The sequence below is a fragment of the Ruegeria sp. K11 genome (genome assembly GCF_056531905.1).
On sequence record NZ_JBQFMP010000008.1, the window covers coordinates 168,561 to 221,668 of the forward strand.

The window sequence follows — 53,108 nt, forward strand, 5'->3', positions numbered from 1 at the left end:
GGATCGCTTCGGTCTGCGCTGCCGGGGTCCCGCGCCCCACTTCGCTCAGCGCGGCCGAAGTCCAGGCAAGCAAGGTAAAGACCTCCAACAGCTCTTCGGGGTTGCGGGTCGGAATACCACCTTCGGCATCCACCTGTTTCCCGCATTCATAGGCCAGGGCGCGCAGGGCCGGGTCGGCCAACTGCTCGCGCCCTTCCAGCGCCAGACCCGCTTGCACCAGACCGGCCAAAGCCTCGAACCGGGGCAGGCCCGGCGTGGCCGAAGGCCAGCGTTTTGAAAGAAACCAGGTTTGTTGCGCCAAAGACCGGAAGAACGCCTTGCTTTGTGCCTCGTCCACGCCGCGCAACAGGAACAGGGCGTGGTTGATCCAGCGCATCACGCGGCGGCCGGTCAGATCGGGCACCCAGCCCGGACCCTGTCCGCGCCCATGGGCCTCGATCCAGCCCCAGACCCAGCGCTGCGCCTTTTCCCGCGCGCGCATATCACCCACCGCCGCCAGATCGTCGAGCCAGGCAAAACCATGGCGTTCATCATCGAAATCCGCGCTTGGGGCGGCGACGTCCCACAGCTCAGTGTCTTCTGCCTCGACCAGAAAGCCAGAGAACAACAGGTTTCCAGCGACCAGTTGCCGTCCGCGCGCAAATGAGCCCACCGTGCGAGGCTCCGGCTGCCCCACAAAGCCCGACACCGCCTTCTGGCGCTGGCTGAGCCGCGCATAAAAGCGGTTTTGAAACCGCGACCAGCGGTTGGCCATTGTGTCCGAATCTGACATGACGCTTGCGACTCTGCCCCTCACGCTCTGCTGGCGTTTGAACCAACGATAGACAGGTCCGAACGTCAAGTCATCGAAAAGCGTCGCCTCAGCCTGATTTGTTCAGGCGGGCGATATAGAATCCGTCCATGCCGCCTTGCTCAGGCCAATAATCGGGCCGCAGGCGCAACCCGCCTTCCTCGGTGATCCAGCCCGCGTCAACCCCGGCAACGCTCAGCGCCACCCGGTCGATGGTCATGTCCTTGTGCTGCTCCAGCGCGTCTTCGATCTGAACCTCGCCCTCGTCCGGCAGCAATGAGCATGTGCAATAGACCAGCCGCCCGCCCGGTTTCAGCAGACCCCATGCATGGGCCAACATGCGCGCCTGCAGATCGATCAACCCGCCGAATTCCGAACCGTCCTTGGCAAAGGGCAAATCGGGATGACGCCGGATCGTGCCTGTGGCCGAGCATGGAGCGTCCAGAAGGATGGCATCATACCGGCCCTGATGGTCCAGCGCGTCCCCCGCGATCACCTTGGCCTTCAGCCCCGTGCGCCCAAGGTTCTCGCGCACACGCTCCAGCCGTGTGTCCGAAATGTCCAGCGCTGTCACATCGGCCCCCATTGCAGCCAGCTGCAGGGTCTTTCCACCGGGTGCTGCACAGATGTCCAGAATGTGCTCGCCCTTTGTCGGCGCCAGAACCTGAACCGGCAGAGCCGCCGCCGCATCCTGAACCCACCAATCGCCGCGATCATAGCCGGGCAACGCCGAAACCTGCCCCGCATCACGCAGGCGCATGGACCCAGTCGGCAAGGCCTCACCGGGGCCGTTTGCACCGGGCTTTACCGTGATATCCAGCGGTGCCCCATCGAAATGCGCCCGTTCCATGCCCGCAACGGCCTCGGCGCCCCAGGCCATGATGAGCGGCTCTCGCAGCCAGTCCGGCAGGCGCGGCACGCGAATTTTAGGCCAGGCATCGGGGCCTTCGGCGGCAACTTTTCGCAAAACCGCGTTTACCAGCCCTTTCAAACGGCCATGCTTGCGCGAGCGGCCAACGATTTCGACCATCGAATTCACCACGCCATGCGCGGCCTCTCCGTGGCACAGCTCGACCGCGCCCAGGCGCAATGCGTTGTGGACGGCCAGGGCGGGGATACGCTTGAGATGGTTGTCCAGCAGCCGGTCGGCTCGTTCCATCCCGCGCAGGGTTTCCAGCGTCAGACGTTGGGCCCGGGCACGGTCCTCGGGGTCCAGCCGGTCCAGAGCGCCCGCAGCAAGGCATTCGGACAAAAGCCGTCCTTCGCCCAGAATCTGATCCAGAAGATAGATCGCGCTGCGCCGCGCGGCTGTAGCGTTATCGGACATGTAATCGCCTTTGCTGTGACCCTCGTCCGCATTGCCTTGAGCGGACGAGGGCGTATATCAAGGCGCGGAACGGAAAGGAACCCGATGTCATGAGCGACCAGCGCAAAGACCTGCCCCCCGCTGCCCAGCGCGCCCTGGCCGAAGCCGAAGAGCGTCGCAGGAAGGCCGAGGCGGAAGCCAAGGCACAGCCCAAAGAGCTGGGCGGGCGCGACGGCCCGGATCCGGCCCGTTACGGCGATTGGGAGAAAAAGGGTATCGCCATCGACTTCTAATCAGCCCGCGCCTTGCAACGCCTGCAGGAAATCGTCAATCAACGCCCGCTGGCGTTTTGATCGCACCCGATCCTCGGGCCATGTCAGCCAATAGCCGTCTTTGGTTTTCAGCTCTGGCAGGTCCAGCTTGCATAAACGTCCTGACTGCAGGCTCCCTGCCGCCAGCGGGACCGAGCCCAAAACGATCCCCAACCCATCCCGGGCTGCCGTGATCGCGTGGCCAATGGAATCAAAACTGATGCGACCCGGTGGCAAGTCCCCGATTCCGGCGACCTGCGCCCAATCCTGCCAACCGGGCCGCTCGCCTCGCAGATCAATGACCGGCGCGCCCCATTCGACACCCGGCGCGGCCATCGGTGCCAACACTTCGGGCGCGATCAGTTTCGCCTTGCGACCGGGCCATGATCCGCGACCATAGCGAAGCTGCAACCATGTCCGCTCTTCCTCCAGAGACGACCGGCGGGCCACGGAATCGGTCATCACCCGAACTTTGGGCCGCATCTCGAGGAACGCGGGCAGAGCGGGCAGAACCAGCGCGTGGATTTGCGACGACAACCCAGCCACCCGCAACTCGCGGGGGGATTTGCCGAACAGGTCCTCGGTATTTCGCTCCAGTGCCTGCAGGCTGTCCTGCACCAGCGGCAGGTAACTTTCGCCCTCGATGGTCAGCGACACCCCGCGCGCCTCACGCACGAACAGCGATCGGCCCAGCCACGCCTCAAGATTGCCGATCCTCTGACTGACCGCTGCCTGCGTCAGGCCAAATTCGCGCGCGGCGGCCGAGAAGCCACCCAACCGGCCTGCGGCTTCGAACACACGCAGCCAGTCCAGCGGCGGCAATCCAATCTGTTTCTTAGACATTAGATTTTCCAACCCTCAGTCGCAATAAGGATTAATTGTCGTAATGCCATGAACCGCGTATCTCCTCAACCATAGCTCGCGCTGAACAGGAGAACCCCAATGCTGCGCCAAGCCACCCATGATTCGTCGGTCGTGACTGTTGAATTCACCGGCGGCACCCGATCCCGGTTTCACGCCATCTGGCTGCGCGACAACGCGCTGGACCCTGAGACCCGCGCGCCGGGCAATGGTCAGCGTCTGATCACCATCGGCGACATCCCCGCCGATACCGCGATCCGCGCCGCCGAGGTTACCAATGGCGATCTACAGGTCACTTTCCAGCCCGAAGACAAGACCGTCACCTTCCCCGCCGACTGGCTGGCCTCGCACAGCTACGACCGTGATCACAATGCGGATATCGGGCGCATCGCCCCCGGGATCACCACATGGGCGCACGGCATCGACGCGCCCAGCGGCGACTGGGCTCAGGTTCACGTCGACCCCGCCGCCAAACGCAACTGGCTGGCCGCCGTCGCCGAATACGGTTTTGCCAAGCTGACAGGCGGCCCGACTGAACCGGAATCGCTGCTGCGGGTGGCGGACCTGTTCGGCTATGTCCGCGAGACCAACTATGGCCCCTATTTCGAGGTGCGCACGGAAGTGAACCCGACCAACCTCGCCTATACCGGGCTGGGTTTGCAGGCCCATACCGACAACCCCTATCGCGACCCGGTGCCGACGCTGCAGATCCTCTACTGTCTTGAGAACAGCGCCGAGGGCGGTGACTCCATCGTGGTCGACGGGTTCCGCGCTGCCGAAAAGCTGCGCGATCAGAACCCCGAGGGCTTCGCCCTGCTGGCAGGCTATCCCGCGCGGTTCGAATACAAGGGCTCGGACGGGGTCTGCCTGCGCGCACGCCGCCCGATGATCGAACTGTCCCCTGATGGCGAGTTGATCGGCATCCGCTTCAACAATCGCTCGACCGCGCCGCTGGTCGACATCCCGTTCGACAAGATGGAGGCCTATTATGCCGCCTATCGTCAGTTGGCCGAGATCATCGACGACCCGGCGATGGGCGTGTCGTTCAAACTTGAACCCGGCGAAAGCTTTATCGTCGACAACACCCGCGTCCTGCACGCCCGTCTTGGGTACTCGGGCGCAGGGTCGCGCTGGCTACAGGGATGTTATGCGGACAAAGACGGGTTACTGTCCACACTGGCGGCGATGGAGATGACACAACCGGAGGCGGCGGAATGAAACCCGATTTCTCGACCCTGACCCGCGACAATATAGTGGCCTTCATCGGCGATATCTTTGCCCGCCGGGGCGGTGAGGAATATCTGGGCGAACCGGTCACCATGGCCCAGCACATGCTGCAAGGCGCGACCATCGCCGAACAGAACGGCATGCCCGAGGAAATCATCGTCGGCGCGCTGCTGCATGACATCGGCCACTTCACCTCGGAATTCGGCACCTACCACCCCGACGACACCGAGGATCGGCACCACGAGGACGCGGGGGCCGAGGTGCTGGAGCAGTTCTTTCCCTCTGTCATCACCGATTGCTGCCGATACCATGTGGCGGCCAAGCGCTATCTCTGCGCCACCAAGCCAGACTATTTCAACCGCTTATCAGCCGCCTCGGTCCACACGCTGGAACTGCAGGGCGGCCCGATGAGCGCCAAAGAAGTCGCCGCCTTCGAGGCCAACCCGAACCTGAAAGAGATCATTCAGGTGCGATATCTGGATGAGGCTGGCAAGCGTGCGGATATGCAAACCCCTGATTTCGCTCATTTCGCCCCGATGGTGCAGCGTATGGTCGATAAACATATGGAGGTCGCATGAACGCCCCCGAATACATCTTTGAAGCCAGCACCAAGCCCTCGCTGCCCTGGCACGAGGTTCCCCTGATCCGGGCCACCGACGAATCCGTCAAAGGCTATGGCTGTCTGGTCGACGACCCCGAAGGGTTCGAGATCGAGATCACCCGTTGGCCACAACAGGGCTGGCGGCCCATCGATGACGGCACCGGCGACGAAGGCGGCTGGGTCGAGGGCACCTTTCACGGCGAATGGAAGGGCGACGTGCTCTATGGCCGGAACGAGGCGGTCGGCGGCCACTATGTTCTGGGCTGGTCCACCGACCCGCAGCAGGCGCAGGCGGACCGGCAAACCGCGCCGCGCGATCAGGTCTTGCTGTGGCACATGAATTATCACCCCGATGGCGGTCAGATGTTTTGGCCGTTGGACAACAAACCCTTCATCATCCCCGCTGCCCTGCCGGGTGACAATCTGACACCGGAAAAGGTGGTGGCCTTCTGGTGTGACGGCTCCAAAGGCCTCTATATCCATCCCGGCATTTGGCACGAGGGGATTTTCCCGGTCGAAGACACCCAGCGGTTCCTTGATCGTCAGGGCGCAGTTCATGCTCGTGTCAGTGCCGATATCGGGCAGGAGTTCGGTGTCTACCTCGCCTGCCCGCTGCGCGCGGATAAGATCAAGGACCTGTAAGGACACACCCTTTGGGGGCGTTTTCAGATTCCCTTAACCTTTGCCGCAAACATCTGCGATACTCTCCTTGGGCGTGTGCGATGGAGGCAAAGATGGCATTGAACCGACGGAAACTGGTCCAACTGGGAACCGCAGCCACGGCAAGCGCGGTGCTGCCGCGAATTGCCCTTGGCGCAACCGGCAACAATGACGCGTTCGAGGCTCAGTTTACCGACACGCTTGATCGCTTGCGCGCGGCCTATGCCGCGCTTGGTTTCGCCGAATCCCCGCCTCTGTCAATCGCCACCGGTGATGCGAACTATAACGGCGGCCTGCGGCACGACTTTGATCAGGATGCTCTGCCGACGAACGCTTTCATCATCCAACCTCTGGCCCGTGTCGGCGATGTCGACGAAAGAACCCGCCCCGATATCCTGCCTCTGTTTCACGAGGTCGGCTGCCATCCGGGCGGAACGGTCACGGGTCGAGAGACGACCCAGCTGATGCTGCAGCTCCTGACCGAGACCTTCGGCCTCGACCCCGCGCGCATCGCCTTTGTCAGTGTGCCGCAGGCAGAAGATATGCGCCCCGTGCTGGACGGCTTGAACCTCTCCTTCGCTGAAAAAGTCCTGCTGCGCGACGAGGCAGAGGCGCTGGCCGCCCGCGACGCTTCGGGCTATTTCTTTCCCGACCCGTTTGGCGACGACTATCTGGTCACGATGGGCGTCTATTACCGCATTGGCGACCAACCCGAACCCGCGCCAACAGCCTATCCCCCATCGGCCAACTGGACCGAGATCGGCGAGATCATCATCGGCGGTGAGGTCGCGCCATTGGGCATTTCCATCGGGGCAGAACGGCTGACCTATGTCCTAACCGGCCAGTTCCCGACATGGGATCAGAGGTTGGGCGCGCTGTTTGCAGAGGCCGAGCACGAGGGCACCAATCCACCGGGGCTTGCTGCGTTCCGTTAGGGCCTTTGAGGCAAATCACCTTGATGCAAGGGGCGTTTGCACATGACCCAGACTTGCACACCGACCAGGTAGGGTACAAAAAACGCGAAATTCTGCACCAGATCGAACGGGCCCGAGAAATCGGGCTCGGACCCCAGCCCTCCGGTCAGCAGATACCAAAGCGTGTAGTGCAGCCGATACAGCCACGATCCCAGCGCCAGCCAGAACAGCCGCAACCCCCACGCCCAATGACCCGCGCGATCCCGGATCAGCGCCATTCGCGCAACCATCAGGGCCGATGTGAACAGACACAGACCATAGAGAAAGAAAGCCGCCGACATCACCGGCCCACCGATTGTGCCGCGCAAAGGGATATAGGTCATACCCGCCAGCCCGGTGATCAAAGCCAGGGTCACCAGCACTTTGCCCAACAGTCGGTGAAACCCGATGAATTTACACCTCAGCCCTTTCAGCAGTTGCAAAGGAACCAGCACCAGCATCACCGTACCGGCAAAGATGTGCAGCATCATCGCCGCATTGCCGACGCCTTGCCCCTTTTGAAACAGATAGCTGCGTTGCGCGGCATCTTCGGACAACCCGACACCGATCATGCCGAACCCGTGAACGACAAAGGGCAGCAGCGTCACATAGAACACTGCCAGCAACATCCCAGGAACGACGCGCGATTTTTCAGTCTCCATGTGCCGAGCCTAGAGCCAAAAAAGAGGAGGTCCACGGTTTTAGAACGAGACTTACTGTTTGGCGTCAAAAAGAGCTTTCTGCTACGCTCCGACCGTCTGAGATCGGGCCTCCTATAGAATGCTCGGTCTCAACCTATACATTGGAAAAACATGAAATAAGGAAAAACATGCTAACGTTGTTTTTGTTCATGTTTGGTTTCGTTTTCATCATGGCCCTAACATCGTGGGCTTCCATGATTTTTCTGACTTCGGTTTTTCCGATATTCAAATTTAAGGACGAGTTTATTGACTTCTGGATCAGAACAAGAGGCTCACCGCCATCACGCAGACGATTGCTTCTGAACGCCCATGGGGCATGCAATATGTGGTTTAGGAACGAAATATGCGATGATCTAAACGTGCCAAATGGGATTCGAATCGTACCGAATTCCAACTACATCCACTTTTTCATGATACAGTTTGCATCGCTTTTTGCAGCGGTATTTTTTTGGATCGTGATGTTCATTCTTTTTGTACTTGCGCGCACCTACATCTAGCTGCAGCCCCTACAATCCCAACACATCCACCATGTCATACTGACCCGGAGCTTTCCCCTGTCCCCACAGCGCGGCTTTCAAAGCACCGCGGGCAAATATGGCGCGGTCACTGGCCAGATGGCGCAGGACGATGCGCTCTCCGGGCGCGGCGAACAAAACGTCGTGTTCGCCCACGATGTCTCCGCCACGAATGGCGTGGAACCCGATATCGCCGCGCTTGCGGGCACCGGTGATGCCGTCACGCCCCCGGTCGGCCACATCCGCCAGATTGACCCCGCGTCCTTCGGCGGCGGCTTCACCCAGCATCAAGGCGGTGCCCGAGGGCGCATCGACCTTGTGGTGGTGGTGGCCTTCGATCACTTCGATGTCGAAATCGTCGTCCAACGCAGCGGCGACCTTCTTGGTCAGCTGCACCAAAAGGTTGACGCCGAGGCTCATGTTGCCCGCACGCACGATTACCGCATGACGCGCGGCGGGTTCCAGCGCGGCGATCTGTTCGTCCGTTATGCCGGTGGTGCCGATCACATGGACACAGCGCGCCTGCGCCGCCAGTGCGGCGAATTCCAGTGTTGCCTCGGGCGCGGTGAAATCAATCACTGCCTGCGCCTGCGCAAAGGCCTCTAACGGGTCGTCCGTAACGATGACGCCCAACGCCGCACCGCCCATAGCTGTGCCCACATCCTGACCGACCCAGTCATGACCTTTACGTTCAACCACGCCGACCAGACGCGCCTGATCGCTGTCGGTCACGGTCTTGATCAGCATCTGCCCCATTCGGCCCGAAGCCCCTGTGATGACGATCCCCGGAATATGGGTCATTGCGCTGGTCCTTTTCGTTAAGTCGGCTCAAAGCCTCCTACCCCGTTCGCGCCCGCTTGGCAAAGGCCAGCTTTGCGCTTAGATCGGGGATTATGGCAAAGAACAAATTCCACGATGGCCCCGGCCCGTCCCAACGGCAACTGCGTGTCGGCGAACTGATCCGCCGCACCCTGTCCGAGGTTCTGGCGCGCGGAGATGTCCATGACCCCGACCTGAACCGCATGTCGATCACCGTGGGTGAGGTGCGCACCTCGCCCGATCTGAAAATCGCCACCGCCTATGTTCTACCGCTGGGCGGCAAAGGGCAGGAGGATGTGATCGAACTGCTGGCCCGCAACAAGGGTGAGCTGCGGCGCATGGTCGGCAAGAAGGTCGGCCTGAAATTCTCGCCCGATTTGCGGTTCCGGCTGGATGACACGTTCGACCGTCTGGATGACACCCGCCGCATGTTCGAGCAGGACGCGGTGCGCCGCGATCTGGACGAGTGATCCGGGCATTTGCCACGATAGGCGTAGTCCTGTGGGCCGTGCAGGCTGGTGCGGTGACTTGCGAGAAGGTCACCCATGAAGACAAGCGCTACACCGTCTGCGAGGTGGATGCATCGGAAGATCTGCGCCTGTTCCTGAACGACGCGAACGGAGATGTGCTGGGCCACTTTTCCAGCGTGAACGAAGTGTTGGCCGCGCAGGGCAAACGTCTGGCCTTTGCGATGAACGCGGGCATGTATCACGACGACCGCTCGCCTGTCGGCCATTATGTCGAGAACGGGCAAGAGCAGATGCGCGTGATCGCCAACCCCGGCCCCGGCAATTTCGGTCTGCTGCCCAACGGTGTGTTCTGCATCCGTGATGGCCGCGCTGATGTGTTCGAAACGCTTGCCTTTGTCGATCAGGCGCCAGACTGCCGTTTCGCCACCCAATCCGGTCCGATGCTGGTGATCGATGGGGAATTGCACCCGCGCTTTTTGCCCGACTCGACGTCGCTTTTTATCCGCAACGGGGTGGGCACCAGTGCCGATGGCACCCGCGCGGTGTTTGCGATTTCGGATGACTACGTCACCTTCCACGAATTCGGCAGGCTGTTTCTCGATGTGCTGCAAACGCCGAATGCGCTGTTCTTCGATGGTAATATCTCGCGGATGTATGAGCGGGCCAGCAATCGCTCGGATATCGGTTTCTCGCTGGGGCCGATCGTGGGTGTGGTCGAAGACGCACCCTGAAATTGACAGCGCCTGAGCGATCCGCTAACTCGCGCGCCTTGGCACGAATCTGGGTGAACTATGGGACGCAAACGCAAGGGCCGCGACATCTCGGGCTGGCTGGTGGTGGATAAGCCTGCGGGCATGACCTCGACCGCTGTGGTGAACAAAGTTCGGTGGGCAATGGACGCCAAGAAAGCGGGCCATGCAGGCACGCTGGACCCCGAGGCGACCGGCGTTCTTGCAGTGGCTTTGGGCGAGGCGACCAAGACGGTTCCCTATATCACCGATGCCCTGAAAGCCTACACCTTCACTGTGCGTCTGGGTCAGGCCACCAACACCGACGATGCCGAGGGCGAGGTAATTGCGTCCAGCGTTCTGCGCCCGTCGGATGAGGACATCAAACAGGCGCTCAGCCCGTTTCTGGGTGAGATCATGCAGGTCCCGCCCAAGTTCTCCGCCGTGAAGATCGACGGTCAACGCGCCTACAAACTGGCTCGCGATGGCGAAGAGGTAGAGCTGTCCGCCCGCCCCCTCTGGGTTGAGGAACTGGTTCTGGTCGACCGCCCCGACGCCGATCACGTCGTGCTGGAAATGACCTGTGGTAAAGGTGGCTATGTGCGGTCCATCGCCCGTGATCTGGGTGCAGCGTTGGGCTGCCACGGTCACGTCAAGGAACTGCGCCGCATCTGGTCGGGCCCGTTTGAGGCCGAGGATGGGCTGAGCATCGAGCAAATCGATGAGATGGCCAAAACCACCGCGCTGGACGCCTATCTGCACCCGCTGGAAACCGGCCTGTCGGACCTGCCCGAGCTGAAATGCACCCCAGAAGGGGCCACACGTCTGCGCAACGGAAACCCCGGTATGGTTCTGGCCTCGGACGTGGAGTATGGCGACGAGGCATGGGCCTCACTGGACGGCAAGGCCGTGGCTGTTGGTATCTACAAATCCGGCGAATTGCATCCCAGCCGGGTGTTCGTTTCCTGAGCCGCATGTTAGGCGGTGGACATGATCACCCGAACCCACACCAAGGGCGACGCGCCCTCGACCGCCGTCTATTCCGATTGCGAGAAGTATCGCTATAGCCTCACCCGTGTCTGGGATGCGGCGGGGCGTAAGGCTTTGTTCGTCATGCTGAACCCCTCGACCGCGACCGAGGTGCAGAATGACCCCACGGTCGAACGCTGCGAACGCCGCGCGCGGGCGCTGGGGTTCGGAGCCTTTCAGGTCACCAATATCTTTGCCTGGCGCGACACCGATCCGCGCAAGATGCGTGCCACCGCCGACCCGGTCGGCCCCGCCAACGACGCGGCCATTCTGGACGGCGTCAAATGGGCCGATCAGGTCATCGCTGCCTGGGGCACCCATGGCGCGCATCTGGATCGCGGCCCGGCCGTCGAGGCGTTGCTGCGCAGTGCCGGGCAACCTCTGTTCCATCTAGGGCTGACCAAGGCAGGTCACCCCAAGCATCCACTGTACATTGCATATACCCAACGCCCTGAACCGTGGTGATAAAGGGTTAACCAAGGACTCAACTTGTCTTTGACCAAACCCCTGATCTAATGGAATATTTTACCCTCGAAACAGCGCGTTCACGGAGGGAGTCCATGTTTCTGATCGGAGTGCTGAGCCTCGCAGCCGTTGGCGGGGCCGCTTACGCCATTGGTGACGTGTTTGCCGCGGATGAAGAGGTTGAGGATGACCCCGTGTCAGAGGACACTCCCGAGGATTTGCCAAAGGGGGATTTTCTGGACGTCGATGAAAACACTGATGACCCTGCGCCAACGGATGTTCCTGAACCATTCACGGGCACCATCATTTCGGAATTCGAAGGCCACCGTGTCGTCGCCGGGGACGAGACGCCGGATGTTTTGACCGGGCAGGATGGCAACGATCAAATCCACGGGTATGGCGGCGATGACACGGTCATCGGCGGCGACGGGGATGATGTTCTGCATGGCGGGACCGGATCCGACCTGATGTCGGGGGAGCAGGGCGACGACGTTCTGCACGGCGGGGCGGATGATGACGTGCTGCACGGCGGCGACGGCGATGATAAGCTTTACGGCCACTTTGGTGCCGATCAGTTGCAGGGTGGCGACGGCGAAGATGCGCTGTATGGCGGTCAGGACGATGACATATTGTCCGGCGGCACCGGCGATGATGCCCTGCAAGGTGGCGGCGGACACGATGTATTGGATGGCGGCGCAGGCAATGATGCGCTGTTTGGTGGGGATGGCGATGACCTGCTGTTTGGCCACGACGGCGATGACTCGTTCGATTTCCTCAATGGTGGCAAGGGCGATGACACGATCCACGCCGAGAGCGGTGATATTGTCACCGGGGGGGATGGGAACGACCAGATCATATTGACGCCTGAGGAAGAGGACGCGCCTGTGAAGGTGATGGATTTCCAATCGGGTCAGGACAAGTTGCTGCTGCAGTGGGAGGGCGAGCCTGATCCCGAAATCAACTTTGAGACAGATACCGAGAATGAAGACCTGAAACATGTGATCGTTGACGGGCAAACCGTCGCCACGCTGTTTAAGGCAGATGACGTGTCGCTCGAAGACATCGAGCTGATCTGACACAGCTTGCCACTCTGCGCTGACGCTGCAGAATCTCTTTGCCATTTGCACGGAATGCGCCTATACGCGCGCATCCGTTCCGGAATCGGTGCGGTTTTCTCCATGGGCCTGTGCTGGACGACATCCCGGCCTGCGCCATCAACTCTAACCTTTAAAGGAGACCCCGATGTCGATTACTGCCGCTGAAAAAGCACGCGTCATGAAAGAATTCGCAACCAAGGACGGCGACACCGGTTCGCCCGAAGTCCAGGTTGCCATCCTGACCTCGCGCATCACCACCCTGACCGAGCACTTCAAGACCCACAAGAAAGACAACCACGGTCGTCGTGGTCTGCTGAAGATGGTTGCCCAGCGCCGTAAGCTGCTGGACTATCTGAAGGGCAAGGAAGAGGCCCGGTACCAGGACCTGATCAAAAAGCTGGGCATCCGCCGCTAAGCGCGTTTTGTCCGGATTGTACAAGCTCTGAGAGCCACTTTGTGCAATTTGTACGTTTTTACGCCCGCCATTTTGGCGGGCGTTTTTCGTTTTCTGGGGTCCCGGTTCGATAAACACAGCAGCGACCGGTGCCCACAGACTGCGCCCCGACGACGTTAACCTTTCATTAACGATTGCCCTGCCACCATCGGGTGCTATCCATTACCCAAGTGTTGATTTCAGGACATTGATTTTATGAAGCTTAACAGATTCCTATGCGCCCTGTTGTTGGTCGGGGCGGGGCAGATCGCGTCGGCACAGTCGGAACCCGCACCCGAACCGGGGCCGAACCTGACGCGGCAGATGATCGAGCGGATCGCCCTGAACCCCAACGCCTTCACGGAAGAGGCGATCCGGCAGCTGTTCCAATACGCGCCCGGTGGAGAGCTGACCCGAGACGCCATCGCCGTGCACGAGGCGATGCAGACAGCGCGGCAGCGGGCCAATGCCTTGGGTCGCGTGTTGGCGTTCGATCTGGATGGCGACATGGAGGTTTCGACAGCCGAGGTCGAGCGACAGCTGCCCTATCTGAACCAAGGTCAGTCGGTGGCGCTGCAGACCCTTCTGGCAACCGCAGATCGCAACCGCGACGGCAGCTTGTCGCTGACCGAGCTTTGGCAAGACGCAATGTCGCGCGAGGCGCGGATGCGGCCGGACCGGAAACGGATGGAAGAGCTTTTGCAGTTTGACGCCAATCAGGACGGCAAGGTCACCCCGGACGAGATCGCGCAGACCGTCGAAAAGATTGCAGCCAGTGAAGTGTCACCGAACGTCACCCCTCCGAAATCCCTGCGCCAACCCGTCGCCGGACGGGTGTGCGACTTTCCCGAACCTTCGGCAGAGGCCGAAATCCTGCTGCTCGGCGGGTATGAGGGCTATGCCGTTTCCAATATGGCGATGTCGGGGCTGGACCGAGAGACCTCGGCGGCGGTGATCCATATCGAAGAGGGCGATGCGCCGCTGTATATCCTTGCGACGGCATTCGACTCGATCGTCTGGAAGATCACCGGCGACACGGACCGGGTGGAACGGTTTGTCGCCCCCGCCACCGCCCGGGGTGTCGGCGTTGCAGGGCTTGCGCCCGAGGTCGTTCACTTCGAACCCGGGCGCAACTGTTTGCCCAAGTATTTCAAGGACCGCGACTCGGGCGAAGCGATCGCCGCCAAAGGGCGGGTCTCATCCAAGCTGAAGCGCAATGTGGATCATATGTTCGGGGCCTATACGCTGGGCGAGATTCACCTGCCCTCGGGCGCACATAAGGGCATCACGGGCGGCGGCACCAAGGCGAACGGGCTGACCATCATCAAGAACAACCGGCGTTACCTTGTGACCGATGATGGGGTGCAGGTGTTGGACCCGCCCAAGGAGCAACAGGTTGGCGATCTGGAGCGTCGACTGCAGAAGCTGCTGCTACGCCATTACAAGGGCGGGGTTCTGGAATTTGCCGAAGGTGAGGTTCTGGCCTCGCATCAGGTCGAACCTTATGACGTGCTGCCGCAACAGGCGGGATTGCTGCAACTGGCCCGGCAAGGCGCGCTGAGCCAGACGCCGGATGGCTATTTCAAGATCGACAAGCCGATCCCGCGGTTCCCGGCGGGCCTGAACGGCGGGCATTCGGTCCGCTTCATCCTGTCGACCGGCGTACCGATGCCGGGCGGGTCACCCGGACATTCGACCGTGATCCGCCAGGAAGACGGAACCTGCGTCGCGGGGCATAGGTGCCCCTGAGCCGGAGGGTTCAGTCCGGGTGGGCGCGCTCATACTCCATGCGCGCGGTTTTGACCTGATCCATCTGCTCGTGCGACCAGTAGACCAGCGGCTTGAGCAGGCCCAGCAGGTCACGGCCCAGAGGCGTCAGCGCATAGGACACCGCAACCGGCGGGCCGGGATCGACGGCGCGGGTCAGATAGCCGTCGCGCTGCAACCCGCGCAGGTTTTCGGTCAGCACCCGCTGGGTCACATCCCCGATGCAGCGCTTGAGCTCTCCGAACCGTTTCGGTTCATCCTCGAGCGCCAGAATGATGATCATCCGCCATTTGCCGGTGACGTTCGACAGAACGGAGCGGATTGAGCAGTTTGACGCTTCGGCCTTGCTGTTGACGCCGATGGGAAGCATGGGGACCTCTGGTTCGATATGGATACCTGCAGCGATCATAATACTATTGGTCAACGACGCAAAGTATTGTTTTACATGGCAGTATCCTGAAAGTAACTATGTGATTTTAAAGTGCGTAATTGTAATGTGGTGCGTTTTTAATACTTACTATCACCACAACACGAATCATCAGGAATTGACCCATGACCCCCAAAGAGCTTGTCCTCGCCCTGTTCTCGGCCGCCTTTGTCGAGCATGACCCCGAAGCCGCGCGCCAGATGGTGAGCGCCGATTACATCCAGCACAATCCGCAGGTTGCGACCGGGGCCGACGGGCTGATGGGTCTGATCCCGCTGGTCGCACAGTCGGGCATGACTGCCACGACCCACCGCGTGATCACCGAGGGTGACATGGTTGTGCTGCACAACACCTATGACAATGCGGATGCGTTCGGGGCCTCTTCGCTGGCGGCGTTTGACATCTTCCGCGTGGATGACGGGAAGGTTGTCGAACATTGGGACAACCTGCAGCCCATCCCCGAAACCACCGCGTCGGGGCGCGGCATGACAGACGGGCCCACCGAGATCACCGATCTGGACAAGACGCAGGACAACAAGGCGCTGGTGCTGGGCTTTGTGCGCGATGTGCTGGGCGGTGCCGCGCCCGAGAATGTCGCGAATTACATGGACCCCGAGGTTTACATGCAGCACAACCCCTCGATCGACGACGGGCTGTCCGGCCTGATGGCGGCAATCGAGGCCTTTGCCGCGCAGGGTATGGTGATCACCAAATTCGAGCCTCAGTTCGCGGTGGCCGAGGGCAACTTCGTCTTTGTGGCGACGGATGCGATTATGGGCGGTGAGCCTTGGGCCTTTTTTGACCTGTGGCGGGTCGAGGACGGCAAAATCGTCGAGCATTGGGATGTCGTCTCGCCCATTCCGGCCGAAATGGCGCATGGCAACGGCAAGTTCTGACGGCCGGGTGGGGCGGGTGCCGGTCGCGCCCGCCCCCTTGCCCTGATGCCTCGGCTGATGCAAAGTTTCATGCGGAGGAGTGTGTCATGGCAGCCAAAACCGCAGGGTCCTCGCAACCGGACGATCTGACGCCGCAGCAGGGTACTGTGCCCGAGGTCAACACGGTGTCCGCGGAAGATATCAGGGCATCGCTGAAGGCCGGGTTTTCCGACTTTCTGGCGCGGCCCGTCATGAGCGGGTTTTTCGGTCTGTTCTATGCGCTTTTCGGCATCCTGTTTGTTTGGGCGCTGGTCTGGCTGGGCAAAATCTGGATGATCATTCCCGCCGTCATAGGCTTTCCGCTGGTCGCGCCCTTTGCGGCTGCCGGGCTTTATGAAATGTCGCGTCGGCTGCAAAGCGGGCAGAGCTTTGGCTGGTCGGACATTCTGGGTGTCATGGCCAATCAGCGCAAGCGCGAGCTGGGATGGATGGCCTTTGTCACCCTGTTCATTTTCTGGGTATGGATTTATCAGGTGCGGCTGTGGCTTGCGATTACCCTGCAGAATGCTTCATTCTCGGATATGAACGGGTTTTTGAACACCGTGTTCTTCAGCCCACAGGGCTGGACCTTTCTGGCCATTGGTACCTGCGTCGGCGCGTTTCTGTCGGCTGTTTTGTTCGCGGTGACTGTGATCGCCATGCCAATGTTGCTGGACCGGGAAACCAATTTCGTCTCTGCCATGCTCACCTCGATCCGCGTCGTCGCCGAAAGCCCGGTGGTTATGCTGGGCTGGGCGGCCATTATCTCGGTCACGATGCTGCTGTCACTGGTTCCGGCGTTTCTGGGCCTGATCTTTACCCTACCAATTCTTGGGCACACCACATGGCATCTGTATCAGCGGGCTGTTCCACCGGCCAAGGCGTGAAATGTCCGGTCGTCGCTTGTTCCAATGAGCGGTCGAATTTTGTCGTCGGCGCCTATCCGGTGTGGCTTGCACCGGTCCCACATTGACAACCGCTGCAAGCCATTCTTTTGGGTTCACGCATGTCAGCGACCGGACACATTAGACATTATCCTGTCGCTGACGGTGCTGCGTTACATCTTGGCCCGCTCTGATTTCAGCGCCAGCCACAGGCAATAGCACATCACCAGAACAACCAGCGTGAACGGGATGCCAGTCGAGACCGCAGCCCCCTGCAACGCGGCAAGACCGCCGCCCAGCAGCAGCGCGATAGCAACCAGACCTTCCAGCGTGCACCAGAACACGCGCTGGATCACCGGGGCGTCCATCTTGCCGCCAGCCGTGATCGTGTCGATCACCAGTGAGCCGGAATCGGACGAGGTGACAAAGAACACCACGATCAGCACTAGCGCGATGGGCGCGACGATGCCGTAGAGCGGCAGTTCTTTCAGGAAGCCGAACAGCGCGCCTTCGGGGGCATAGCTGTCGATCACCGTGGCGCGGACGCCTTCCGCTCCGCCTGCGTTCAGCATGTCGATGGCGGCACCGCCGAAGGTCGACATCCACAGCGCGCAAACTGCCGTAGGGGCCAACAGGGCGCAGAGAATGAACTCACGCACTGTGCGGCCCTTGGAGATACGGGCGATGAACATGCCGACAAAGGGCGACCACGCGATCCACCAGGCCCAGTAGAAGGTCGTCCAGCCGTGGAAATAGCTGGTGTCTTCTCGTCCGAATGGATTCGACAGCGCCGGAAGGTGCGTCACGTAATCTACCATCACGTTGAAATACCGCGCGATGGCGGTGCCGACGCCGGTGACGACGATGACAAAGATGAACAGACCCACGGCCATGATCATGTTGATCTCGCTCAGCCGTTTGACGCCCGCATCCATGCCCAGCAGGACCGAGCCCAGCGCGATCAGGGTGATGCCGATGATCAGCAGGACGGTCACGGTCGGGCTGGGTTCGATGCCGAACACCTCATTAAGCCCGGCGGCGACCTGCTGTGCGCCTAGACCCAGCGATGTGGTCAGACCAAAGAGCGTGGCAAAGACCGCCAGCGTGTCGATCATGTGGCCCCACCAGCCCCAGACACGCTCGCCCAGAATGGGGTAGAACGCCGAGCGCAGGGTCAGCGGCAGGTCAAGATTATAGGCAAAGATCGCCAGGCTCAGGCCAACGGCGGCATAAACTGCCCAGCCTTCGAGGCCCCAATGGTGGATGGTCCCGACGATGCCTGCATATTCATTGCCCGGCACCGCGATGTCGATGCCCAGCGGCGCGGCGTTGCCGCCCTCGGCAAAGTTGTAATAGACCGGCTCCATCACACCGAAGAACAGCAGTCCGATGCCGATACCGGCGGCGAACATCATCGCGATCCAACCGGCATAGGAATAGTCGGGCTTGGCGTCCTTGCCGCCGATCCGCACCTTACCCACTGGCAGGATGATCAGCACCAGACAAAACAGGGTGATCGCATCGACCGACAAGACCAGGAACCAGTCAAACGTGCTGGTCAGCCAGGGCCGGAGCCAGCCAAAGAAGGTTGCCGCGGCCTCCTGATTGGCCAATGCGATCAGGACGAACGCAAAGATCAGGATGCTTGAGATCAAAAAGACCGGATTGTGGATGTCCAGACCGAAGGGCCGGACGTTATCCTGCCCAAGCTCATATTCGGTCTCGAAGTCATAAATCCGGGGATCCGGATCCAGCATTTTCTTGGTTTGTGCCATTCGTCTGCCCTTCTGTTCGCTAAGTGCAAACGCCAAGGTATTAGACCAGCGGACGGAGAGGAGAGTGTTGTCCCTTGGCGCATTTCCGTCACTTCCACCGCAGGTTCAGTGGTAAAAGCCTATACCGGCACGGAAATTTCACAAAATATATTCCATAAAAATAATGTTAGCGTCACGGATTTACCTGTGACTGCCTGTATTCGACACGCTGCCCGTTCGCTGGGTCACTGAGGTTTCGCCCCGAAAGACTGCGGCGTGTTGACATTCCGAATGGGTTAAGATGTGACTGCCCGCACAACCAAGAGTTTATCGGCCCGCTATTTTCATGACCCTTGTCTTTAGTTCACTGTTCCTGTCGCTGGGCGTCGCTTTGCGCATGATTTTGCCCGTCATCGTCGTGAGCATTGCTTCCACGTTCGTCTGGACCTTGCTCAGCATCCCGACGGCAGGGCTCGTAAGTCATTTCAGCGAACCGGTAACTGCGGCCTTCATCAGCCTGCTGGGCATACGAACGGCTCTTGCGCTCAATGGCGATCAGCGCCGCACCGAGATGAGCATCCTGCTTCTGAAGTCAGTCCTCTACGGCATTTTCTTGTTTGTTCTCAACAGTGTTTTGCTTTGGTTAGGCACTGTTGCGACCGCCTTTTATGCGACTTGGCAACTCGGCAATGGACTGTCCCTATACACCATCAAAGAAGCTTCAGAATCCGCCCGGATCGGGTTCAGCTTACTTTGGCTTGGCAGCAACGCGATTTATGCTGTTGTGATCCTGACGGTAACAAACAGTGTCATGGCGGTCCCGCTGGCCAGTGCGGCGCGCGAAGCAAGCCTCACAGCATCGGGCCAAGGGTTTTTTCACGGCGCCGGGCGCAGTTTTCTTCCCCTGTCCTGCGTGGTTTTCGTGTCCTTCTTCCTCCAGATCTACTTTGGGCTCTACGCGATGCTTTATGCCCTTTTCCCGCTCGCACTGACCTTCATTTCGCTCGTCGTCGCCCAGTCATTGCCAGATCTGGATTTGGAAGTCCTTTTCAAAGGCCTTGCCGCATCGTTCGGTCTGCTTTGGCTGAATTCCTGGGTCTGGTCTGCCTCTGCCCTTGCGCTGCTCAAGTTCGATGGCCGCCCCACCGCGCAGCAAAGACCTGCCCCATCTGCGGGCGCGGACCCCGCGTTAGACATTCGCGCGCTGCGGAAATCCCGTGAATAGACGTGAGCTGGCAGAGCGATCTTCCCGCGCAACAGATTGCAGAGTTCCGGATCGACGGCACATGTCAGACCTCTTTCCTTCCCGCGTATTCTGCTGTATGGGCCACCCATCTGAGACGTTGTGCCCTGACCCCGGCACTCGAACGGAAGATAAATGGGGTCGGCGGCAATGGGGCCGCCATGCAAACCGGAGACCCGCAGGGGCGGGAGTGCTCCGTTCTAGGATACGCATATGTTTGATGTAACGAAGAAATCAATGCAGTGGGGCGAAGAGACGCTGACACTGGAAACCGGCAAGGTTGCCCGTCAGGCTGACGGCAGCGTGATTGCCACGCTGGGCGAAACCAGCGTCATGGCAAACGTGACCTTTGCACGGGCGCAAAAACCCGGTCAGGACTTTTTTCCGCTGACCGTCCACTACCAAGAGAAATACTATGCCGCCGGTAAGGTTCCGGGTGGCTTCTTCAAGCGCGAGGCGCGCCCGACCGAGAAAGAGACGCTGACCGCGCGTCTGATCGACCGTCCGATCCGCCCGCTGTTCGTTGACGGCTTTAAAAACGAAGTTCTGGTCATGTGCACCGTGCTGAGCCACGATCTGGTCAACGACCCCGACATCGTCGCGATGATCGCGGCATCCGCTGCTCTGACCATTTCCGGCGCGCCGTTCATGGGCCCGATCGCCGGTGCCCGCGTTGGTTTCGTGGATGGCGAGTACGTCCTGAACCCGACCGTCGACGATATGCAGGACCTGCGCCTGAACCCCGAACAGCGTCTGGATCTGGTTGTTGCCGGCACCAAAGATGCCGTGATGATGGTGGAATCGGAAGCCTACGAGCTGTCCGAGGCGGAAATGCTGGGCGCGGTGAACTTTGCGCACGCGCAGATTCAGCCGGTGATCGACCTGATCATCAGCCTCGCTGAAGACGCCGCGAAAGAGCCGTTTGAATTCGAAGCGCCCGACTATTCGGACCTGTACGCAGCCGTCAAAGCCGCCGGTGAAGAGCAGATGCGCGCCGCCTTTGCGATCACCGACAAGCAAGAGCGCACCGCCGCTGTTGCCGCTGCCCGTGACGCGATCAAGGAAGCGCTGACCGAGGAACAGCTGGAAGACGGCAACCTCGGCTCCGCAATGAAAAAGCTGGAAGCTGGCATTCTGCGCGGCGACGTCGTTAAAGGCGGCAAGCGGATCGACGGTCGCTCGACCACCGACATCCGTTCGATCGTGGCAGAAACCTCGATGCTGCCGCGGACCCACGGTTCGGCGCTGTTCACCCGTGGTGAAACGCAGGCGCTGGCCGTGACCACGCTGGGCACCGGTGATGACGAACAGTTCATCGACGCGCTTCATGGCAACTTCAAATCGAACTTCCTGCTGCATTACAACTTCCCTCCGTATTCGGTTGGCGAAGTCGGCCGCGTTGGTGGCCCGGGCCGTCGTGAGATCGGCCACGGCAAGCTGGCATGGCGCGCCCTGCAGGCGGTTCTGCCTGCGGCGACCGACTTCCCCTACACGATCCGCATCGTGTCCGAGATCACTGAATCCAACGGATCAAGCTCGATGGCGTCGGTCTGCGGCGGTTCGCTGTCGATGATGGATGCGGGTGTTCCGCTGAAGGCACCGGTTGCCGGTGTGGCCATGGGCCTGATCCTGGAAGATGACGGCGAATACGCCATCCTGTCGGACATTCTGGGTGACGAAGACCACCTGGGCGACATGGACTTCAAGGTGGCGGGTACCGAAAACGGCATCACCTCGCTGCAGATGGACATCAAGGTCGCGGGCATCACGCCCGAGATCATGGAGAAAGCCCTGGCGCAAGCCAAGGACGGCCGGATGCACATTCTGGGTGAGATGGGCAAAGCCCTGTCCGAGACCAACGAATTCTCGGTCCACGCCCCGCGCATCGAGACCATGAACATCCCGACCGACAAGATCCGTGAAGTGATCGGCTCGGGCGGTAAGGTCATCCGCGAAATCGTCGAGGTTTCGGGTGCCAAGGTCGATATCAACGACGACGGCGTGATCAAGATCGCCTCGCCCGACGGTGAATCGATCAAGAAGGCCTATGAGATGATCCACTCGATCGTCGCTGAGCCGGAAGAGGGTCAGGTTTACACCGGTAAAGTGGTCAAGATCGTCGATTTCGGTGCCTTCGTGAACTTCTTCGGCAAGCGCGACGGTCTGGTCCACGTCTCCCAGATCGAAAACCGCCGCCTGAACCATCCGTCGGATGTTCTGAAGGAAGGTCAGGAAGTAAAGGTCAAGCTGCTGGGCTTTGACGACCGGGGCAAGGTGCGCCTGTCGATGAAAGTCGTCGATCAGGAAACCGGTGAAGAGATCGTTCCCGAGAAGAAAGAAAAGAAAGAAGAAAGCGCAGAGTAATCTGCCATCACTTTCAAACAGAGCTGAAAGACCCCGGTCACTGCCGGGGTCTTTTTTATTGCCAGACATAAAACGCGAATAGTAAGCTATTTGAATTTAAAGGAGCCAATTATGAACGTATCTATTCGGTGCCGCGCATCAGCAATCGCAGGTGTTTTGGCAATTCTGGCAGCTTGTACAATCCAGACCGTTCCGTCCTTCGACGCCGAACTTGAAAGCAAACTGAACGAAACCCATGAAAAGACTCTGGCAGTTTTCAGCGGGTTAAGCAGTTGCCCCGCGAACTGCGCCTACAGCTCTTATTCCGCCAGATATGACGAACTGATCGGCGCTTTTGGGGCCGCTCGTGACAAGGCCTTGGCCCGCCCCACACCTCCGCTTGGAGTGAGACTGGCAAAATCCCCGCTTTTGAAAAGCGTGTGCGGCAACAGCACGCCGCAACAATGTCTGAACACGACCCCTGAAAAGCTGGAACTCGTGGTCGCGACTTTATCGGATCTTCGGGACACGCATCGATCCGGCCCTCTTCCGAAGAACAGCGAAGAGCTTTTCCTGACTGAATATCAAGCTGCAATTGAACCCACATTAATTATCGAAGCCGCATTGAAGAGATAAGGAGTATTCCCATGAAAGCCTCAGAAATTCTGGCCAATATTCTCGACTTACTCAAAGATGAATTGGGAAACGGTTTTACATCCATCCAGACTTTCGCAAAAAACCAATCCGAAAATATCGCGGAATTGGCCGTTGTCATCGCGCGGGAAAGGGTCTCGGGCGTATTGAGATCGAACAATCAAATGTTCCAGCGGTTCATTGATCGTTTGAAAAAGCACGTTGAACTCTTTGCTCGCGACTTGGCCATGCTGACCGTGCTGACGATCGAAAAAGCATGGAACCTGATCGTCGGCGAGGTTTGGGGTGCCATCAATTCCGCCATCAGCGGTGTCGGTCTTCCGCTTCAGCTTCCCGCACCGCCACAACAGCAATAACACTCAGGCGGCGACGCCCGACGGTCCGTGCCTGAGCACATGCCACTGGCCAAAACTGTCGTTCAGATCCAGTTTGATCGCGGCATCTGCTTTGGTCGAAGCACTGCCGATTTCAGCCAGCGTGAATTCGATACCTCCGGGGATATCGATTCTCACCCGATGTTCACCGCCGCCATGCGGCGCCTGGATCGGACGCCCGGTCGAGGTCAGCACGTCGCCGATCGCAACCTTGGCCTTGCGACCCTCGATATCTATCTCGAAATCGATAGGCTCGAATAAAGTGTCATGCACCGTCTCGCACATCGCGCGGTAAACGAACCAATGGGTCGCCAATTCCTCCGTCTCTTCCCCGTGGAGAACCCTTTCCAGCGCCTCGCGCTGCGCCTCTGACGCGCCTGGGTCAATAATTACCTGCATCTCGCCGCCGCCTTCGAAAATCGGCCCCGGCCAGGCATAGATCAACGCGGCTTTGGCTCCGGTCAGATCGGTATCCCCGAAATGCCCTTTGCGAATTTCCAGCACTTCGAAACCACGGCAGTTGCCATGCGTCGGTAATTCTTCAAACTGACAGGGGCAGGAGTAACCGCAATTGCAGTTCCCAAAACTCTCGCCTTCTACATACCAATCGGTAAATGCCATCGTCTTCTCCTGAAATGCACAGTTGAAAGCTCGATGTTTTTATACGCCCGCCTGTAAGACACTTGCCCTGTGAACTTTAGCACAGATCATGGAATCTACGAAATCTGGGCCGGGTATCGCCTCTCGCAGACAACCTCCGTGGCCACTCCATGGCGATGCACGCACGTCCGACAAACACCCAATACTGTGCCCAACTTCATAGCCACCCACAAAAATTTCCTGAAAGATGCCCTCAAAGGAAAGATCGGACACACCAAAACACTCCGCCTTGTCTGTCCCATTACAATTGCGGTCGAGGCACTGCGGCAAAGGGATAATGATGACCTCCAGATCGATGAAAGAACGGATCATCCAGACCTTCAGTTTCGAGCAGATCGGACTCGCATTTGTATCCCCTGCCTACGCCTATCTAAGGGGCTCCTTGATGAAAGAGGGGTTTGCAATCATCGCGCTGCTCTTGACTACGATCCTGATCTGATCGCCTGTGTTCAACACGATTTTTGACCTGCTCGAACGGGCCAAAACCTGTCGCCTGGCTTGCAAACAACCCCACGGCCTGTGCGCCATGCCCGCAGCGCTGCATGAAACTTCGGCTGTAATGATCACCTGTCCGCCGTTGATGTATGTAGGTTGCCAATCCCTTGGATCAGCGCTTACCCTGAATTTCGGGCTGACATTGACCTATACGGCTTATACCGACCTGTTTCACATCACGTGTGACCGTGTCCGGCCAGTCAAAACACCCGAGACACAGAACAAGCCGCACTTCATCTGGCCAAAAATATCCTCGGGGGGAATCGCGCCTCTGGCGCGATGGGGGGCAGACAGCCCCCCAGACGGGCCTGCCACTCAAACCGGCGCTTTGGTTTTACGCAAATAGGGAAAGATCGTCTCGAATTCGCCGAACTTCTCTTTGGCGTCTTCGTTGGAAACCGCAGGCGGGATGATCACATCCTCTCCGGGAATCCAGTTGGCCGGGGTAGCCACGCCCTTCGCCGACATCTGCAACCCATCCAACGCGCGCAGAATCTCGGCAAAGTTCCGGCCAACGGTCATCGGATAGGTCATCGACAGTTTCAACTGCTTGTCCGGCCCGATGATGAACACAGAACGAACCGTGGCGCTGTCCGCCGGAGTGCGGCCGTCGGGCAGATAAGCCTCGGCCGGCAACATGTCGAACGCCTTGGACACGGCCAGACCGTCATCGGCGATGATGGGAAAGCCGGGATTGGCGTTGCCATAGGCCTCGATATCTTTCTTCCACTTCTTGTGATCCTCAACCCCGTCGACCGAGACCCCGATCACCTTGGTGTTGCGTGCAGCCCATTCGTCGTTCAACTGGGCAACAGCCGAAAACTCGGTGGTGCAGACAGGGGTGAAATCCTTGGGGTGCGAGAACAGGATGGCCCAGCTGTCGCCGATCCAGTCATGGAACTGAACTGTTCCCTGATCGGTTTCTGCGGTGAAATTCGGGACGGTATCATTGATGCGCAAACCCATGGGGCATCTCCTCTGTTGGTTTTTTGAACCGAGTCGGTTGCAGCAAATCTAATCACTTTGACGGCAGGTTAAAGCACTGAGTCTTGACGTGAGGGAAATTCAGATATCGCGATACGTGATCAGAGCTTTTCCTTGCCCCTCTGCCCGTGCAATGACAGAGTGGCTGATAAACCGACCAATCGGTCGAATCTATGCTGTACCGGAGGAACTGTCATGATCGAGAAACGCGATTTCTATATCAACGGCCAATGGGTCGCGCCGGCTGAGCCCCGCGATTTCGAAGTCATCGACCCTTCGACCGAAGAGCCTTGCGCCGTGATTTCATTGGGCGGGGCATCTGATACAGATTCAGCCGTCGCAGCGGCCAAAGCAGCCCTGCCCGGCTGGATGGCGACACCGGTCGCGGATCGCATCGCGCTGGTGGAAAAACTCATCGAGGTCTACAAGACCCGCGTCGAAGATCTGGCGCAAGCGATGTCGCATGAGATGGGCGCGCCCATCGACATGTCGCGCACCCAACAGGTGGGCGCAGGGATATGGCACCTCAAAAACTTCACCCGAGCCGCCAAGGCGTTTCAGTTTGATCGTCCTTTGGGTGATCACGCCCCGAATGACCGGATCATCTATGAAGCCGTCGGTGTGGCCGCCCTGATCACCCCTTGGAACTGGCCGATGAACCAGATCACGCTCAAGGTCGGCGCGGCTGCAATTGCGGGCTGCACCATGGTGCTGAAACCCTCGGAACAAAGCCCACTGAACGCGATGATCTTTGCTGAGATGATGGATGAGGCAGGCTTCCCACCGGGTGTTTTCAATTTGCTTAACGGAGACGGCGCGGGCGTCGGAACGAGCCTATCGGCGCATCCCGATGTGGATATGATCAGCTTTACCGGCTCGACGCGTGCGGGCACGGCGATTTCCAAGAATGCCGCCGATACGCTGAAGAAGGTGCATCTGGAACTGGGCGGCAAAGGCGCGAATGTGGTCTTTGCCGATGCGGATGAAAAGGCCGTGAAACGCGGCGTGCTGCACATGATGAACAACACCGGCCAAAGTTGTAACGCGCCCAGCCGGATGCTGGTGCAGCGTTCGATCTATGACAGGGCGGTCGAGACGGCGGCAGAGGTGGCGAACAAGGTATCGATCGGCCCAGCCAGCCAGGAAGGGCGTCATATCGGACCAGTGGTGAACGAGGTACAGTGGACGAAAATTCAGGACCTGATCCAGAAAGGCATCGACGAAGGCGCGCGTCTGGTCGCGGGCGGCACCGGTCGGCCCGAAGGTCTGAACAAGGGTTACTACGTGCGCCCGACCGTGTTCGCCGACGCCAACAACCAGATGACAATCGCACGTGAGGAGATCTTTGGCCCCGTTCTGACGATGATCCCCTTTGATACCGAGGACGAGGCTATCGAGATCGCCAATGACACGCCTTACGGACTGACCAACTATGTCCAGACGCAGGACGGCGCCCGCGCCAACCGCATGGCGCGCGCGTTGCGCTCGGGTATGGTCGAGATGAACGGCCAGTCGCGCAGCGCGGGATCTCCGTTTGGCGGCATGAAGCAATCCGGCAACGGGCGCGAGGGCGGCGTTTTTGGGCTGGAAGATTTCCTTGAGGTCAAGGCTGTTGGCGGCTGGGCTGCCGAGTAAACGCCCGCTGTGATCCAGTGGTGAGGCACCCAATGGTGCTTCGCTCTTTTCTCTCAGGCATCCGCCTGAGCAGCTTCATAGGCCAGCATGGCGCGTTTGACGGGCAGCCCCCAGTGATATCCACCCAAACCGCCGGATTTCCGCAAGGCCCTGTGGCAGGGGATCAGCCAGCTAACCGGGTTTCTGCCCACCGCCGTGCCTACCGCACGTACGGCCTGCGGAGAGCCAACCCGCTGCGCGATCTCGGAATAGGTTGTGACCTGACCCGATGGGATATGCATCAGCGCCTCCCACACCTTGATCTGAAGGGGTGAGCCGATCAGATGCAGCGGTGTCTCGGACCGGTCTGTGCCAAACGCGCTTTGCACCCAGGGGTGCAGGCGCGCGGAGTTTTCCACAAACTCCGCTTTCGGCCAGCGGGATACCATGTCCTCCATCGCGGCATCCGCGCCGGTTTCAGCCCCGAAAGCAATGCCGCAAATGCCCTTGTCGGTGCCCATCACCAAAGCAGGGCCAAAGGGGCAGTCGAACCAGCCCCAATAAATCGTCAGCCCTTCGCCTTTGCGGGCGTATTCGCCGGGGCTCATCGATTCCCATTTCAGGAACAGATCGTGCAGACGCCCGCTACCGGACAAGCCGACGTTATGCGCGGTTTCCAACGTGGTGAACCGTTCCCGCAGCAGCGCCTTGGCGTGGCCCAGCGTCAGATATTGCTGATAGCGTTTCGGTGACACACCGGTCCAGCGCGAGAACAGGCGTTGGAAATGGGCGGGGCTCATGTCCATCTGGCGGGCCAGTTCGTCAAGGCTCAGCCCCTCGCCGCCCTGATCGATCAGGTCGATGGCCCGGCGCATGACGTTATAGTGGTATCCGCTTTCCGGCGTCTGGACATTCATGGCTTTCACCTCGGTTCGTTTCCAAAAACAATAGCCTGCGCGCCTCGGACCTGCGACCCGGAACTTGCGCATTGGCTTTGGGCTTGTGTCAGAGCCTTACGGGCGGCATTAAGGCGCGGATGGCAAAGCAACTCGATTACCATACGATCCGCGAGATCTTTACGCGTTTTCAGGACGCCGACCCCGAACCCAAGGGCGAGTTGGAGCATGTGAACGTTTATACTCTGGTCGTTGCCGTGGCGCTGTCGGCGCAGGCGACCGATGCGGGCGTCAACAAGGCCACGCGCGAATTGTTCAAGATTGCGGATACTCCGCAAAAGATGCTGGATCTGGGCGAAGAGGGCCTGACCGAACATATCAAGACCATTGGCCTGTTCCGCCAGAAGGCCAAGAACGTGATCAAACTCAGCCGTATTTTGGTTGAAGACTATGGCGGCGAAGTGCCCAATTCCCGCGCCGCGCTGCAATCGCTGCCCGGTGTCGGTCGAAAGACGGCCAATGTGGTGCTGAATATGTGGTGGCGGCAACCGGCGCAGGCGGTGGACACCCATATCTTTCGCGTCGGCAACCGCACCGGCATCTGCCCGGGCAAGGACGTGGATGCCGTCGAACGCGCCATCGAAGACAACATTCCCGCCGACTTTCAACTCCATGCGCATCACTGGCTGATCCTGCATGGGCGGTACCATTGCAAGGCGCGCAAGCCGCAATGCCCGACCTGCATCATCCGTGATCTCTGTCAATTCGAGGACAAGACCTTATGAAGACCTACCAACTGACCGGCATCGGAAATGCCGTTGTGGACGTCATTTCCCAGGCCGATGACAGTTTCCTGGAACTGATGGGCATCGAAAAAGGCATCATGCAGCTGATCGAGCAGGAGCGCGGTGAGGTGCTGTATGCCTCGATGGAGGGTCGGGTGCAGACACCCGGCGGTTCGGTCGCGAACACGATTGCGGGCGCAGGTGCGCTGGGTCTGGATGCAGCCTTTATCGGGCGCGTGCATGATGACGCTTTGGGCCGGTTCTATGCGGATGCGATGAACGAGGATGGGGTCGATTTCGTGAACCCTCCGGTCCCGGGGGGCGAGCTGCCGACCTCGCGGTCGATGATTTTTGTCTCGCCCGATGGCGAGCGGTCGATGAATACCTATCTGGGGATTTCGTCCGAGCTGTCATCGCAGGACGTGTCGTCCGATGTGGCGGGTAACAGCCAGATCATGTTCCTCGAAGGCTACCTGTTCGACAAGGAAAAGGGCAAAGCCGCGTTTCTTGAAGCGGCCCGGAACTGCCACAAAGGCGGCGGCAAGGCGGGAATCGCGATTTCAGATCCGTTCTGTGTGGAACGCCACCGGGTCGATTTCCTGCTGTTGATCGAGAACGAACTAGACTTCGTGATCGGCAATGAGGACGAGATCAAGTCGCTGTTCGAAACCGACGATCTTGAGGACGCGCTGTCCAAGACCGCCGCAATTTGTCCTTTGGTGGTCTGTACCCGCTCGGGAGACGGCGTGACCGTTCTGCATGACGGGCAGCGGTTCGACGTGCCGGTCGAAAAAGTTGTGCCGGTGGACGCCACCGGGGCGGGCGATCAATTTGCCGCCGGGTTCCTGTTTGGCATGGCGACGGGTCGCGACTATGAGACCTGCGCAAAAATCGGCAATGTCTGCGCGCGCGAGGTGATCAGCCATATCGGACCGCGCCCCGAGGCGAACATGCAGGAATTGCTGCGCGCCGAAGGGTTGCTTTAAACCGTTCAGGACCCGGTCGCCGCGTCGTTCAGCGCCCAGTCGTATTTGTAGGCGCTAACGCGCGAAACCTGCTGCAGCCGTGCTTTCAGATCTGGCTCGGCAACGGATTCGATATACGCCAATACGGCTTTCTCGTTTGCTCCGAAATCCTCGCGGAACCAGATGTAGATCTTCGACAGGATCAGGCCACCATTGTCATTGAACCGCACCCCACGCGGGTCGTTGATATAGGCATGTTCGGCCGCCGCCATGTCGCGTTCCAGCGTTTTGGCCTGCCATGCGCGGTCCATCAGATTGGGGCACCCGACAGCGGCACAGTTGAGCGCATAGTGAATACGCGGTTCGTTGAAGGTGGGGCGGATGATCCGATGTTCGATGTCATTCAGTGTCAGGGACTGCCCTGCAACCGTCACCAGCGGTCGGTTCCACGGCCCGATGGACAGAGGCCCATCCTTGATGTCTCGGATCGAGGCGACAGGGTAAGCCTCAAGGACCACGTCCACCGTCACGGCATTATACATGTTGATCCAATACGCCAGTTGCTGATCTCGCGTCAGGTTGGCCGGGTCTACGGCCTGCAAATCAGTCAGATACCCGTCCAGCCGCGCCTTGTCCGCCTGCGTCACCTGTCCGTAAGCCACCCGGTTCACGCCTTGCGCGTCCGCAGCGACATAGCGGGAAAGGAACGTGGTCCAGTCGCGATGATCGACGCGTTCGCCGGGGGGTGGGGCCGTGCGGGTCAGTGCCGTGTCGGGCAACGGTGCAGCCTCGGGCAAGGCCAGACGTTCAACGCTGGCGCAGGCCGCAAGCAACGGCAACATCAGCAGGATCAGAAGACGTCTCATGAAGCATCCTTTCGGGATTGGCGCAGGGCGCGCATCTGCCCTTTCAGCCGTTTCATCGGAGCCAGCGCCGGGTCGCTCAAATCCGGCAGATCCGGGCCGCCGGACAAGCGCGGCACGGCGGCGTTCCACCAGCTTGGGCCCGTTGGTCCGTCAACGCGGTCCGGGTTGGCCAGATGCATGTCGCGCTGCGCATTGTGCACGCACATGGACAGCGGCCCGTCAGATGTCGCAACCATGAAGACACAGGATGCGCAGCGATCCTCGTCCAGCGCGTCAGCCCCCATGAAGTTGTGGATGAACACCGCCTGACGACGCAAAGGCCCGCGCAGCAGGCCCACGCCCAGACGCAAGGCGCACCCTGCCAGATGCAATCCTGCGTGCAGTGCCAGCATAGGGTTGCGCAGCGCCATCCGTCGTACACTGTCACGTATTACCAGGTGCCCGTCCCTAGCACGGTCGGCCCGCTCCATCGCGGCCATCACCCGATGCACCAAAGACGCGTTCGAAAGCACCGAAACAGCCCGCCCACCTGCGGTGACAACGCTGGCATAGCGGTTGCATTTCGAATGGCCGACGGCGGCAGTGTCGAAATGCAGAGCGGTCCCATACCCTTCTTCGACCGCTCGTGCCACGCTGTCTTGCGTGATGATGTCAGGTCGCTCCCGCAGCACACCTCGCCCCGTATCGGCTTGCATCTGGAACGAGACAAAGGCGACCTCGGGCCGGTCCCGCAGGTATCGCGCCAGTGCAGGGAGCTCATCAAAATTGCCGGCAAAGACGGTGGTGTTGAACAGGATGCGCAGTCCCAAGCCCCGCGCCTTGCGGATGTAGGCGCGGCGGACGGTGTTCAGTTCGACCTCGCTGCTGAAGCCCTTGCGGTCTTGTGTCATGTCCACGTGAAAGGCGACATCATCCAGCCCTGCTGCTGCAAGTCGGGTCAAAAACGCCCGGCTGGCACGAATACCGTTGGTCATCAGGCAGGACCGCATTCCCAATCTGCGGATTTCCCGGCACAACGCCTCAAGATCCTCGACCTTGCGCAGGGTTGGATCGCCGCCTGTCAGCTGAACCGAAACACCGGAACCATAGTGACTGCGAATTGTCGCCAGACGCGCGAACAGGACCGAGAGGGGGGGATCAAATGTCATCTCGGCCCTGTCCGAGAGATAACAGAGCGTGCAATCCAGATTACACCGCTGCGTCACCTCAAGCGCAACGCAGGCCATGGGATAAAACCGACCCGCCGTTTGTCCCGCACCATATTCACCACTCCTGTGTAACCCCTCGCGCAGCGGCGCGCGGCGGTCGGAACCGGTGAATTTGCGCCCGGCTGGGGCGATAGCGGGATGGGCGTGCGTGGCGTCTCTCATGCGGACCAAGCTAGAGACACGAGCAGACGCGAACCACGCCCCCTCACGCCAAGTTGTCAGATCATGAGGACAGGGTGATCAGGCCAGATGTCCCTTGAACGCGGCAACGACCTTTTCGTAGACGTCGCGCTTGAACGGCACGATTTCCGCGGTCAGGCGCGACGGATCCTGCCACTTCCATTCGGTAAACTCGGGGTGATCGGTAGCAATGTTGATCTGATCATCCCGACCTGTAAAGCGCATCAGGAACCATTTCTGTTCCTGCCCGCGATAGCGGCCCTTCCAGATTTTTGGCACGATGTCATGGGGCAGGTCATAGGGCAGCCAACCGGGGGTCTCGGCGATGATCTCGACCAGATCGGGGGTGATGCCGGTCTCCTCCCACAGCTCGCGCAGGGCGGCATCGCGGGGGTCTTCGCCCTTGTCCACGCCGCCCTGAGGCATCTGCCATGCATCACGGGGGCCATCGTTGCGCAGACCCGTGAATATCCGGCCTTCCGCATTCATCAGCATCAGCCCGACGCAGGGGCGATAGGGCAGTTTGGCGATCTGGTCGGGGGTCATGCGCGGCCTCTTGGGTTGTTCGGGCCCTCTGTATCAAGCGCCATCCGGAGGGCAAAGGGGGTGACGTTAGGTTTCGCGTGACAAAGGTGACCCGCGCGTCAATCTAAGCGCCGAAACAGGGAGAGTTCGTCATGACCGCGTACCCAAACATGCTGGCCCCGCTGGATCTGGGCTTTACCACGCTAAAAAACCGCGTGCTGATGGGGTCCATGCATACCGGGCTGGAAGAGACCGGCGACTGGAACCGCGTGGCCGAGTTCTATGCCGACCGGGCGCGCGGCGGTGTGGCGCTGATGGTGACGGGCGGGATTGGCCCGAACCTTGAGGGCTCGGTTCTGCCCGGCGCATCGATGATGACCAATGACACAGAGGTCGCGAACCATTCCATCGTGACGGATCGGGTGCATCAGGCGGGCGGCAAGATCGCGATGCAGATCCTGCACGCCGGTCGCTATGCCTATGGACCGAAATGCGTGGCGCCCAGCCCGGTGAAATCACCCATTTCACCCTTCCCACCGCATGAGCTGGACGAGAGCGGGATCGAGAAACAGATCAGCGATATCGTCCACGCCGCGGTGTTGGCACAGAAGGCGGGGTATGACGGCGTCGAGATCATGGGGTCCGAGGGGTACTTCCTGAACCAGTTCTTGGTGACCCACACCAACAAACGCGAGGACCGCTGGGGCGGGTCTTATGAGAACCGGATGCGTCTGCCCATCGAAGTGGTGCGTCGAACGCGCGAAGCGGTGGGCACCGATTTCATCATCATCTACCGGCTGTCGATGATTGATCTGGTGCCCAATGGCTCGACCCATGAAGAGGTTGTGGAACTGGCGCAGCGGATCGAGGCCGCGGGGGCCACGATCATCAACACCGGCATCGGCTGGCACGAGGCGCGGATTCCGACGATTGCAACATCCGTGCCACGTGCGGCGTTTGCGTGGGTGACGAAAAAGCTGATGGGCAAGGTGGGCATTCCGATCATCACCTCCAACCGCATCAACACGCCCGAGGTCGCCGAAGAGGTGTTATCGACCGGCTGCGCCGATATGGTGTCTCTGGCCCGCCCGATGCTGGCGGATGCGGATTTCGTGAACAAGGCCATCTCGGGTGAGGCGGCGCAGATCGCGCCCTGTATCGCCTGCAATCAGGCCTGTCTGGATCACACGTTCAGCGGCAAGCTGACGTCTTGCCTTGTTAATCCGCGCGCCTGCCATGAGACCGAATTGGTGATCACCAAGGCCGAGGTTGCCAAGACTGTTGCCATCGTTGGGGCTGGCCCGGCTGGCCTGTCCACCGCGATGACCGCCGCCCAGCGCGGCCATGACGTGACCCTGTTCGACCGCGCGGCTGAAATTGGCGGCCAGTTGAATATGGCCAAACAGGTTCCGGGGAAAGAGGAATTCTGGGGCCTTGTCGACTGGTACCGCACCATGATGGTCGATCTGGGGGTCAAGGTGGAACTGAACCGCGAGGTCACTGCCGATGACCTGAGCGGTTTTGACGAGGTGGTCATCGCCACCGGCGTCACCCCCCGCGATCCGCAGATTCCGGGGCAGGACCGCAATAATGTGCTCAGTTATATTGACGTGCTGCGCCACAAGGCCGACGTGGGCAAATCCGTGGCCGTGATCGGCGCAGGTGGCATCGGGTTTGACGTGTCCGAATTCCTTCTGGAAGACGGTCACAGCGTCACCACTGACCTGCCTGCATGGATGAAAGAATGGGGCGTAACCGACCCGGAACAGCACCGCGCAGGTTTGGCACCGGAAGGACCCCAACCCGCAACTCCAGCGCGGCAGGTCTCGTTGCTGCAACGCAAGGCGCAACGCCACGGCAAAGGTTTGGGCAAAACGACCGGCTGGATTCATCGTGCCACGCTGAAAATGAAAGACGTCAATTTCGTTGGCGGCGTGAATTATGAACGCATCGATAACGACGGCCTGCATGTCAGCTTTGGTGAGGATCGCTCTGACCCCACCGTAATCCCTGCAGACACGATTGTATTGTGCGCGGGGCAAGTCTCGGACCGGTCACTGGCGGACGAGTTGAGCGCCCGCGGTATTGCGTGCCACGTGATCGGCGGCGCGGATGTTGCGGCAGAACTGGACGCCAAGCGCGCGATCAATCAGGGCACGCGGCTGGCGGCCAGCCTGTAACTGCACCGCCTCAAAAGGGCATCTTGCTCAGGTGCCCTGTCGCGCTTCTACTCGACTGTGATGGTAATCACTTCGGATACAATCGGCGTTGCATGAGGCACATGCCCGGCGTCACCCAAAACCAGTTGCAGCGTATGCTCACCCGGCGTCATCTCCAGGGTCACTTCGGTCTGACCCCCGCCAAAATGGATGTGGTTGTCATCCGCAGGCAAGCCATAGGCCAGTTCATCTGCACCATCCTCGCCCTGCCCCAAAGGCGGGCGATCGATCAAAAGGTGATGGTGGCCGGTGTTTTCAACCTCGGTTCCGGCAGGTGCCACGCCCATTCCATTCAGACCAAAGACGATTGTCACCGGTGATTTGACAGTGTCGCCATCCGCCAGATTCGCAAAATACAGCTTGGTATCCGGGTTGGATGGCGTTGTCCCCCCGGCCAGCGCAATAGTGGCTGATAGTAAAATGACGGTCGCGGCGAAAAAGGCTTTCATGATCTCCTCCCTGGTCACAAAATTGCCATTCTGATGATAGCACGTATCGTCAGAAGGTCAGAAAACCCATCAATCACAGGCGATGCCGTCTTCGCGAGCCAGAGCCTCGGCGCGTTTCCCAGATGCAAACGATCCGAATCAAAACCCTGATATTATCCCATATCTGCCCCGTTCTCGCCCAGATTGATCGCAATATTGAGACAACGAACAGAAGACCTGGGGAACGAGAATGGACCGATTGACCGAAATGGAGGCCTTTTCCAACGTGGTGGACCAAGGTGGTTTCACTGACGCGGCCAAGAAAATGGGTATCTCCAAATCGGCCGTATCCAAGCACGTGTCGAGCCTTGAGGCCCGGCTGGGCGCACGTCTGCTGAACCGGACAACGCGCCGGGTGTCACCGACCGAGATTGGATTGGCCTATTATGACCGCGCCCGGCGTGTTCTGAATGACGCGGGCGAAGCGGATGCGCTGGTCACATCGATGCAATCCGATCCCTCTGGTCTGCTGCGGATCAGTGTGGCGACGGATTTCGGCGTGAACCATCTGTCGCCGGTACTGTCGGATTTCCTTTCTGCCTATCCCGAAATTACCGTGAACATGGTTCTCAACAACCGCTTTGTAGAGCTGATTTCAGAAGGGTTCGACGTGGCAGTTCGCATCGGCGAGCTGGAAGACAGCACGCTGAGAGCCCGCAAACTGACCGAAACAGTCAAGCGCATGGTTGCCGCGCCCAGCTATATCGAACAGTTCGGCCGGCCGCAGAAAATCGACGATCTGAACGAGCACAAGCTGCTGCACTATTCCAGCCAGTCTTCGGGCAATGTCTGGAAATTGACCGCGCCGTCGGGCGAAAAGCGTCAGGTGCGCACAGCAGGTTGGCTTAGTGTCAATGACGGGCAGTCCTTGCTGAACGCCGCCATCTCGGGGCTTGGGATCGCCTATCTGCCCAGCTATCTGTATGCGGATGCGCTGAAAACGGGTGAGGTGGTGGATGCCATGCCTTCACTGCCGGACGAAGTTCAGGGCATCTATGCCGTGTATCCTCCGGGACGCTTTACACAACCGAAGGTCCGCGCCTTCATCGACTTCCTCGTCCATTCCTACGCCGAAAAAGGCCCGATGGATTGGTAGAATTCTCCCTGCGGTAACTGACCGGCCCGTGCTGTATGGTACGGGCCTTTTTTTATCCGCATATCGGATTTTCGGGCACGACCGTTCCATCCGTTTCATTCACGTGTGGGCGGTCAGTTCACCAGCAGAACCGCTTCCACACGCCGGTTGAGCTCACGACCCTCGGGCGTTGCGTTGGAAGTGATCGGCGCAAGGTATCCCGCGCCCTGCGCTTCGATCCGGTCAGAAGAGATACCATGTTCCTCAATCAGGCGGTTACGTACGGCTTCGGCGCGCCGCATACTGACGTTGATGTTCGCCTGTAAAGCGCCGGTATCATCTGTGTGTCCGACAAAAGCCAGACGCACATCGGGATTATCCGTCAGATAACCGGATAAAAGGCCCAGTGATGCGAAGGGGCCCTCGCCCAGAGTGGTCTCGCCAGAGCTAAAATGCAGATCGCCCAGAATGACATGCCCGTCGCTTTGAAGATCGACCAACAGACCGCCCGAACTTTCCACCGTCTCTTCGACAACAATTGGCGGCGCGGGGGGCGCATCGACCGGGGTGACCCGGATCATCTGCACATAGCCGTCCGGTTCATTGCGGCTGACCAGCAAACTCAGGACCTCGTCGCCACGGGCAGCGGCCAAAAACCGATAATCGTTGATGGCGACATACATGTCGGGTGTCGGCACAACTTCGGTGTCAAAGCGGAAATCGAAGCCACCGCAGGCCCGAGCCTCACATTCGAACGAAATATCAAAGCCTTGCGCCTGAATCTGGTCGCGCAACGGGGTCAAAATCTGCAAGGTCGTGCTTGATCCTGTCTGCAACCGCCATGTCAGACGCTCAACACGACCTTCTGCTGTCCGATAGGGAACGGTGCCGTCAGAAAACACACCCGTTGGCAGATCGTAGCTGTCCAAGGGGCTGATACGCTCTGACACCTGCCGGGCACCCGTCGGAAACGTCAGATCCTGAGCCAGCAGCGGCCCGGGCACAAACAAAAGTAAGAGGGACAGGACACGGGTCATCTAAACTGGGCGTGATACTCGGGATTGGGCACCATCGCTGTCGCACTGGCCACGCGATTGGTCATGTTGAAAAAGCCGGTGACGTTGGCGATGTCCCAGATGTCCCGATCCGTAAATCCCACATCGCGCAACCGCTGGCGGTCCGGCTCTTCTATCGTTGCGCTGCCAGTTGTCATCCGGGCCGCAAAATCCAGCATCGCGCGTTGGCGGTCATCCAACGGGGCGACGCGGAAGTTCATGACCAGCATTTCCCCCAGCTGCGGGTCACCGGACAATTGCCGCACCGCCGCGCCATGGGCAACAAGGCAATAAAAACACTTGTTGATTGACGACACGACCACCGCAATCATCTCGCGCTCAAGTTTGCTCAGACCGCTGTCCGCCAGCATCAGATCGTTATACATCGCCGTAAAAGTGTTCAGCTTTTCGATGTCGAACGCGTGGGCCCGCAACACATTGGGCACCATGCCCAGCTTTTTCACGCAAATGTCGAAGTATTTCTGTGTCTCAAGCGGCAAAGGGTCGACCGCGGGCAAATCAAGGGCTGTGGGCTGGTCCTGAAATGTCACGTCACTCTCCTCAGACATGCTGACGATAGTGGTATTCGCCGGCAATCTCCATCCCGAGCGACTGGTAAAGCGCGTTTGCCCCCACATTCGCTTTGGTGCAGATCACGCTAAGGGTCTGGCCGCCATTGTCCAGCGCCCAAAAGGCCGCGGCGCGCATCGCCCATTGACCCAGACCCTTGCGCCGGTGATCCGGCAGAATTTCCAACGCGTGAACCATGACAATCTGATCGTGCATGGCCACAAACCCAGCCCCGGCAGGTTGGTCCTGATGACGGATCAGCAACCCCGTTTTCGGACCCGGTGCACGGTGCATAACCGCCTGTCGCGCGGGCCCGATTCCGTCGCGCGCCCAGATCTCGCGCATGATCGACAGAGGCTCCCAGACGTTGAATACCGTGACTCGTGGCAATGGAATATCCGTCAGATGTTCGGCCGCGCAGGCATAGATATTGACCGGATCCAGAACCTGATATCCGCGCGCCTTCAATCGGGCGTCCAGCGCCTCGTCACCAGGTCTGAGGCAAAAGATCCGGTTTTGCCCCATGGCCTGCATCGCCGCTTCGGCGACCTCGATATCCGCCTCGGTCGCAGGGCCCAGCGCATTGGCCGCCGATACACGGGACCCGCCGCCTTCGCCCTGACGCAGTTGAAACGGACCTACCTGCTGATAGCGCGCAGCGGGCCAAGTACCGTCCACAATGTCGGGCCAGTTGAAACTCACAGATCAAGATCTTTCGCAAGTCGGGTGGTGGCAGCATCAATCCGAGCGCCGTCAGTGCCACGCACCACGACATTGGCCCCGAAGACGCCGTTGATCTGGAACGGGTAGCATCCGACCGAGAGATCGTCGAAATCCTCGGCCAGCGCGGACAGAGTCGCAGCGATGTCGCCTTCGCCCCGGTTCACGCGCAGGGTCTGCGACAGAAGCGGACTGCCACCGGTCAAGCCGGGCAGAACACTCGCCACCATGGCTTGAAAGACCGTAGGAACACCGGCCATGACATGGACATTCTTGATGGTAAAACCGGGTGCGGTCGAAACCGGATTGTCGATCAATGTGGCCCCGTCCGGAATGCGCGCCATGCGCAGGCGGGCGGCGTTCAGTTCCAGACCCGAGTTGTCGTAATGCGCCTCGAGCAACGCGCGCGCATCTTCGCGGACGTCAATCGGCGCCTCAAAGGCACGCGCAATGCAATCGGCGGTGATATCGTCATGGGTTGGACCTATGCCGCCGCTGGTAAAGACATGGTCATGCGCATCGGACAAAGCCCTGACCGCGGCCTCAATTGCAGGGGCTTCATCGCTGACGATGCGGACTTCTTTCAGGTCGATGCCCTGCTTGGTCAGTTCTCCGGCCAGATAATGCATGTTTGCGTCGCGCGTGCGGCCCGAAAGGATCTCATCCCCGATCACCAGCATCGCGGCGGTTGGATTGGCCATGGCGCGCCCTCCCTCTTGATCGGCCCTCAGGGCAGGTATAGGCCCTTGGCCATGCGATTTGAAACCCCCCTTGTCCCCGCCCGCCTGATCCGCCGCTATAAACGCTTTCTGGCCGATTGCACGCTGGAGGACGGGCGCGAGGTTACCGCCCATTGCGCCAATCCGGGCTCGATGATGGGGCTGGCGGAACCGGGTGAGAAAATCTGGCTGGAGCCCAATGACGATCCGAAGAAAAAGCTGAAATATGGCTGGCGGCTGGTCGATCATGAGAACGGGCATTTCACCGGGGTCGATACCTCGCTGCCGAACCGGGCGCTGCGGGCGGCGCTGATGGCGCGCGCCATCCCGGAACTGGCCGCCTATGAAACTGTCCGCCCCGAGGTGAAATACGGCGAGAACAGCCGCATCGATTTCCTGTTGACCCAACCGGGTTTGCCCGATGCCTATGTCGAGGTCAAAAGCGTGACGCTCTCGCGCCAGCCCGGTCTGGCCGAGTTTCCCGACAGCGTGACGGCGCGTGGCACCAAGCATCTGGGTGAGTTAACCGCCATGATGGGACAAGGGCACCGGGCCATTATGCTTTATCTCGTACAGCGCACTGATTGCGACCGCTTTGCATTGGCGGCAGATATCGACCCGGCTTACGCGGCGGCGTTCGAAAGCGCACAAACCGCCGGTGTCGAGAGGGTGGTGTGCGGAACCCGGATTACACCCGAAGGCATCTGGGCAGAGTCTGGCCGTCAATGGAAGATTATTTGACAGCGCTTAATTCAAAAACCGAAATTCCCCCAGAAAAACCCCGGATTTCGGGCTTTGACCCCGGTATTTCCCATCTTCTTTTTGTCCAACCACAGCGCAAAGCTCTCTGCCTTGTTGGAAATTCGCCCAGCGGCTGCAAATCTTGTCGCCGTCCAGCCACCAGGTCCCGGTATCGCGGCCCAGACGGGGAATGGTAACCTCGAACGTCCGGTCGGGATGAAACTGGGCGGTTCCCGAGTAGTGAAACCGTTCGAACGCGATTTTTCTGTCCGTGGTCAGCTCTGTCGCAAGTTCGGGGCCAGTCAGCAATTTCACCTCGTCCCGACAGCCGGTCAGAACCAGAACCATCACCAATACGGACCATCTGAACATCTGACTGCTTTCGCTTTTCCTGCCGGGTGAGGATTCGGTGCTGCTGCAGGTTATCCTGAACGTGACGATGTGGATGCTTGAATTTTCTCTGCTCAACGCCATTTGAACGGTTGAAAGACACCGCGACTTAACACCCTCTGGTACTTTCTGCGCAAGCAGCGTAAAAGGCATGCTGCGCACAAATTTTTTTGGAGCCATGCGTCGATGAAAGAACATCGTGGCCGCCTGACCAAGGACGGTATCCGCATTTATGAGCAAAGCGACTTTGCCGGCATGCACGCGGCAGGGGCGCTGGCCGCGCGGATACTGGATGACATTGCAGAACATGTGTTTGTGGGTCAAACCACCGGCGCAATCGACGGCCTGATCACCCAGATGGTCGAAGACGCAGGCGCGACCTCGGCAACGATTGGCTACAAAGGCTATCAGCACGCCAGCTGCATCAGCGTGAACCATGTGGTCTGCCACGGCATCCCCGGCGACAAAAAGTTGAAGGATGGCGATATTCTGAATATCGACGTCACCGTCATCGTCGATGGCTGGTTCGGAGATACCTCGCGTATGTATGTGGCGGGTAAGCTGCCGCGCAAGGCAGAACGTCTGATCCAGGTCACCCATGACGCCCTGTTCAAGGGTATCGAGATGGTCAAGCCCGGCAACACTTTCGGTGATATCGGCCACGCCATTCAGGCCTTTGTCGAAGCACACCGGATGAGCGTCGTGCGCGATTTCTGTGGCCACGGGCTGGGTCGCGTGTTCCATGCGCCGCCGAACGTGCTGCATTACGGGCGTCCGGGCACTGGCGCTGTGCTGGAAGAAGGCATGTTCTTCACCATCGAACCGATGGTGAATCTGGGCCGCCCCGAGACAAAGACGTTGGCCGATGACTGGACCGCCGTGACCCGCGACAAGTCATTGTCGGCGCAGTTCGAACATTCGGTGGGTGTGACGGCGGACGGGGTCGAGATCTTCACCCTGTCACCGGGCGGCAAATACCACCCGACCTATTCGTCCTGATCTGCGCCCTGATCGCGCATCAGCTTCAGCAACAATGTCTCATCCCGCCACGGGATCACCGCGTCATGGATGAAGACCGGCGCGCGCATCGGTTTCGGCTGCGGCCCGGTGGTCGAGTCGGCATCCGTGTCTTGTGAAAACGCCCAGAACGCAGGTGCAATTGCTCGGTCCATTCCCGGACCCTAGCATGTTTCGGGCTCAGAGTCCCAACAGCTCGGGCAGTTGTGACATCTGCGTGAAAACCTCGGCGCCCAGAGCGGACAGGTGTGCGCCATCATCATGCGCCGCATAGGCCAGACAGCGCATATTGGCCCGGATGGCAGCGGTGACGCCGCTTATGCTGTCTTCGATCACAACCGGCGTCTTTGCGCCAAAATGCTGCGCAGCGGTCAGAAACAGGGTTGGGTCGGGTTTGGCGGTGCCCAGCACCTGAGCCGAGAACATCACGTCGCTGAACCGCTCCCACAGACCGTTCTGGCCCAGCGTGATCTGCATTTTCTCGGGTCGGCCGTTTGAGGCCACGCAATATGCGGTGCCGCTGGCATCCAAATGGTCCAACACCTCGCGAATGCCCGGGACCAGAGGCGTTCCCGCCTGCAGCGCCGCGTACACCTCGGCATAAATCTGTTCGACCCAGTCGTCCGGCAGATCAGCTCCAAGTTTGCGCGCCTGTTGGTGGGCACCGCTCATGGTGCCGCCCACGAACAGGTTCATGCATTCGGTCAGCGAGACCTGCAGGCCATAGCCCGCAAGATTGTCGACCAGCACCTGATTGGTCAGCCCTTCGCTGTCCACCAGAACGCCGTCACAATCGAAAATGACCAGATCGTGCATCTCAGCCTCCTGCCCGCCACATCAATGAGATATGCGTGTCGCCATATTTGCGCGCATCCTGCAGGGTGAACCCGTCGGGCGCGGCCATCGGTGCGTTTTCCTCCCACACGATCAGGGCATCGTCGGCCAGCCAGCCGCCCTGCGTGACAGCGGCCAAGGCCTTTTGACCCAAAGCCTTGCCATAGGGCGGGTCCAGAAGGACCAGATCATAGGGCACGCCGGGGTTGTCCCCCAAACGGGTGGCGTCGCGGCGGATCAGATCGGTGTGGTCGGTGCTGCGTGTCAGGTCAATATTCTGGCGGATCAGACCCTGCGCCACGCGCCCGTCATCGACAAAGGTGACATGGGCCGCGCCACGCGACAGCGCCTCAAGCCCCAGCGCTCCGGTGCCGGCAAACAGGTCCAGAACGCGCAGGCCATCGAAATCAACTTGATGGGTCAACACGTTGAACAGGCTTTCCCGCACTCGATCTGTGGTCGGGCGCAGATGCGCGCCCGCGTCTCCCTTGCCGACCGAGGCCAATGCGCGGCCGCGGAATTCTCCCGCGATGATCCTCACGCCTTGAGCAGCGGTTTCAGGTCCGCCTGCGCGTCGGCAATAATGGCGGGATCTGCCGTTTTGCCCGCATCGATCAGGCGCTTGCCGATCATGTAAGAGCGCGGGTCATTCATCGCGTCCACCGCGATCAGCTGATCACCTTTGTAGTACCAGTAGGACACGGTCGCGCCCTCACCCTTGCGGGTTACGACACGATCATAACCGGTATTCAGGCCTGCGATCTGCAGCTTGACGCCATACTGATCCGACCAGAACCACGGCGTTGCAGTGTAGTCTTTAGCCGCGCCCAGCATGTTCTGGGCCACAATCTCGGCCTGATCGATAGCGTTGGGCACGCTTTCCAGACGAATCCGTCCCTCGCCATGGGGGAACGAGGCGCAATCGCCCGCCGCCCAGATCGAAGGGTCAGACGTGCGGCCATGGGCATCGGTCTTGATCCCATTGTCCAGCTCTAGCCCCGCCATCTCGGCCAGTTGAGTCGACGGCGCGATGCCCACGCCAACCACGACGAAATCGACCTCCAGTTCGGTGCCGTCAGTCAGGATCGCACCGGTGACCTTGCCATCCTCACCAATCAACCGATCCAGCCCGACGCCTTCGCGGATATCGGCTCCGTATTCGGTATGTAGCGCGCGGAAATAGTCGCTGGTTTCGGGCGCGGCGACACGTTGCAGGATGCGGTCTGCCATCTCGACCAGAGTCACTTTGACCCCGCGTTTGGCACAAACAGCGGCGGCCTCTAGCCCGATATAGCCGCCGCCCACGATCAGCGCGCGGGCACCGTCGATCACGCGGGGTTCCATCTCGTCGATATGGGCCAGATCGCGCACCACATGCACGCCAGCCAGATCGCCACCAATCGCGGCAGGCAGGCGGCGCGGGTCTGACCCTGTGGTCAGTGCCAATTCGTCATAGGCGATGACCTCATCCGCAACCGTCACCGTCTTGGCCTGCGGGTCAATTCCCGTCACACGCTGGCCCAGACGCAGGGTGATGTTGTTGTCGGCATAAAAGCTCTCGGGCCGCAGAAACAGACGCTCAAGCTCCATCTCGCCCAGCAGATAGGCCTTAGACAAGGGCGGGCGCTGATAGGGCAGATGCGGCTCGGCCCCGATCAGGGTGATCTGACCGTCAAACCCGTCCTTGCGCAGCCGTGCCACCAGCGATGCACCGGCCTGCCCGGCTCCGATCACGACAATATGGCTCATCTGTCCCTCACCCTGCAGAATTCCCGTGGTCACTTTGTTTCGAACACCTATATTGCGGCTAAGCCCGACTCTGCAAATCCAAACGACAGGAGCATAAAAATGATTTCAACAGGTGACACGCTGCCCGATGCCACGCTCATCCAGATGGGTGCGGATGGTCCGGAAGAGGTTCGGGTTTCGGAAAAGACGCAAGGCCGCAAGGTCGTCATCTTTGCGGTGCCAGGCGCATTCACCGGCACCTGTACCACCGCACATGTTCCCAGCTTCATCCGCACCAAGGACCAATTCGACGCCAAAGGTGTCGATGAAATCATGTGCCTGTCCGTCAACGACCCCTTTGTCATGAGCGCCTGGGGCGACTCAACCGGCGCGACCGCCGCTGGCCTGACGATGGTGTCCGATCCGGCGTCGGAGTTTACCAAAGCCATCGGTATGGATTTCGACGCGCCGCCCGTCGGCCTGATCGCACGCTCCAAGCGCTATGCGATGCTGATCGAAGACGGCAAGATCACGGCACTGAACCTTGAAGAAAGCCCCGGCGCCTGCGAGATTTCGGCAGGTGAGGGCCTGCTGGATGTCATCTGAATTCAAGCGGCCCCGGTACCATCGGGTCCGCCGCTTCTGATTTAACTTGATACACCTCCCCGATGCGCAAATACTCGGCGCATATATTCAAGGAGGTTTTGATGAAGCTGAAGGCATTTACCCTTCTTTTGGCTGCAGCGGGAGCCGTTGCAGCCTGCGGTCCGGCTCCGACCCCCCAACAACAGGCAGCACGACAGCATGAAATCGCCTGCCTGAGTGGTACTTTGGGTGGCGCTCTGATCGGGGGCGCTTTGGGCAATCAGTTCGGCGGCGGATCGGGAAGAACCATCCTGACTGCGGCAGGGGCCACAGTCGGCGGCCTCGAAGGCCAGCGATACGCATGCTGAGGAGAACCCAATGAAATTCTGGACGATGATCGTGACTGCCTTTCTGCTGGCCGGTGCGGCCTCGGCTGAAACTGTTGCGGACTTGCATGAAAACGAACTGAAAGCCATCGACACAAATAATGACGGGTTTTTATCGAAGGATGAATTCAACGCCTTTTCGGACTATGCTTTTCAGGAAATGGATGACGACAAGAACGGCACCTTGGGTCAGGGCGAAACAAAGCCGTTCATGGATATCAAGCAATTTCAGGGTGTTGACGAGAATGGTGACAACCTTATTTCAAAAGCCGAATATGATGCTCAGATGCAGAGCGATTTCGAAGCTGCAGATCAGGATGGCAATGGCCGGCTAGACTAGCACCCGGCCGCAACAAAAGCGGGGGAGCGTATGCAAAAGTGGATCGGATTGGGGGCATTGGTTGCCCTGGCGGCTTGTGACGTACCTGAGGCCCCGATTGTCACGGGCCCGGATGGGCAGCCCAAGATTCAGATCAGCACCGATGGCCTGACCTGCTATCAAAACAGTTGCCTACGGATCGATCCGTTCAACCGAACTGTCAACTCTGTCGGGAACCGGACAATTCGCATTTCGGGCAACATAGATGTCAGCAGCGGCACTGTATCGCCCGAAGATTTCAACCAGATGTATCGCAGAGCCCGTCTGGCGGGTGGGGTAACCGAGAGCGAACGGCGCTAGACAAGGCCGTCCATCTTGCGGGCCAGCTTGGCATCCAGCGCGGACAGCCCACCTACGTCATGGGTCGATAAGGTCACTTCGACCGTCCGATACACGTTGGACCACTCGGGGTGGTGGTTCCACTTCTCGGCAAAGATCGCCACCTGGGTCATCCAACCAAAAGCATGCACGAAGTCGTCGAAGACAAACGTCTTGGTGATCGCATCTCGGTTCTTGACCATGGTCCAGCCGGTTTTGAACAGCGGGTCCAAAAGGGGCCCGCGCGTCTCGGTCGACAATAGTTCGGTCATTGCTGTTCCTCCGGGTTCGATTTTCTGAACGGGCCGTAATCCGTCAGAATCTCGATTTCTTCTCCCACCGCATGTGCCTCGGCGTCCAGATATTTTCTGATAGCATCCGCAAAACCCGGATCGCCGACCCAATGCAGGCTGTGCGTCCGTGTCGGCAAGTATCCGCGCGCCAGCTTGTGTTCCCCCTGCGCGCCCGCTTCGACCCGGGCCAGCCCATGAGCGATGGCAAAATCGATCGCCCTATAATAGCACAATTCGAAATGCAGGCAGGCGTGGTGTTCGACACAGCCCCAATACCGCCCGAACAGCGTCTCACGTCCGATAAAATTCAGCGCTCCGGCAATCGGGTACCCGTTTCTCTCGGCCAGAACCAATGCCATGTCGTCAGCCATGGTGTCCTGAGCGATGTCGAAAAAATGCCGGGTCAGATAGGGAGACCCCCATTTGCGAGCACCCGTGTCCTGATAAAAGCGCCAAAAGGCATCCCAATGCTCGGGACACAGATCTTTACCGGTAAGCGTGCGAATTTCACCGCCAAACCCGTTGGCCTGCGCCCGTTCTTTCCGGATGTTCTTGCGTTTGCGCGAAGACAACGCCGCCAGAAACCCATCAAAGTCCGCATAGCTGTCGTTCAACCAATGGAATTGCTGCGAATGCCGCGCCATTAGGCCCATCTGCTCGCCCGCAATCGCCTCATCCTCGGTGCAGAAAGTCACGTGCACCGAAGACACCTGATTTTCCGCCGCCAGTTGCACCGCCCCCTGAACCAGAGCCGAAATTCCGACCGCATCATACCCCGGACGCACCAGAAATCGCCGACCCGTCGCCGGGGTGAAGGGTGCGGCGATCTGCAACTTGGGGTAATAGCGCCCGCCGGCGTTCTCATAGGCATGCGCCCAGCTATGGTCAAAGATGTATTCACCCTGCGAATGCGACTTGGCATACATCGGCGCTGCGCCAATCAGCATTCCGTCCAGATAGGCGGTCAGATATTGCGGTTGCCAGCCAGTTCCCCGCCCAACCGAACCGCTTTGTTCCAGCGCCAGCAAAAACCGGTGTGTGGTGAACGGATCAAGCGGACGGCCACCTTCGGCGACTTCGGGGCAGGCGCAGCTGTCCCATTCGGTCGCTGAAATCTGCGACAGGGAATTCAGTATCCGAACCTCGATTTGCGCCTGATCCATGTGCCCTCCGCGTCTGATCTTTATCTGTGACGGCTGAGGATGGGTTCAACCCGGATGCGCGGCAAGGTAGCCTTCAAAGGTCACATTATCGGCAACCCGGCGGGCTTCTGCCTCTTGTTCAGGCGACCGGATTGTCCAGCACAGGATCGGAACGCCCTGCGCTTTCAATTCGGCTACGCGGGGGCGGTCCAGGTCGTGAACCTCATGACTGATGAAGCTTGCTCCGACCCTGTCAAAATCTGGAATCTCACGCAGGTGGTCACATACGGCCTGCGGCAACAGCTCAGCTTTGGGCTGATAGGAACAGGTTACCAATCCGCGCGGCAGATGAGGCGCAAGCCGCGCCAGTTCCGCGATTGAATTCGGATTAAACGACATCAACGCCACTGGCCCGTCATAGCCTTGCAATGCGCGCACCGTATCTTGCTCCAGGCGACCGATATCCGTGCCCATCGCGCCATCCTGATCCTTGAGCTCGATCAGCAGAGGCACCGCCCCGGCAACCAGTTCCAGAACTTCGTCCAGGGTCGGGATGCCGTCATCCGCGTGAAGCAACGCGGTTTCCGACGCTTGCGCCGCCGTGACCTGCCGGATCGGGCCGGGCCGTCCGGTCAGTCGGGTCATGTCATAGTCGTGAAACACCATTGCCCGGTTGTCAGAGGTTAGTTGCAGATCGATTTCGATCCCGTATCCGGCGGCCACAGCCGCACGGATGGCCGCCCGGCTGTTTTCCGGGCGGTTGTCAGACAGATCATGCAGCGCCCGATGCGCTATCGGGGCCTGTAAAAAGGCACGGGGCAGGGCGGGTGTCATTGGACTTCGAAGATACCTTCGATTTCCACAGCCACACCAAACGGCAATGCAGCAGCGCTGACAGCAGAGCGCGAATGACGACCAGCCTCGCCCAAAGCCTCGACCAGGAAATCGGATGCGCCGTTGATCACTTGCGGCTGCTCGGCGAAATCAGCGGTCGAGTTCACGAAACCGGTCAGCTTGATCACGCGCACCAGCTTGTCAATGTCACCGCCACAAGCGGCCCGAACCTGTGCCAGCAGGTTGATCGCGCACACTTTGGCGGCGGCTGCGCCGGCCTCGGCATCCATGTCATCGCCCAGCTTCCCGGTGATCAGGTCATCGTCTTTCGATATCTGGCCCGAGACATAGACGATATTGCCCACCCGCACGAAAGGCACGTAGTTGGCCGCGGGTGCCGGTGCATCCGGCAATGTGATCCCCAGGGTTTCCAGTTTTGCTGCGATGCTCATGTTGTGATCCTTACCTTTGTTCGACTCGGACGGACGCTAACCGGGAAGACGCGCAACGAAAAGCATGAAACCGCCAATTTGTTTCTGCCTGCAGTCCGGGCACATCTCCTGTCATTCCGAACTGTTGAACTTGTGTCACTTTACGCAAGCCTGTCCGGCAGGTTAAACGCAAGCTGTTTCAAATTGGCTGTGAAACATCTATGTGACGGAAAGTTAGGCTGTGTCATACAGTCAAAGTTAGTTTTGATGAATTGTTCGGGGTCGCCGTTACCGAACGACGTGGAGTACCAAGACCGTGTTCAGCAAAGTCCGATTGAAGCCCCTCATGATCCTGTCGCTGGTGGCGGCTCTTGGGGCCTGCGCGAAACAGCCTGCCGACGAAGCTGCACGGGGCGAAACGTTCGATCCTTATGAAAATACCAACCGGTCGATTCACCAGTTCAACCTGGGTGTGGACCGGTTTCTGTTTCGCCCGGCCTCGAAAGGCTATGTCAAGATCGTGCCCGACCCGATGGTCACCAGTTTCAGCCACTTTGCCGAGAACCTGACATTGCCCGGACAGGCGCTGGACTATCTGCTGCAGGGCAACCTGAAACAATCAGGAAATGCACTGCTGCGCTTTGCTATCAATATGACCGTCGGCGGCGTCGGCCTGTCTGATCCGGCCAGCGAACTGAACCTGCCGCCGGTGGATACGGATTTCGGCGAGACCCTCCATGTCTGGGGTTTTGGCGAGGGCGCATATATCGAGCTGCCCTTTTACGGCCCCTCCACAACGCGCGATGCCGTCGGTGTCGTGTTCAACCTGTTCTCGAACCCGATCAACTTCAGCCCGACTCGGCCGGTGGACAATATCGGTGTCTATGCCGAGGTTGTGCGGCGCATGGGTGATCGCGGACGCTTTTCGGATACGGTCGACTCGATCTTGTATGAAAGCGCCGACAGTTACCGGCAGGCGCAATCGATTTACCTGCAAAACCGTCGCTTTGAACTGGCACGCGATGACGAGGATGCCTATCTAGACCTGTATGATGACCCCTATGCCGAGATTGGGACCGACCCAACCAGGGACCCCTTTCTAGACCCTTACGAGGACCCCTATGCCGAGTAATCATCTGAATAGACGCCACTTTGTCGCCACCGGGATTGCCGGGGTGATGTTGTCGGCACTGCCTGCCTCTGCTCAAACCGAAGCCAGCGCAAAAGCACTGGTTGTCAGTGTGGTGGACGATATCAACCGCGTCATTGCCTCGGGCAAGTCCGAGAATGCGATGCTGCGCGATTTCGAAAAGATTTTCGTTCAATATGCCGATGTTCCAATCATGGCGCGTTATGTGCTTGGTGCCGATGGGCGGTCCGCCAGTCAGGCACAAATCCGGCAGTTCACCAGCGCATTTCAGGGCTATATCGCCAACAAATACGGCCGGCGCTTCCGCGAGTTCATTGGCGGGCAGGTCACCGTTCGCAATGCGCGTAAGATCAAGGCCGGGTACGAAGTACGCACATCGGTCAAGCTGCAAGGTTCTTCACCTTTTGAAGTGACATTTCTGGTCTCGGACAAATCGGGACGTGATCGGTTCTTCAACATGTTCATCGAAGGTGTGAACATGCTACTGACCGAGCGCACCGAAGTCGGTGCCATGCTGGACGCGCGCGGCGGCGATCTGAATCGCCTCATCAGGGACATGAACAAGATCGGTTGACCGACCTTCACATGTCAGGCGGTTCCGGCAAATGATGCCTCAAACTGCCTGACATGTGATCAGGACAGCTCATCTTTTTTGGGCAGAAGTGCGCTACACCGCATGCTGCTCATTAAGATGGTGCCCTTGGCCACCATAGATGGCGCACGGCAAAGCCTGTGGAAATCAATCACTACGTTCAACCAGGCCTTCAGGTCCGGGTCACAATGTGCACGCAGCTACGGCACATAGCTGCGCACCAGGGCGCTTGCGATCAACGCCCATCCATCCGCAATAACGAAGAACGCCAGCTTGAACGGCAGTGACACGGTGGCCGGAGGGACCATCATCATGCCCATCGACATCAGCACCGCAGCTACGACCAGATCAATGATCAGAAAAGGCAGGAATATCAAAAACCCGATCTGAAAGGCGCGCGCAATCTCGGACAGCATAAAGGATGGCATCAACACCGAGAGCGGAGCATCCGGCGACAACTGAACGTTGTCACCCTGAGGCCGCAGGGCGGCCATGGCCTGAAAGGTATCGGCATCCAGCCGCGCAGCCATGAAGGTCCGAAATGGAACGAGCGCCCGTTCCATGGCAGGCTCAACCTCCATCGTTTCGTCCACCATGGGCTTGATGCCACTGGCCCATGCCTCGGAAAAAACAGGCTCCATGATGAAATAGGTCAGGAACAGCGCAAGACTTACGATCAGCATGTTTGGCGGTGATTGCTGCAATCCGATCCCCTGACGAAGGATCGCCAGCACCGTGATGAGAAACGGGAAACAAGTGACCATGATGGCCAGCCCTGGGGCCAGACTTAGTACGGTGATCAACAAGATCAATTGAACCGTCCGCGCCGAAATCGAGCCCCCCTCGCCCAGCGACAGCGATACATCCTGCGCCGCGACCAGCGATGGCGACAGCATGGCCACAATACTGATCAGCCACAGCGCCGCCCGCATCAGCCGATTCCATTTTGCAGATCGGCAATCTCGGTCAGACGCACAGCCAGTTGACCGCTGTGATCTCCTTCCATTTCCTCCAGCACCCCGCGCGCAACCAATTGGTCGCCGACATACAGGTCGACCGGGTCCTCAATCCGCTTGTCCAGGGTCAGGACTGCGTTTTCGCCCATATTCAGCAGATCTCTGATTAAAGGGCGTGCGCGACCGACTGAGACCGTGACTTCAACCGGGACGCCCTCAAACGGGTTGGTTCTTTCCGGGTTCTGGGATGAGTGATCACTCATTTGACGAAACCTTTCTTGCTTCAAACAAATACGCGTCGAACGCGTCACTGATGGCGGATAAAAGTTCGGTACAATCCACGTCCCGGCGGGCAACCCCGACTTGCAGCCGCGCCTGCCCCTGCTTCAAACCAGAGTCTTCAATGACCTGCAGCGGCGCCTGAAGCGTATCGGGAATATACGCCTCGACCTGCTCTGCCATGCCGACTGGGACCAGCACTTGCATGGGCTGGCCCATCTGTTCCTGCGCCATGCTGCTCAGTTGTTCGGACAACCGCAGGACAAAGCCCTGATCCAATGCTTGGGGCAGGATCGTTTGCATCAGGGCCTGAAACATCGGCGCAAGGGACTGCGCCATCTGCGTCACCGCCTCGTGATAGGTGAAAGACATGTCTGACAGCGCACTTGTCAGATCCGCATTTAGCTGTCCGCGACGGTGCTCCTGCGCTTGTGAGGCGTCTTCCCACCCGGCACCATACCCCTTTTCGAAGGCAGACAGGCGCTGTTCTTCCAGTGCGTCGTCATCCAGAAGGTGGACCGAACCACCGCCGAGCTGAACCGAAAAATCTTCAAGAAGATGTGCGATGGTCATCCCGCTCTCTCCTCACTTTCTTCAAGCCAGCTGCGCAGGATTTCGACCGTCTCTTCCTGCTTGTCTCCGATCATGGCACGCAAACGATTGACCGCGTCTTCGCTTTGACCGCCCGAAATGGCGGGTAGGTTGCCCTCGGCCGCATCGGGAAGGCGTGCATAATCCTGCGAATTCCCCGTCGCGATTTCACCGACAAGATAGCTCTCCTCAGCCACATCTTCAGCAGTCTGTGCGGGCAGCAGGGGCGGAGTTGCGGCAGCCTTGGTCAGGATCGGGCGAACGACGAACAGTCCGAGGACAAGCGAGACCAGTGCCAAGACCGCCATCTGGATCAACGACATCGCATCCAGGTGAAGGTTTTGCCAGAATGTCGCCGCCGCCAAAGTGCCCTGAGGTTCCGCTGTGGGAAGGTTCAGCGATTTCAGAGTGATCACATCACCCCGATCCGGATCAAACCCCACGGCTGAGGCCACCAACTCGCGCAAGGCATCCAGTTCATCCTGCGGCATCGGGCGAAATTCCTCGACCCCGGCCCCGTCAACCGCGCGCGTTCCATTGACCAGAACCGCAACGGTCAGTCGCTTGATCGCCCCGGGCGCGCGGTGCACTTCAAGCTCGGTTTCTGACACCTCGTAGTTCACCCGCTCGCGGGTCTGCGTCGCGGTGGAATTGGACTCGTCCCCACCGGCACCGTCTCCGTCCGGCAGGTTCGACGCGACGGTCACATCTGCCGACTGATTGCGGGCACTGTCCGAGCGTTCTTCCACATCGGTGCTGATCGCAACCCTGCTTTTGGGATCAAAGCGACGTTCGCGAATGGATTCCGTCTCGGTCACCGTGTCGACACTGACTTCGACCACTGCATTTCCCGCGCCAACCCGCGCTTCGACCAATCTCAATACCCGCTCTCGCAATTGGCGGGACTTGTCATCCGCTGTATCGCCCGCGACGACACTGTCCTGCGCCCCGATCAAGGTCCCGTTCGAATCAATGACCGAGACGTCTTCCGGATTCAGCCCAGTGACAGCCGACGCGACCAAGAACCGGATCGCTTTGGCCTGATCGCCGGTGATCTGACTTCCGGACGGGACGAGATAGGCTGATGCAGTTGGTGCGACGCTGCGCTGAAA

Annotated in this window: 64 protein-coding genes (2 of these 64 cut by a window edge); 33 read left to right on the top strand and 31 right to left on the bottom strand. The window is 59.5% G+C overall.

Going from position 1 to position 53,108, the window contains the following annotated elements; genetic code table 11:
* Together ACR0K4_RS14395 and ACR0K4_RS14400 are read right to left on the bottom strand one after the other, a co-directional pair.
* On the bottom strand, nt 1-772 hold the 5' end (the start) of the coding sequence (locus tag ACR0K4_RS14395; RefSeq protein ID WP_480854537.1) for a heparinase II/III family protein. 968 nt of this gene lie to the left of the window's left edge; only the first 772 of its 1,740 coding nucleotides appear in the window; the start codon lies at nt 770-772; its stop codon lies beyond the left edge, outside the window.
* Nucleotides 773-860: 88 nt separating this feature from the next.
* On the bottom strand, nt 861-2,117 hold the full coding sequence (locus ACR0K4_RS14400; RefSeq protein ID WP_480854538.1) for an RsmB/NOP family class I SAM-dependent RNA methyltransferase: 1,257 nt from the start codon (nt 2,115-2,117) through the stop codon (nt 861-863).
* A gap of 89 nt (nt 2,118-2,206) precedes the next feature.
* Between ACR0K4_RS14400 and ACR0K4_RS14405 the strand changes: the two genes are divergently transcribed.
* Nucleotides 2,207-2,389, top strand: coding sequence for a DUF1674 domain-containing protein (locus ACR0K4_RS14405; protein WP_480519322.1), 183 nt, complete (start codon nt 2,207-2,209; stop codon nt 2,387-2,389).
* Here the strand turns inward: ACR0K4_RS14405 and ACR0K4_RS14410 are convergent, their stop codons facing one another.
* On the bottom strand, nt 2,390-3,250 hold the full coding sequence (locus tag ACR0K4_RS14410) for a LysR family transcriptional regulator (protein ID WP_480519320.1): 861 nt from the start codon (nt 3,248-3,250) through the stop codon (nt 2,390-2,392).
* Between the two features lie 99 nt (nt 3,251-3,349).
* Between ACR0K4_RS14410 and tmpA the strand changes: the two genes are divergently transcribed.
* From tmpA to ACR0K4_RS14430, 4 genes are all read left to right on the top strand, one after another.
* Nucleotides 3,350-4,486 carry a 2-trimethylaminoethylphosphonate dioxygenase gene (gene tmpA, locus ACR0K4_RS14415; RefSeq protein WP_480519318.1) on the top strand — a complete coding sequence of 379 codons (1,137 nt, stop codon included), beginning with the start codon at nt 3,350-3,352 and terminating at the stop codon, nt 4,484-4,486.
* Nucleotides 4,483-5,073 (top strand): (R)-1-hydroxy-2-trimethylaminoethylphosphonate oxygenase, encoded by a 591-nt coding sequence (tmpB, locus tag ACR0K4_RS14420; protein ID WP_480519316.1) that lies wholly within the window; start codon nt 4,483-4,485, stop codon nt 5,071-5,073. The genes tmpA and tmpB overlap by 4 nt, the downstream gene beginning before the upstream one ends.
* Nucleotides 5,070-5,738 (top strand): ureidoglycolate lyase, encoded by a 669-nt coding sequence (locus ACR0K4_RS14425; RefSeq protein ID WP_480854539.1) that lies wholly within the window; start codon nt 5,070-5,072, stop codon nt 5,736-5,738. Before tmpB ends, ACR0K4_RS14425 begins: the two co-directional genes overlap by 4 nt.
* A gap of 92 nt (nt 5,739-5,830) precedes the next feature.
* Nucleotides 5,831-6,691 carry a hypothetical protein gene (locus ACR0K4_RS14430; protein WP_480854540.1) on the top strand — a complete coding sequence of 287 codons (861 nt, stop codon included), beginning with the start codon at nt 5,831-5,833 and terminating at the stop codon, nt 6,689-6,691.
* Here ACR0K4_RS14430 and ACR0K4_RS14435 read toward each other — a convergent pair.
* Nucleotides 6,688-7,371 (bottom strand): DUF2306 domain-containing protein, encoded by a 684-nt coding sequence (locus ACR0K4_RS14435; protein WP_480854541.1) that lies wholly within the window; start codon nt 7,369-7,371, stop codon nt 6,688-6,690. The genes ACR0K4_RS14430 and ACR0K4_RS14435 overlap by 4 nt on opposite strands.
* 545 nt (nt 7,372-7,916) lie before the next feature.
* A complete protein-coding gene (dapB, locus tag ACR0K4_RS14440; protein ID WP_480519308.1) occupies nt 7,917-8,726 on the bottom strand; it encodes a 4-hydroxy-tetrahydrodipicolinate reductase in 810 nt (269 codons plus the stop codon).
* Between the two features lie 92 nt (nt 8,727-8,818).
* Between dapB and rbfA the strand changes: the two genes are divergently transcribed.
* The 7 genes from rbfA (at nt 8,819) to ACR0K4_RS14475 (ending at nt 14,715) form a co-directional block, all read left to right on the top strand.
* Nucleotides 8,819-9,214 (top strand): 30S ribosome-binding factor RbfA, encoded by a 396-nt coding sequence (gene rbfA, locus ACR0K4_RS14445; RefSeq protein ID WP_010438628.1) that lies wholly within the window; start codon nt 8,819-8,821, stop codon nt 9,212-9,214.
* The gene (locus tag ACR0K4_RS14450) at nt 9,211-9,945 is read left to right on the top strand and encodes a phosphodiester glycosidase family protein (protein WP_480519307.1); all 735 of its coding nucleotides are present in this window, start codon (nt 9,211-9,213) and stop codon (nt 9,943-9,945) included. Before rbfA ends, ACR0K4_RS14450 begins: the two co-directional genes overlap by 4 nt.
* Before the next feature lie 60 nt (nt 9,946-10,005).
* The gene (gene truB / locus ACR0K4_RS14455; protein ID WP_480854543.1) at nt 10,006-10,911 is read left to right on the top strand and encodes a tRNA pseudouridine(55) synthase TruB; all 906 of its coding nucleotides are present in this window, start codon (nt 10,006-10,008) and stop codon (nt 10,909-10,911) included.
* A 21-nt stretch (nt 10,912-10,932) separates the two neighbouring features.
* Nucleotides 10,933-11,436 (top strand): DUF1643 domain-containing protein, encoded by a 504-nt coding sequence (locus ACR0K4_RS14460; RefSeq protein WP_480519303.1) that lies wholly within the window; start codon nt 10,933-10,935, stop codon nt 11,434-11,436.
* A gap of 95 nt (nt 11,437-11,531) precedes the next feature.
* The gene (locus ACR0K4_RS14465) at nt 11,532-12,512 is read left to right on the top strand and encodes a calcium-binding protein (protein WP_480854544.1); all 981 of its coding nucleotides are present in this window, start codon (nt 11,532-11,534) and stop codon (nt 12,510-12,512) included.
* A 166-nt stretch (nt 12,513-12,678) separates the two neighbouring features.
* Nucleotides 12,679-12,948: a 30S ribosomal protein S15 gene (rpsO, locus tag ACR0K4_RS14470; protein WP_008757925.1), complete on the top strand. Its 270-nt coding sequence runs from the start codon at nt 12,679-12,681 to the stop codon at nt 12,946-12,948.
* 234 nt (nt 12,949-13,182) lie between these two features.
* The gene (locus ACR0K4_RS14475; protein ID WP_480854545.1) at nt 13,183-14,715 is read left to right on the top strand and encodes an EF-hand domain-containing protein; all 1,533 of its coding nucleotides are present in this window, start codon (nt 13,183-13,185) and stop codon (nt 14,713-14,715) included.
* 10 nt (nt 14,716-14,725) lie between these two features.
* Here the strand turns inward: ACR0K4_RS14475 and ACR0K4_RS14480 are convergent, their stop codons facing one another.
* Nucleotides 14,726-15,103, bottom strand: a complete 378-nt coding sequence (locus ACR0K4_RS14480; RefSeq protein ID WP_480854546.1) for a winged helix-turn-helix transcriptional regulator — start codon at nt 15,101-15,103, stop codon at nt 14,726-14,728.
* Nucleotides 15,104-15,285: 182 nt separating this feature from the next.
* Here ACR0K4_RS14480 and ACR0K4_RS14485 point away from each other — a divergent pair, with 182 nt between their 5' ends.
* Together ACR0K4_RS14485 and ACR0K4_RS14490 are read left to right on the top strand one after the other, a co-directional pair.
* On the top strand, nt 15,286-16,056 hold the full coding sequence (locus tag ACR0K4_RS14485) for a nuclear transport factor 2 family protein (RefSeq protein WP_480854547.1): 771 nt from the start codon (nt 15,286-15,288) through the stop codon (nt 16,054-16,056).
* An 86-nt stretch (nt 16,057-16,142) separates the two neighbouring features.
* Nucleotides 16,143-16,961, top strand: a complete 819-nt coding sequence (locus ACR0K4_RS14490; RefSeq protein ID WP_480854548.1) for a DUF2189 domain-containing protein — start codon at nt 16,143-16,145, stop codon at nt 16,959-16,961.
* 170 nt (nt 16,962-17,131) lie between these two features.
* Here the strand turns inward: ACR0K4_RS14490 and ACR0K4_RS14495 are convergent, their stop codons facing one another.
* Entirely contained in the window at nt 17,132-18,733 is a 1,602-nt protein-coding gene (locus ACR0K4_RS14495; protein ID WP_480519291.1) for a BCCT family transporter, read from the bottom strand.
* A gap of 325 nt (nt 18,734-19,058) precedes the next feature.
* Between ACR0K4_RS14495 and ACR0K4_RS14500 the strand changes: the two genes are divergently transcribed.
* The 4 genes from ACR0K4_RS14500 (at nt 19,059) to ACR0K4_RS14515 (ending at nt 23,308) form a co-directional block, all read left to right on the top strand.
* The gene (locus ACR0K4_RS14500) at nt 19,059-19,937 is read left to right on the top strand and encodes a hypothetical protein (protein WP_480854549.1); all 879 of its coding nucleotides are present in this window, start codon (nt 19,059-19,061) and stop codon (nt 19,935-19,937) included.
* A gap of 231 nt (nt 19,938-20,168) precedes the next feature.
* A complete protein-coding gene (gene pnp / locus ACR0K4_RS14505; RefSeq protein WP_480854550.1) occupies nt 20,169-22,319 on the top strand; it encodes a polyribonucleotide nucleotidyltransferase in 2,151 nt (716 codons plus the stop codon).
* Between the two features lie 111 nt (nt 22,320-22,430).
* Nucleotides 22,431-22,934 carry a hypothetical protein gene (locus ACR0K4_RS14510; protein WP_480854551.1) on the top strand — a complete coding sequence of 168 codons (504 nt, stop codon included), beginning with the start codon at nt 22,431-22,433 and terminating at the stop codon, nt 22,932-22,934.
* 11 nt (nt 22,935-22,945) lie between these two features.
* Complete coding sequence (locus tag ACR0K4_RS14515) at nt 22,946-23,308, top strand: hypothetical protein (protein ID WP_480519283.1); 363 nt, start codon at nt 22,946-22,948, stop codon at nt 23,306-23,308.
* Between the two features lie 3 nt (nt 23,309-23,311).
* On the opposite strand, the gene ACR0K4_RS14520 is transcribed toward ACR0K4_RS14515, so the two are convergent.
* The gene (locus ACR0K4_RS14520) at nt 23,312-23,947 is read right to left on the bottom strand and encodes a DUF1326 domain-containing protein (RefSeq protein ID WP_480854552.1); all 636 of its coding nucleotides are present in this window, start codon (nt 23,945-23,947) and stop codon (nt 23,312-23,314) included.
* Between the two features lie 319 nt (nt 23,948-24,266).
* Here ACR0K4_RS14520 and ACR0K4_RS14525 point away from each other — a divergent pair, with 319 nt between their 5' ends.
* Nucleotides 24,267-24,425 (top strand): chlorhexidine efflux transporter, encoded by a 159-nt coding sequence (locus ACR0K4_RS14525; RefSeq protein ID WP_480519280.1) that lies wholly within the window; start codon nt 24,267-24,269, stop codon nt 24,423-24,425.
* 87 nt (nt 24,426-24,512) lie between these two features.
* A complete protein-coding gene (locus ACR0K4_RS14530) occupies nt 24,513-24,827 on the top strand; it encodes a chlorhexidine efflux transporter (protein WP_480854614.1) in 315 nt (104 codons plus the stop codon).
* Here the strand turns inward: ACR0K4_RS14530 and ACR0K4_RS14535 are convergent.
* Nucleotides 24,797-25,447 carry a peroxiredoxin gene (locus tag ACR0K4_RS14535; protein WP_480519277.1) on the bottom strand — a complete coding sequence of 217 codons (651 nt, stop codon included), beginning with the start codon at nt 25,445-25,447 and terminating at the stop codon, nt 24,797-24,799. The two genes, ACR0K4_RS14530 and ACR0K4_RS14535, sit on opposite strands and share 31 nt — an antisense overlap.
* 213 nt (nt 25,448-25,660) lie before the next feature.
* Between ACR0K4_RS14535 and ACR0K4_RS14540 the strand changes: the two genes are divergently transcribed.
* Nucleotides 25,661-27,100, top strand: a complete 1,440-nt coding sequence (locus ACR0K4_RS14540) for an aldehyde dehydrogenase family protein (protein WP_480854553.1) — start codon at nt 25,661-25,663, stop codon at nt 27,098-27,100.
* A gap of 53 nt (nt 27,101-27,153) precedes the next feature.
* Here ACR0K4_RS14540 and ACR0K4_RS14545 read toward each other — a convergent pair whose 3' ends face one another.
* Nucleotides 27,154-27,996, bottom strand: coding sequence for a bifunctional helix-turn-helix domain-containing protein/methylated-DNA--[protein]-cysteine S-methyltransferase (locus tag ACR0K4_RS14545; protein WP_480854554.1), 843 nt, complete (start codon nt 27,994-27,996; stop codon nt 27,154-27,156).
* A 119-nt stretch (nt 27,997-28,115) separates the two neighbouring features.
* Here ACR0K4_RS14545 and nth point away from each other — a divergent pair, with 119 nt between their 5' ends.
* Together nth and ACR0K4_RS14555 are read left to right on the top strand one after the other, a co-directional pair.
* Complete coding sequence (gene nth, locus ACR0K4_RS14550; RefSeq protein ID WP_480519271.1) at nt 28,116-28,760, top strand: endonuclease III; 645 nt, start codon at nt 28,116-28,118, stop codon at nt 28,758-28,760.
* Nucleotides 28,757-29,746 (top strand): adenosine kinase, encoded by a 990-nt coding sequence (locus tag ACR0K4_RS14555; RefSeq protein WP_480854556.1) that lies wholly within the window; start codon nt 28,757-28,759, stop codon nt 29,744-29,746. The genes nth and ACR0K4_RS14555 overlap by 4 nt, the downstream gene beginning before the upstream one ends.
* Nucleotides 29,747-29,751: 5 nt before the next feature.
* Here ACR0K4_RS14555 and ACR0K4_RS14560 read toward each other — a convergent pair whose 3' ends face one another.
* From ACR0K4_RS14560 to ACR0K4_RS14570, 3 genes are all read right to left on the bottom strand, one after another.
* Nucleotides 29,752-30,591 carry a DUF547 domain-containing protein gene (locus tag ACR0K4_RS14560; RefSeq protein WP_480854557.1) on the bottom strand — a complete coding sequence of 280 codons (840 nt, stop codon included), beginning with the start codon at nt 30,589-30,591 and terminating at the stop codon, nt 29,752-29,754.
* Complete coding sequence (locus tag ACR0K4_RS14565) at nt 30,588-31,961, bottom strand: radical SAM protein (RefSeq protein WP_480854558.1); 1,374 nt, start codon at nt 31,959-31,961, stop codon at nt 30,588-30,590. Before ACR0K4_RS14565 ends, ACR0K4_RS14560 begins: the two co-directional genes overlap by 4 nt.
* A gap of 78 nt (nt 31,962-32,039) precedes the next feature.
* Entirely contained in the window at nt 32,040-32,525 is a 486-nt protein-coding gene (locus tag ACR0K4_RS14570; RefSeq protein WP_480854559.1) for an RNA pyrophosphohydrolase, read from the bottom strand.
* Nucleotides 32,526-32,656: 131 nt separating this feature from the next.
* On the opposite strand from ACR0K4_RS14570, the gene ACR0K4_RS14575 reads away from it, so the two are divergent.
* Nucleotides 32,657-34,684 (top strand): FAD-dependent oxidoreductase, encoded by a 2,028-nt coding sequence (locus tag ACR0K4_RS14575; protein ID WP_480854560.1) that lies wholly within the window; start codon nt 32,657-32,659, stop codon nt 34,682-34,684.
* Between the two features lie 47 nt (nt 34,685-34,731).
* On the opposite strand, the gene ACR0K4_RS14580 is transcribed toward ACR0K4_RS14575, so the two are convergent.
* Nucleotides 34,732-35,172: a DUF4399 domain-containing protein gene (locus tag ACR0K4_RS14580; RefSeq protein ID WP_480854561.1), complete on the bottom strand. Its 441-nt coding sequence runs from the start codon at nt 35,170-35,172 to the stop codon at nt 34,732-34,734.
* Nucleotides 35,173-35,401: 229 nt separating this feature from the next.
* Between ACR0K4_RS14580 and ACR0K4_RS14585 the strand changes: the two genes are divergently transcribed.
* The gene (locus tag ACR0K4_RS14585) at nt 35,402-36,307 is read left to right on the top strand and encodes a LysR family transcriptional regulator (RefSeq protein ID WP_480519258.1); all 906 of its coding nucleotides are present in this window, start codon (nt 35,402-35,404) and stop codon (nt 36,305-36,307) included.
* 113 nt (nt 36,308-36,420) lie between these two features.
* Here ACR0K4_RS14585 and ACR0K4_RS14590 read toward each other — a convergent pair whose 3' ends face one another.
* The 4 genes from ACR0K4_RS14590 to ACR0K4_RS14605 are packed head-to-tail and all read right to left on the bottom strand — an operon-like array spanning nt 36,421 to nt 39,332.
* Nucleotides 36,421-37,323: an OmpA family protein gene (locus tag ACR0K4_RS14590; RefSeq protein WP_480519256.1), complete on the bottom strand. Its 903-nt coding sequence runs from the start codon at nt 37,321-37,323 to the stop codon at nt 36,421-36,423.
* A complete protein-coding gene (locus ACR0K4_RS14595) occupies nt 37,320-37,892 on the bottom strand; it encodes a peroxidase-related enzyme (RefSeq protein ID WP_480854562.1) in 573 nt (190 codons plus the stop codon). The genes ACR0K4_RS14590 and ACR0K4_RS14595 overlap by 4 nt, the downstream gene beginning before the upstream one ends.
* A gap of 10 nt (nt 37,893-37,902) precedes the next feature.
* Entirely contained in the window at nt 37,903-38,613 is a 711-nt protein-coding gene (locus ACR0K4_RS14600; RefSeq protein ID WP_480854563.1) for a GNAT family N-acetyltransferase, read from the bottom strand.
* The gene (locus ACR0K4_RS14605) at nt 38,610-39,332 is read right to left on the bottom strand and encodes a competence/damage-inducible protein A (RefSeq protein ID WP_480854564.1); all 723 of its coding nucleotides are present in this window, start codon (nt 39,330-39,332) and stop codon (nt 38,610-38,612) included. Before ACR0K4_RS14605 ends, ACR0K4_RS14600 begins: the two co-directional genes overlap by 4 nt.
* Before the next feature lie 51 nt (nt 39,333-39,383).
* On the opposite strand from ACR0K4_RS14605, the gene sfsA reads away from it, so the two are divergent.
* Nucleotides 39,384-40,091, top strand: a complete 708-nt coding sequence (sfsA, locus tag ACR0K4_RS14610) for a DNA/RNA nuclease SfsA (RefSeq protein ID WP_480854565.1) — start codon at nt 39,384-39,386, stop codon at nt 40,089-40,091.
* Between the two features lie 6 nt (nt 40,092-40,097).
* Here sfsA and ACR0K4_RS14615 read toward each other — a convergent pair whose 3' ends face one another.
* A complete protein-coding gene (locus ACR0K4_RS14615; RefSeq protein ID WP_480519246.1) occupies nt 40,098-40,463 on the bottom strand; it encodes a hypothetical protein in 366 nt (121 codons plus the stop codon).
* Between the two features lie 204 nt (nt 40,464-40,667).
* On the opposite strand from ACR0K4_RS14615, the gene map reads away from it, so the two are divergent.
* Nucleotides 40,668-41,480, top strand: a complete 813-nt coding sequence (map, locus tag ACR0K4_RS14620; RefSeq protein WP_480854566.1) for a type I methionyl aminopeptidase — start codon at nt 40,668-40,670, stop codon at nt 41,478-41,480.
* On the opposite strand, the gene ACR0K4_RS14625 is transcribed toward map, so the two are convergent.
* The 4 genes from ACR0K4_RS14625 to ACR0K4_RS14640 are packed head-to-tail and all read right to left on the bottom strand — an operon-like array spanning nt 41,468 to nt 44,081.
* Nucleotides 41,468-41,653 carry a hypothetical protein gene (locus tag ACR0K4_RS14625; protein ID WP_480519242.1) on the bottom strand — a complete coding sequence of 62 codons (186 nt, stop codon included), beginning with the start codon at nt 41,651-41,653 and terminating at the stop codon, nt 41,468-41,470. The two genes, map and ACR0K4_RS14625, sit on opposite strands and share 13 nt — an antisense overlap.
* A gap of 25 nt (nt 41,654-41,678) precedes the next feature.
* A complete protein-coding gene (locus ACR0K4_RS14630; protein WP_480519240.1) occupies nt 41,679-42,314 on the bottom strand; it encodes an HAD family hydrolase in 636 nt (211 codons plus the stop codon).
* 1 nt (nt 42,315) lies between these two features.
* Nucleotides 42,316-42,873, bottom strand: a complete 558-nt coding sequence (gene rsmD, locus ACR0K4_RS14635; RefSeq protein ID WP_480519238.1) for a 16S rRNA (guanine(966)-N(2))-methyltransferase RsmD — start codon at nt 42,871-42,873, stop codon at nt 42,316-42,318.
* Nucleotides 42,870-44,081: an NAD(P)/FAD-dependent oxidoreductase gene (locus tag ACR0K4_RS14640; protein ID WP_480854568.1), complete on the bottom strand. Its 1,212-nt coding sequence runs from the start codon at nt 44,079-44,081 to the stop codon at nt 42,870-42,872. Before ACR0K4_RS14640 ends, rsmD begins: the two co-directional genes overlap by 4 nt.
* 99 nt (nt 44,082-44,180) lie before the next feature.
* Between ACR0K4_RS14640 and ACR0K4_RS14645 the strand changes: the two genes are divergently transcribed.
* From ACR0K4_RS14645 to ACR0K4_RS14660, 4 genes are all read left to right on the top strand, one after another.
* On the top strand, nt 44,181-44,666 hold the full coding sequence (locus ACR0K4_RS14645; protein ID WP_480519234.1) for a redoxin family protein: 486 nt from the start codon (nt 44,181-44,183) through the stop codon (nt 44,664-44,666).
* Between the two features lie 101 nt (nt 44,667-44,767).
* A complete protein-coding gene (locus ACR0K4_RS14650) occupies nt 44,768-45,013 on the top strand; it encodes a glycine zipper 2TM domain-containing protein (RefSeq protein WP_480519232.1) in 246 nt (81 codons plus the stop codon).
* Between the two features lie 10 nt (nt 45,014-45,023).
* The gene (locus ACR0K4_RS14655) at nt 45,024-45,371 is read left to right on the top strand and encodes an EF-hand domain-containing protein (protein WP_480854570.1); all 348 of its coding nucleotides are present in this window, start codon (nt 45,024-45,026) and stop codon (nt 45,369-45,371) included.
* A gap of 30 nt (nt 45,372-45,401) precedes the next feature.
* Nucleotides 45,402-45,710, top strand: coding sequence for a hypothetical protein (locus tag ACR0K4_RS14660; RefSeq protein ID WP_480854572.1), 309 nt, complete (start codon nt 45,402-45,404; stop codon nt 45,708-45,710).
* Here the strand turns inward: ACR0K4_RS14660 and ACR0K4_RS14665 are convergent.
* Genes ACR0K4_RS14665 through ACR0K4_RS14680 form a run of 4 tightly spaced genes read right to left on the bottom strand, consistent with a single transcriptional unit; the run spans nt 45,707 to nt 48,449 of the window.
* Nucleotides 45,707-46,000, bottom strand: a complete 294-nt coding sequence (locus ACR0K4_RS14665) for a 4a-hydroxytetrahydrobiopterin dehydratase (protein WP_480854574.1) — start codon at nt 45,998-46,000, stop codon at nt 45,707-45,709. The two genes, ACR0K4_RS14660 and ACR0K4_RS14665, sit on opposite strands and share 4 nt — an antisense overlap.
* On the bottom strand, nt 45,997-47,184 hold the full coding sequence (locus ACR0K4_RS14670) for a GNAT family N-acetyltransferase (RefSeq protein WP_480854575.1): 1,188 nt from the start codon (nt 47,182-47,184) through the stop codon (nt 45,997-45,999). The genes ACR0K4_RS14665 and ACR0K4_RS14670 overlap by 4 nt, the downstream gene beginning before the upstream one ends.
* 45 nt (nt 47,185-47,229) lie before the next feature.
* A complete protein-coding gene (locus tag ACR0K4_RS14675) occupies nt 47,230-47,997 on the bottom strand; it encodes a glycerophosphodiester phosphodiesterase family protein (protein ID WP_480854577.1) in 768 nt (255 codons plus the stop codon).
* Nucleotides 47,994-48,449 carry a RidA family protein gene (locus tag ACR0K4_RS14680; RefSeq protein ID WP_480519220.1) on the bottom strand — a complete coding sequence of 152 codons (456 nt, stop codon included), beginning with the start codon at nt 48,447-48,449 and terminating at the stop codon, nt 47,994-47,996. Before ACR0K4_RS14680 ends, ACR0K4_RS14675 begins: the two co-directional genes overlap by 4 nt.
* 325 nt (nt 48,450-48,774) lie before the next feature.
* On the opposite strand from ACR0K4_RS14680, the gene ACR0K4_RS14685 reads away from it, so the two are divergent.
* Complete coding sequence (locus ACR0K4_RS14685) at nt 48,775-49,560, top strand: MlaA family lipoprotein (RefSeq protein WP_480854579.1); 786 nt, start codon at nt 48,775-48,777, stop codon at nt 49,558-49,560.
* Nucleotides 49,550-50,152, top strand: a complete 603-nt coding sequence (locus tag ACR0K4_RS14690; RefSeq protein ID WP_480519216.1) for an MlaC/ttg2D family ABC transporter substrate-binding protein — start codon at nt 49,550-49,552, stop codon at nt 50,150-50,152. The genes ACR0K4_RS14685 and ACR0K4_RS14690 overlap by 11 nt, the downstream gene beginning before the upstream one ends.
* Nucleotides 50,153-50,370: 218 nt before the next feature.
* On the opposite strand, the gene fliP is transcribed toward ACR0K4_RS14690, so the two are convergent.
* The 4 genes in view from fliP to fliF are tightly spaced (each overlapping or abutting the next) and all read right to left on the bottom strand, a layout consistent with a single transcriptional unit that may run on beyond the window.
* Nucleotides 50,371-51,102, bottom strand: coding sequence for a flagellar type III secretion system pore protein FliP (gene fliP, locus ACR0K4_RS14695; RefSeq protein WP_480854580.1), 732 nt, complete (start codon nt 51,100-51,102; stop codon nt 50,371-50,373).
* Complete coding sequence (locus ACR0K4_RS14700; protein WP_480519213.1) at nt 51,102-51,389, bottom strand: FliM/FliN family flagellar motor switch protein; 288 nt, start codon at nt 51,387-51,389, stop codon at nt 51,102-51,104. The genes fliP and ACR0K4_RS14700 overlap by 1 nt, the downstream gene beginning before the upstream one ends.
* Nucleotides 51,382-51,978 carry a FliH/SctL family protein gene (locus ACR0K4_RS14705; protein WP_480854581.1) on the bottom strand — a complete coding sequence of 199 codons (597 nt, stop codon included), beginning with the start codon at nt 51,976-51,978 and terminating at the stop codon, nt 51,382-51,384. Before ACR0K4_RS14705 ends, ACR0K4_RS14700 begins: the two co-directional genes overlap by 8 nt.
* On the bottom strand, nt 51,975-53,108 hold the 3' portion of the coding sequence (gene fliF / locus ACR0K4_RS14710; RefSeq protein ID WP_480854582.1) for a flagellar basal-body MS-ring/collar protein FliF. The gene runs 462 nt beyond the window's last position; only the last 1,134 of its 1,596 coding nucleotides appear in the window; the start codon falls outside the window, past its right edge — the gene reads right to left on this strand; the stop codon is at nt 51,975-51,977. The genes ACR0K4_RS14705 and fliF overlap by 4 nt, the downstream gene beginning before the upstream one ends.

Excerpts from the sequence above, each read along its gene's own strand:
- ACR0K4_RS14660 (WP_480854572.1), top strand. The coding sequence starts at position 45,402 with ATGCAAAAGTGGATCGGATTGGGGGCATTGGTTGCCCTGGCGGCTTGT.
- fliP (WP_480854580.1), bottom strand. The coding sequence starts at position 51,102 with ATGCGGGCGGCGCTGTGGCTGATCAGTATTGTGGCCATGCTGTCGCCA.
- ACR0K4_RS14515 (WP_480519283.1), top strand. The coding sequence starts at position 22,946 with ATGAAAGCCTCAGAAATTCTGGCCAATATTCTCGACTTACTCAAAGAT.
- truB (WP_480854543.1), top strand. The coding sequence starts at position 10,006 with ATGGGACGCAAACGCAAGGGCCGCGACATCTCGGGCTGGCTGGTGGTG.
- ACR0K4_RS14535 (WP_480519277.1), bottom strand. The coding sequence starts at position 25,447 with ATGGGTTTGCGCATCAATGATACCGTCCCGAATTTCACCGCAGAAACC.
- ACR0K4_RS14575 (WP_480854560.1), top strand. The coding sequence starts at position 32,657 with ATGACCGCGTACCCAAACATGCTGGCCCCGCTGGATCTGGGCTTTACC.
- ACR0K4_RS14690 (WP_480519216.1), top strand. The coding sequence starts at position 49,550 with ATGCCGAGTAATCATCTGAATAGACGCCACTTTGTCGCCACCGGGATT.
- ACR0K4_RS14555 (WP_480854556.1), top strand. The coding sequence starts at position 28,757 with ATGAAGACCTACCAACTGACCGGCATCGGAAATGCCGTTGTGGACGTC.
- ACR0K4_RS14645 (WP_480519234.1), top strand. The coding sequence starts at position 44,181 with ATGATTTCAACAGGTGACACGCTGCCCGATGCCACGCTCATCCAGATG.
- ACR0K4_RS14435 (WP_480854541.1), bottom strand. The coding sequence starts at position 7,371 with ATGGAGACTGAAAAATCGCGCGTCGTTCCTGGGATGTTGCTGGCAGTG.
- ACR0K4_RS14650 (WP_480519232.1), top strand. The coding sequence starts at position 44,768 with ATGAAGCTGAAGGCATTTACCCTTCTTTTGGCTGCAGCGGGAGCCGTT.
- ACR0K4_RS14700 (WP_480519213.1), bottom strand. The coding sequence starts at position 51,389 with ATGAGTGATCACTCATCCCAGAACCCGGAAAGAACCAACCCGTTTGAG.
- dapB (WP_480519308.1), bottom strand. The coding sequence starts at position 8,726 with ATGACCCATATTCCGGGGATCGTCATCACAGGGGCTTCGGGCCGAATG.
- rbfA (WP_010438628.1), top strand. The coding sequence starts at position 8,819 with ATGGCAAAGAACAAATTCCACGATGGCCCCGGCCCGTCCCAACGGCAA.
- ACR0K4_RS14655 (WP_480854570.1), top strand. The coding sequence starts at position 45,024 with ATGAAATTCTGGACGATGATCGTGACTGCCTTTCTGCTGGCCGGTGCG.
- ACR0K4_RS14530 (WP_480854614.1), top strand. The coding sequence starts at position 24,513 with ATGCCCGCAGCGCTGCATGAAACTTCGGCTGTAATGATCACCTGTCCG.
- ACR0K4_RS14630 (WP_480519240.1), bottom strand. The coding sequence starts at position 42,314 with ATGCACGATCTGGTCATTTTCGATTGTGACGGCGTTCTGGTGGACAGC.
- ACR0K4_RS14565 (WP_480854558.1), bottom strand. The coding sequence starts at position 31,961 with ATGAGAGACGCCACGCACGCCCATCCCGCTATCGCCCCAGCCGGGCGC.
- ACR0K4_RS14485 (WP_480854547.1), top strand. The coding sequence starts at position 15,286 with ATGACCCCCAAAGAGCTTGTCCTCGCCCTGTTCTCGGCCGCCTTTGTC.
- ACR0K4_RS14465 (WP_480854544.1), top strand. The coding sequence starts at position 11,532 with ATGTTTCTGATCGGAGTGCTGAGCCTCGCAGCCGTTGGCGGGGCCGCT.
- ACR0K4_RS14640 (WP_480854568.1), bottom strand. The coding sequence starts at position 44,081 with ATGAGCCATATTGTCGTGATCGGAGCCGGGCAGGCCGGTGCATCGCTG.
- ACR0K4_RS14525 (WP_480519280.1), top strand. The coding sequence starts at position 24,267 with ATGACCTCCAGATCGATGAAAGAACGGATCATCCAGACCTTCAGTTTC.
- ACR0K4_RS14680 (WP_480519220.1), bottom strand. The coding sequence starts at position 48,449 with ATGAGCATCGCAGCAAAACTGGAAACCCTGGGGATCACATTGCCGGAT.
- ACR0K4_RS14405 (WP_480519322.1), top strand. The coding sequence starts at position 2,207 with ATGAGCGACCAGCGCAAAGACCTGCCCCCCGCTGCCCAGCGCGCCCTG.
- ACR0K4_RS14430 (WP_480854540.1), top strand. The coding sequence starts at position 5,831 with ATGGCATTGAACCGACGGAAACTGGTCCAACTGGGAACCGCAGCCACG.
- sfsA (WP_480854565.1), top strand. The coding sequence starts at position 39,384 with ATGCGATTTGAAACCCCCCTTGTCCCCGCCCGCCTGATCCGCCGCTAT.
- ACR0K4_RS14560 (WP_480854557.1), bottom strand. The coding sequence starts at position 30,591 with ATGAGACGTCTTCTGATCCTGCTGATGTTGCCGTTGCTTGCGGCCTGC.
- ACR0K4_RS14495 (WP_480519291.1), bottom strand. The coding sequence starts at position 18,733 with ATGGCACAAACCAAGAAAATGCTGGATCCGGATCCCCGGATTTATGAC.
- ACR0K4_RS14480 (WP_480854546.1), bottom strand. The coding sequence starts at position 15,103 with ATGCTTCCCATCGGCGTCAACAGCAAGGCCGAAGCGTCAAACTGCTCA.
- ACR0K4_RS14475 (WP_480854545.1), top strand. The coding sequence starts at position 13,183 with ATGAAGCTTAACAGATTCCTATGCGCCCTGTTGTTGGTCGGGGCGGGG.
- ACR0K4_RS14460 (WP_480519303.1), top strand. The coding sequence starts at position 10,933 with ATGATCACCCGAACCCACACCAAGGGCGACGCGCCCTCGACCGCCGTC.
- ACR0K4_RS14425 (WP_480854539.1), top strand. The coding sequence starts at position 5,070 with ATGAACGCCCCCGAATACATCTTTGAAGCCAGCACCAAGCCCTCGCTG.
- ACR0K4_RS14615 (WP_480519246.1), bottom strand. The coding sequence starts at position 40,463 with ATGTTCAGATGGTCCGTATTGGTGATGGTTCTGGTTCTGACCGGCTGT.
- ACR0K4_RS14400 (WP_480854538.1), bottom strand. The coding sequence starts at position 2,117 with ATGTCCGATAACGCTACAGCCGCGCGGCGCAGCGCGATCTATCTTCTG.
- ACR0K4_RS14520 (WP_480854552.1), bottom strand. The coding sequence starts at position 23,947 with ATGGCATTTACCGATTGGTATGTAGAAGGCGAGAGTTTTGGGAACTGC.
- ACR0K4_RS14685 (WP_480854579.1), top strand. The coding sequence starts at position 48,775 with ATGATCCTGTCGCTGGTGGCGGCTCTTGGGGCCTGCGCGAAACAGCCT.
- ACR0K4_RS14500 (WP_480854549.1), top strand. The coding sequence starts at position 19,059 with ATGACCCTTGTCTTTAGTTCACTGTTCCTGTCGCTGGGCGTCGCTTTG.
- ACR0K4_RS14590 (WP_480519256.1), bottom strand. The coding sequence starts at position 37,323 with ATGACCCGTGTCCTGTCCCTCTTACTTTTGTTTGTGCCCGGGCCGCTG.
- ACR0K4_RS14705 (WP_480854581.1), bottom strand. The coding sequence starts at position 51,978 with ATGACCATCGCACATCTTCTTGAAGATTTTTCGGTTCAGCTCGGCGGT.
- ACR0K4_RS14605 (WP_480854564.1), bottom strand. The coding sequence starts at position 39,332 with ATGGCCAATCCAACCGCCGCGATGCTGGTGATCGGGGATGAGATCCTT.
- ACR0K4_RS14510 (WP_480854551.1), top strand. The coding sequence starts at position 22,431 with ATGAACGTATCTATTCGGTGCCGCGCATCAGCAATCGCAGGTGTTTTG.
- ACR0K4_RS14490 (WP_480854548.1), top strand. The coding sequence starts at position 16,143 with ATGGCAGCCAAAACCGCAGGGTCCTCGCAACCGGACGATCTGACGCCG.
- ACR0K4_RS14545 (WP_480854554.1), bottom strand. The coding sequence starts at position 27,996 with ATGAATGTCCAGACGCCGGAAAGCGGATACCACTATAACGTCATGCGC.
- tmpA (WP_480519318.1), top strand. The coding sequence starts at position 3,350 with ATGCTGCGCCAAGCCACCCATGATTCGTCGGTCGTGACTGTTGAATTC.
- ACR0K4_RS14625 (WP_480519242.1), bottom strand. The coding sequence starts at position 41,653 with ATGGACCGAGCAATTGCACCTGCGTTCTGGGCGTTTTCACAAGACACG.
- nth (WP_480519271.1), top strand. The coding sequence starts at position 28,116 with ATGGCAAAGCAACTCGATTACCATACGATCCGCGAGATCTTTACGCGT.
- ACR0K4_RS14585 (WP_480519258.1), top strand. The coding sequence starts at position 35,402 with ATGGACCGATTGACCGAAATGGAGGCCTTTTCCAACGTGGTGGACCAA.
- pnp (WP_480854550.1), top strand. The coding sequence starts at position 20,169 with ATGTTTGATGTAACGAAGAAATCAATGCAGTGGGGCGAAGAGACGCTG.
- ACR0K4_RS14670 (WP_480854575.1), bottom strand. The coding sequence starts at position 47,184 with ATGGATCAGGCGCAAATCGAGGTTCGGATACTGAATTCCCTGTCGCAG.
- ACR0K4_RS14580 (WP_480854561.1), bottom strand. The coding sequence starts at position 35,172 with ATGAAAGCCTTTTTCGCCGCGACCGTCATTTTACTATCAGCCACTATT.
- rpsO (WP_008757925.1), top strand. The coding sequence starts at position 12,679 with ATGTCGATTACTGCCGCTGAAAAAGCACGCGTCATGAAAGAATTCGCA.
- ACR0K4_RS14675 (WP_480854577.1), bottom strand. The coding sequence starts at position 47,997 with ATGACACCCGCCCTGCCCCGTGCCTTTTTACAGGCCCCGATAGCGCAT.
- tmpB (WP_480519316.1), top strand. The coding sequence starts at position 4,483 with ATGAAACCCGATTTCTCGACCCTGACCCGCGACAATATAGTGGCCTTC.
- ACR0K4_RS14570 (WP_480854559.1), bottom strand. The coding sequence starts at position 32,525 with ATGACCCCCGACCAGATCGCCAAACTGCCCTATCGCCCCTGCGTCGGG.
- map (WP_480854566.1), top strand. The coding sequence starts at position 40,668 with ATGAAAGAACATCGTGGCCGCCTGACCAAGGACGGTATCCGCATTTAT.
- ACR0K4_RS14665 (WP_480854574.1), bottom strand. The coding sequence starts at position 46,000 with ATGACCGAACTATTGTCGACCGAGACGCGCGGGCCCCTTTTGGACCCG.
- ACR0K4_RS14540 (WP_480854553.1), top strand. The coding sequence starts at position 25,661 with ATGATCGAGAAACGCGATTTCTATATCAACGGCCAATGGGTCGCGCCG.
- ACR0K4_RS14410 (WP_480519320.1), bottom strand. The coding sequence starts at position 3,250 with ATGTCTAAGAAACAGATTGGATTGCCGCCGCTGGACTGGCTGCGTGTG.